The sequence below is a fragment of the Paenibacillus sp. Y280 genome, assembly GCF_056786335.1.
Map to the genome: position 1 here is coordinate 1 of NZ_JBXCIW010000031.1, position 54,874 is coordinate 54,874.

60 protein-coding genes and 1 other RNA gene are annotated in these 54,874 nt (G+C 46.2%); 19 read left to right on the forward strand and 42 right to left on the reverse strand.

Going from position 1 to position 54,874, the window contains the following annotated elements:
- Window positions 1-203: hypothetical protein (locus AC1TPC_RS24700; RefSeq protein ID WP_482069396.1), on the forward strand; the 203-nt coding region annotated here is incomplete at its 5' end.
- 133 nt (window positions 204-336) lie between these two features.
- On the opposite strand, the gene AC1TPC_RS24705 is transcribed toward AC1TPC_RS24700, so the two are convergent.
- The 3 genes from AC1TPC_RS24705 to AC1TPC_RS24715 all read right to left on the reverse strand — a co-directional run bounded on the left by AC1TPC_RS24705 (window position 337) and on the right by AC1TPC_RS24715 (window position 2,202).
- The gene (locus tag AC1TPC_RS24705; protein WP_482069397.1) at window positions 337-1,536 is read right to left on the reverse strand and encodes a GNAT family N-acetyltransferase; all 1,200 of its coding nucleotides are present in this window, start codon (window positions 1,534-1,536) and stop codon (window positions 337-339) included.
- A gap of 150 nt (window positions 1,537-1,686) precedes the next feature.
- Window positions 1,687-1,989 carry a hypothetical protein gene (locus tag AC1TPC_RS24710; RefSeq protein WP_482069398.1) on the reverse strand — a complete coding sequence of 101 codons (303 nt, stop codon included), beginning with the start codon at window positions 1,987-1,989 and terminating at the stop codon, window positions 1,687-1,689.
- A gap of 12 nt (window positions 1,990-2,001) precedes the next feature.
- Window positions 2,002-2,202, reverse strand: a complete 201-nt coding sequence (locus AC1TPC_RS24715; protein WP_169082010.1) for a YwbE family protein — start codon at window positions 2,200-2,202, stop codon at window positions 2,002-2,004.
- Window positions 2,203-2,330: 128 nt separating this feature from the next.
- Here AC1TPC_RS24715 and AC1TPC_RS24720 point away from each other — a divergent pair, with 128 nt between their 5' ends.
- Window positions 2,331-4,169 (forward strand): DEAD/DEAH box helicase, encoded by a 1,839-nt coding sequence (locus AC1TPC_RS24720; RefSeq protein WP_482069399.1) that lies wholly within the window; start codon window positions 2,331-2,333, stop codon window positions 4,167-4,169.
- Between the two features lie 84 nt (window positions 4,170-4,253).
- Here the strand turns inward: AC1TPC_RS24720 and AC1TPC_RS24725 are convergent, their stop codons facing one another.
- From AC1TPC_RS24725 to AC1TPC_RS24760, 8 genes are all read right to left on the reverse strand, one after another.
- Window positions 4,254-4,958, reverse strand: coding sequence for a DUF421 domain-containing protein (locus AC1TPC_RS24725; RefSeq protein ID WP_482069400.1), 705 nt, complete (start codon window positions 4,956-4,958; stop codon window positions 4,254-4,256).
- Between the two features lie 192 nt (window positions 4,959-5,150).
- Window positions 5,151-6,380 (reverse strand): MFS transporter, encoded by a 1,230-nt coding sequence (locus AC1TPC_RS24730; protein ID WP_482069401.1) that lies wholly within the window; start codon window positions 6,378-6,380, stop codon window positions 5,151-5,153.
- Between the two features lie 25 nt (window positions 6,381-6,405).
- Entirely contained in the window at window positions 6,406-7,437 is a 1,032-nt protein-coding gene (locus AC1TPC_RS24735) for an ROK family transcriptional regulator (protein WP_482069447.1), read from the reverse strand.
- A 198-nt stretch (window positions 7,438-7,635) separates the two neighbouring features.
- On the reverse strand, window positions 7,636-8,244 hold the full coding sequence (locus AC1TPC_RS24740) for a transglutaminase-like domain-containing protein (RefSeq protein ID WP_482069402.1): 609 nt from the start codon (window positions 8,242-8,244) through the stop codon (window positions 7,636-7,638).
- A gap of 151 nt (window positions 8,245-8,395) precedes the next feature.
- On the reverse strand, window positions 8,396-9,772 hold the full coding sequence (locus tag AC1TPC_RS24745) for an MFS transporter (RefSeq protein WP_482069403.1): 1,377 nt from the start codon (window positions 9,770-9,772) through the stop codon (window positions 8,396-8,398).
- A 61-nt stretch (window positions 9,773-9,833) separates the two neighbouring features.
- Window positions 9,834-10,424 carry a TetR/AcrR family transcriptional regulator gene (locus tag AC1TPC_RS24750; protein ID WP_482069404.1) on the reverse strand — a complete coding sequence of 197 codons (591 nt, stop codon included), beginning with the start codon at window positions 10,422-10,424 and terminating at the stop codon, window positions 9,834-9,836.
- A gap of 115 nt (window positions 10,425-10,539) precedes the next feature.
- Entirely contained in the window at window positions 10,540-11,070 is a 531-nt protein-coding gene (locus AC1TPC_RS24755) for a GNAT family N-acetyltransferase (protein ID WP_482069405.1), read from the reverse strand.
- Window positions 11,071-11,124: 54 nt separating this feature from the next.
- Window positions 11,125-11,859 carry a class I SAM-dependent methyltransferase gene (locus tag AC1TPC_RS24760; protein WP_482069406.1) on the reverse strand — a complete coding sequence of 245 codons (735 nt, stop codon included), beginning with the start codon at window positions 11,857-11,859 and terminating at the stop codon, window positions 11,125-11,127.
- Between the two features lie 209 nt (window positions 11,860-12,068).
- On the opposite strand from AC1TPC_RS24760, the gene AC1TPC_RS24765 reads away from it, so the two are divergent.
- A complete protein-coding gene (locus AC1TPC_RS24765) occupies window positions 12,069-12,257 on the forward strand; it encodes a GNAT family N-acetyltransferase (protein ID WP_482069448.1) in 189 nt (62 codons plus the stop codon).
- 39 nt (window positions 12,258-12,296) lie between these two features.
- Here AC1TPC_RS24765 and AC1TPC_RS24770 read toward each other — a convergent pair whose 3' ends face one another.
- A complete protein-coding gene (locus AC1TPC_RS24770; RefSeq protein ID WP_482069407.1) occupies window positions 12,297-12,878 on the reverse strand; it encodes a GNAT family N-acetyltransferase in 582 nt (193 codons plus the stop codon).
- A 296-nt stretch (window positions 12,879-13,174) separates the two neighbouring features.
- On the opposite strand from AC1TPC_RS24770, the gene AC1TPC_RS24775 reads away from it, so the two are divergent.
- Window positions 13,175-14,245, forward strand: a complete 1,071-nt coding sequence (locus AC1TPC_RS24775; RefSeq protein ID WP_482069408.1) for an SDR family oxidoreductase — start codon at window positions 13,175-13,177, stop codon at window positions 14,243-14,245.
- Window positions 14,246-14,309: 64 nt separating this feature from the next.
- On the opposite strand, the gene AC1TPC_RS24780 is transcribed toward AC1TPC_RS24775, so the two are convergent.
- The 4 genes from AC1TPC_RS24780 to AC1TPC_RS24795 all read right to left on the reverse strand — a co-directional run bounded on the left by AC1TPC_RS24780 (window position 14,310) and on the right by AC1TPC_RS24795 (window position 18,556).
- Window positions 14,310-14,684: a winged helix-turn-helix transcriptional regulator gene (locus tag AC1TPC_RS24780; RefSeq protein ID WP_482069409.1), complete on the reverse strand. Its 375-nt coding sequence runs from the start codon at window positions 14,682-14,684 to the stop codon at window positions 14,310-14,312.
- A gap of 591 nt (window positions 14,685-15,275) precedes the next feature.
- Entirely contained in the window at window positions 15,276-16,073 is a 798-nt protein-coding gene (locus tag AC1TPC_RS24785) for a Cof-type HAD-IIB family hydrolase (protein WP_482069410.1), read from the reverse strand.
- Window positions 16,074-16,149: 76 nt separating this feature from the next.
- Window positions 16,150-16,902 carry a pseudouridine synthase gene (locus AC1TPC_RS24790; protein ID WP_482069411.1) on the reverse strand — a complete coding sequence of 251 codons (753 nt, stop codon included), beginning with the start codon at window positions 16,900-16,902 and terminating at the stop codon, window positions 16,150-16,152.
- A gap of 1 nt (window position 16,903) precedes the next feature.
- Window positions 16,904-18,556, reverse strand: a complete 1,653-nt coding sequence (locus AC1TPC_RS24795; protein ID WP_482069412.1) for an RsmB/NOP family class I SAM-dependent RNA methyltransferase — start codon at window positions 18,554-18,556, stop codon at window positions 16,904-16,906.
- 143 nt (window positions 18,557-18,699) lie between these two features.
- On the opposite strand from AC1TPC_RS24795, the gene AC1TPC_RS24800 reads away from it, so the two are divergent.
- The gene (locus AC1TPC_RS24800) at window positions 18,700-19,215 is read left to right on the forward strand and encodes a thioredoxin family protein (RefSeq protein ID WP_482069413.1); all 516 of its coding nucleotides are present in this window, start codon (window positions 18,700-18,702) and stop codon (window positions 19,213-19,215) included.
- The gene (locus AC1TPC_RS24805; protein WP_482069414.1) at window positions 19,212-19,748 is read left to right on the forward strand and encodes a PCYCGC motif-containing (lipo)protein; all 537 of its coding nucleotides are present in this window, start codon (window positions 19,212-19,214) and stop codon (window positions 19,746-19,748) included. Before AC1TPC_RS24800 ends, AC1TPC_RS24805 begins: the two co-directional genes overlap by 4 nt.
- 180 nt (window positions 19,749-19,928) lie before the next feature.
- Here AC1TPC_RS24805 and yjbM read toward each other — a convergent pair whose 3' ends face one another.
- A complete protein-coding gene (yjbM, locus tag AC1TPC_RS24810) occupies window positions 19,929-20,732 on the reverse strand; it encodes a GTP diphosphokinase (protein ID WP_482069415.1) in 804 nt (267 codons plus the stop codon).
- 17 nt (window positions 20,733-20,749) lie between these two features.
- The gene (locus AC1TPC_RS24815) at window positions 20,750-21,847 is read right to left on the reverse strand and encodes a quinone-dependent dihydroorotate dehydrogenase (protein WP_482069416.1); all 1,098 of its coding nucleotides are present in this window, start codon (window positions 21,845-21,847) and stop codon (window positions 20,750-20,752) included.
- A gap of 174 nt (window positions 21,848-22,021) precedes the next feature.
- Here AC1TPC_RS24815 and AC1TPC_RS24820 point away from each other — a divergent pair, with 174 nt between their 5' ends.
- Window positions 22,022-22,162 (forward strand): hypothetical protein, encoded by a 141-nt coding sequence (locus AC1TPC_RS24820; protein ID WP_482069417.1) that lies wholly within the window; start codon window positions 22,022-22,024, stop codon window positions 22,160-22,162.
- 6 nt (window positions 22,163-22,168) lie between these two features.
- Here the strand turns inward: AC1TPC_RS24820 and AC1TPC_RS24825 are convergent, their stop codons facing one another.
- The 3 genes from AC1TPC_RS24825 to AC1TPC_RS24835 form a co-directional block, all read right to left on the reverse strand.
- Window positions 22,169-23,572, reverse strand: a complete 1,404-nt coding sequence (locus AC1TPC_RS24825) for a L,D-transpeptidase (RefSeq protein ID WP_482069418.1) — start codon at window positions 23,570-23,572, stop codon at window positions 22,169-22,171.
- A gap of 156 nt (window positions 23,573-23,728) precedes the next feature.
- On the reverse strand, window positions 23,729-23,965 hold the full coding sequence (locus tag AC1TPC_RS24830; RefSeq protein WP_053376893.1) for a ferredoxin: 237 nt from the start codon (window positions 23,963-23,965) through the stop codon (window positions 23,729-23,731).
- A gap of 56 nt (window positions 23,966-24,021) precedes the next feature.
- On the reverse strand, window positions 24,022-25,308 hold the full coding sequence (locus tag AC1TPC_RS24835; RefSeq protein WP_482069449.1) for a DNA polymerase IV: 1,287 nt from the start codon (window positions 25,306-25,308) through the stop codon (window positions 24,022-24,024).
- A gap of 214 nt (window positions 25,309-25,522) precedes the next feature.
- Between AC1TPC_RS24835 and cimA the strand changes: the two genes are divergently transcribed.
- On the forward strand, window positions 25,523-27,139 hold the full coding sequence (cimA, locus tag AC1TPC_RS24840; protein ID WP_482069419.1) for a citramalate synthase: 1,617 nt from the start codon (window positions 25,523-25,525) through the stop codon (window positions 27,137-27,139).
- A gap of 60 nt (window positions 27,140-27,199) precedes the next feature.
- On the opposite strand, the gene AC1TPC_RS24845 is transcribed toward cimA, so the two are convergent.
- Complete coding sequence (locus AC1TPC_RS24845) at window positions 27,200-27,739, reverse strand: TlpA family protein disulfide reductase (protein WP_482069420.1); 540 nt, start codon at window positions 27,737-27,739, stop codon at window positions 27,200-27,202.
- Window positions 27,740-28,029: 290 nt separating this feature from the next.
- On the opposite strand from AC1TPC_RS24845, the gene AC1TPC_RS24850 reads away from it, so the two are divergent.
- Window positions 28,030-28,497, forward strand: coding sequence for a M67 family metallopeptidase (locus AC1TPC_RS24850; protein ID WP_482069421.1), 468 nt, complete (start codon window positions 28,030-28,032; stop codon window positions 28,495-28,497).
- Here AC1TPC_RS24850 and AC1TPC_RS24855 read toward each other — a convergent pair.
- Genes AC1TPC_RS24855 through AC1TPC_RS24865 form a run of 3 tightly spaced genes read right to left on the reverse strand, consistent with a single transcriptional unit; the run spans window position 28,483 to window position 31,703 of the window.
- Window positions 28,483-29,217 (reverse strand): exonuclease domain-containing protein, encoded by a 735-nt coding sequence (locus AC1TPC_RS24855; RefSeq protein WP_482069422.1) that lies wholly within the window; start codon window positions 29,215-29,217, stop codon window positions 28,483-28,485. The genes AC1TPC_RS24850 and AC1TPC_RS24855 overlap by 15 nt on opposite strands.
- Before the next feature lie 12 nt (window positions 29,218-29,229).
- Window positions 29,230-30,297, reverse strand: coding sequence for a DUF294 nucleotidyltransferase-like domain-containing protein (locus AC1TPC_RS24860; protein ID WP_482069423.1), 1,068 nt, complete (start codon window positions 30,295-30,297; stop codon window positions 29,230-29,232).
- Between the two features lie 44 nt (window positions 30,298-30,341).
- Window positions 30,342-31,703, reverse strand: a complete 1,362-nt coding sequence (locus tag AC1TPC_RS24865; RefSeq protein WP_482069424.1) for an ammonium transporter — start codon at window positions 31,701-31,703, stop codon at window positions 30,342-30,344.
- A 533-nt stretch (window positions 31,704-32,236) separates the two neighbouring features.
- On the opposite strand from AC1TPC_RS24865, the gene AC1TPC_RS24870 reads away from it, so the two are divergent.
- Together AC1TPC_RS24870 and AC1TPC_RS24875 are read left to right on the forward strand one after the other, a co-directional pair.
- The gene (locus AC1TPC_RS24870; RefSeq protein WP_482069425.1) at window positions 32,237-32,671 is read left to right on the forward strand and encodes a MerR family transcriptional regulator; all 435 of its coding nucleotides are present in this window, start codon (window positions 32,237-32,239) and stop codon (window positions 32,669-32,671) included.
- Window positions 32,672-32,708: 37 nt separating this feature from the next.
- The gene (locus AC1TPC_RS24875; RefSeq protein ID WP_482069426.1) at window positions 32,709-33,389 is read left to right on the forward strand and encodes a zinc metallopeptidase; all 681 of its coding nucleotides are present in this window, start codon (window positions 32,709-32,711) and stop codon (window positions 33,387-33,389) included.
- A 73-nt stretch (window positions 33,390-33,462) separates the two neighbouring features.
- On the opposite strand, the gene gltC is transcribed toward AC1TPC_RS24875, so the two are convergent.
- Window positions 33,463-34,377, reverse strand: a complete 915-nt coding sequence (gltC, locus tag AC1TPC_RS24880) for a glutamate biosynthesis transcriptional regulator GltC (RefSeq protein ID WP_482069427.1) — start codon at window positions 34,375-34,377, stop codon at window positions 33,463-33,465.
- Between the two features lie 39 nt (window positions 34,378-34,416).
- On the reverse strand, window positions 34,417-35,058 hold the full coding sequence (locus AC1TPC_RS24885) for a rhomboid family intramembrane serine protease (RefSeq protein ID WP_482069428.1): 642 nt from the start codon (window positions 35,056-35,058) through the stop codon (window positions 34,417-34,419).
- Between the two features lie 104 nt (window positions 35,059-35,162).
- On the opposite strand from AC1TPC_RS24885, the gene tpx reads away from it, so the two are divergent.
- Window positions 35,163-35,681: a thiol peroxidase gene (gene tpx, locus AC1TPC_RS24890; RefSeq protein WP_482069429.1), complete on the forward strand. Its 519-nt coding sequence runs from the start codon at window positions 35,163-35,165 to the stop codon at window positions 35,679-35,681.
- 80 nt (window positions 35,682-35,761) lie between these two features.
- On the opposite strand, the gene AC1TPC_RS24895 is transcribed toward tpx, so the two are convergent.
- The 4 genes from AC1TPC_RS24895 to cshA form a co-directional block, all read right to left on the reverse strand.
- Window positions 35,762-36,151 (reverse strand): DUF1499 domain-containing protein, encoded by a 390-nt coding sequence (locus AC1TPC_RS24895; RefSeq protein WP_169082043.1) that lies wholly within the window; start codon window positions 36,149-36,151, stop codon window positions 35,762-35,764.
- Between the two features lie 113 nt (window positions 36,152-36,264).
- A non-coding RNA gene (gene ssrS, locus AC1TPC_RS24900) (6S RNA) lies at window positions 36,265-36,447 on the reverse strand.
- Between the two features lie 47 nt (window positions 36,448-36,494).
- The gene (locus tag AC1TPC_RS24905; protein WP_482069430.1) at window positions 36,495-37,271 is read right to left on the reverse strand and encodes a YesL family protein; all 777 of its coding nucleotides are present in this window, start codon (window positions 37,269-37,271) and stop codon (window positions 36,495-36,497) included.
- 367 nt (window positions 37,272-37,638) lie between these two features.
- The gene (gene cshA, locus AC1TPC_RS24910; protein ID WP_482069431.1) at window positions 37,639-39,249 is read right to left on the reverse strand and encodes a degradosome RNA helicase CshA; all 1,611 of its coding nucleotides are present in this window, start codon (window positions 39,247-39,249) and stop codon (window positions 37,639-37,641) included.
- 155 nt (window positions 39,250-39,404) lie between these two features.
- Here cshA and AC1TPC_RS24915 point away from each other — a divergent pair, with 155 nt between their 5' ends.
- The 3 genes from AC1TPC_RS24915 to AC1TPC_RS24925 all read left to right on the forward strand — a co-directional run bounded on the left by AC1TPC_RS24915 (window position 39,405) and on the right by AC1TPC_RS24925 (window position 42,013).
- On the forward strand, window positions 39,405-40,244 hold the full coding sequence (locus AC1TPC_RS24915; protein ID WP_482069432.1) for a YitT family protein: 840 nt from the start codon (window positions 39,405-39,407) through the stop codon (window positions 40,242-40,244).
- 138 nt (window positions 40,245-40,382) lie between these two features.
- Window positions 40,383-40,577: a hypothetical protein gene (locus tag AC1TPC_RS24920; protein ID WP_053376908.1), complete on the forward strand. Its 195-nt coding sequence runs from the start codon at window positions 40,383-40,385 to the stop codon at window positions 40,575-40,577.
- 239 nt (window positions 40,578-40,816) lie between these two features.
- Window positions 40,817-42,013 carry a putative glycoside hydrolase gene (locus AC1TPC_RS24925; protein ID WP_482069433.1) on the forward strand — a complete coding sequence of 399 codons (1,197 nt, stop codon included), beginning with the start codon at window positions 40,817-40,819 and terminating at the stop codon, window positions 42,011-42,013.
- Window positions 42,014-42,129: 116 nt separating this feature from the next.
- On the opposite strand, the gene pfkA is transcribed toward AC1TPC_RS24925, so the two are convergent.
- From pfkA to AC1TPC_RS24940, 3 genes are all read right to left on the reverse strand, one after another.
- Window positions 42,130-43,098, reverse strand: coding sequence for a 6-phosphofructokinase (pfkA, locus tag AC1TPC_RS24930; RefSeq protein ID WP_482069434.1), 969 nt, complete (start codon window positions 43,096-43,098; stop codon window positions 42,130-42,132).
- A 30-nt stretch (window positions 43,099-43,128) separates the two neighbouring features.
- Entirely contained in the window at window positions 43,129-44,157 is a 1,029-nt protein-coding gene (locus AC1TPC_RS24935) for a tetraprenyl-beta-curcumene synthase family protein (protein ID WP_482069450.1), read from the reverse strand.
- 79 nt (window positions 44,158-44,236) lie between these two features.
- Complete coding sequence (locus AC1TPC_RS24940) at window positions 44,237-44,554, reverse strand: hypothetical protein (protein WP_482069435.1); 318 nt, start codon at window positions 44,552-44,554, stop codon at window positions 44,237-44,239.
- 133 nt (window positions 44,555-44,687) lie between these two features.
- Between AC1TPC_RS24940 and AC1TPC_RS24945 the strand changes: the two genes are divergently transcribed.
- Window positions 44,688-45,878, forward strand: coding sequence for an MFS transporter (locus AC1TPC_RS24945; RefSeq protein ID WP_482069436.1), 1,191 nt, complete (start codon window positions 44,688-44,690; stop codon window positions 45,876-45,878).
- 85 nt (window positions 45,879-45,963) lie between these two features.
- Here the strand turns inward: AC1TPC_RS24945 and AC1TPC_RS24950 are convergent, their stop codons facing one another.
- The 3 genes from AC1TPC_RS24950 to AC1TPC_RS24960 all read right to left on the reverse strand — a co-directional run bounded on the left by AC1TPC_RS24950 (window position 45,964) and on the right by AC1TPC_RS24960 (window position 47,867).
- Window positions 45,964-46,683, reverse strand: coding sequence for a YebC/PmpR family DNA-binding transcriptional regulator (locus tag AC1TPC_RS24950; RefSeq protein ID WP_482069437.1), 720 nt, complete (start codon window positions 46,681-46,683; stop codon window positions 45,964-45,966).
- Between the two features lie 204 nt (window positions 46,684-46,887).
- Window positions 46,888-47,085 carry a cold shock domain-containing protein gene (locus tag AC1TPC_RS24955; protein ID WP_482069438.1) on the reverse strand — a complete coding sequence of 66 codons (198 nt, stop codon included), beginning with the start codon at window positions 47,083-47,085 and terminating at the stop codon, window positions 46,888-46,890.
- Between the two features lie 80 nt (window positions 47,086-47,165).
- The gene (locus AC1TPC_RS24960) at window positions 47,166-47,867 is read right to left on the reverse strand and encodes a class I SAM-dependent methyltransferase (protein ID WP_482069439.1); all 702 of its coding nucleotides are present in this window, start codon (window positions 47,865-47,867) and stop codon (window positions 47,166-47,168) included.
- 162 nt (window positions 47,868-48,029) lie between these two features.
- Here AC1TPC_RS24960 and AC1TPC_RS24965 point away from each other — a divergent pair, with 162 nt between their 5' ends.
- From AC1TPC_RS24965 to pepF, 3 genes are all read left to right on the forward strand, one after another.
- On the forward strand, window positions 48,030-48,263 hold the full coding sequence (locus tag AC1TPC_RS24965) for a hypothetical protein (RefSeq protein WP_482069440.1): 234 nt from the start codon (window positions 48,030-48,032) through the stop codon (window positions 48,261-48,263).
- Window positions 48,264-48,394: 131 nt separating this feature from the next.
- Window positions 48,395-48,577, forward strand: a complete 183-nt coding sequence (locus tag AC1TPC_RS24970; protein ID WP_482069441.1) for a hypothetical protein — start codon at window positions 48,395-48,397, stop codon at window positions 48,575-48,577.
- 197 nt (window positions 48,578-48,774) lie between these two features.
- On the forward strand, window positions 48,775-50,565 hold the full coding sequence (gene pepF, locus AC1TPC_RS24975) for an oligoendopeptidase F (protein ID WP_482069451.1): 1,791 nt from the start codon (window positions 48,775-48,777) through the stop codon (window positions 50,563-50,565).
- Window positions 50,566-50,993: 428 nt separating this feature from the next.
- On the opposite strand, the gene AC1TPC_RS24980 is transcribed toward pepF, so the two are convergent.
- From AC1TPC_RS24980 to AC1TPC_RS25000, 5 genes are all read right to left on the reverse strand, one after another.
- On the reverse strand, window positions 50,994-51,476 hold the full coding sequence (locus tag AC1TPC_RS24980; RefSeq protein WP_482069442.1) for an HIT family protein: 483 nt from the start codon (window positions 51,474-51,476) through the stop codon (window positions 50,994-50,996).
- 380 nt (window positions 51,477-51,856) lie between these two features.
- The gene (locus AC1TPC_RS24985) at window positions 51,857-52,138 is read right to left on the reverse strand and encodes a hypothetical protein (protein WP_482069443.1); all 282 of its coding nucleotides are present in this window, start codon (window positions 52,136-52,138) and stop codon (window positions 51,857-51,859) included.
- Between the two features lie 9 nt (window positions 52,139-52,147).
- Window positions 52,148-52,516: an MmcQ/YjbR family DNA-binding protein gene (locus AC1TPC_RS24990; RefSeq protein WP_482069444.1), complete on the reverse strand. Its 369-nt coding sequence runs from the start codon at window positions 52,514-52,516 to the stop codon at window positions 52,148-52,150.
- A gap of 107 nt (window positions 52,517-52,623) precedes the next feature.
- On the reverse strand, window positions 52,624-53,553 hold the full coding sequence (locus AC1TPC_RS24995) for a hypothetical protein (RefSeq protein WP_482069445.1): 930 nt from the start codon (window positions 53,551-53,553) through the stop codon (window positions 52,624-52,626).
- Between the two features lie 120 nt (window positions 53,554-53,673).
- Window positions 53,674-54,507, reverse strand: a complete 834-nt coding sequence (locus AC1TPC_RS25000) for a DUF2785 domain-containing protein (protein WP_482069446.1) — start codon at window positions 54,505-54,507, stop codon at window positions 53,674-53,676.
- Window positions 54,508-54,874: the final 367 nt, after the last annotated feature.

Sequence of the window (54,874 nt, forward strand, 5' to 3'; positions counted from 1 at the left end):
ACCCCAAGGGTGCATGTGGAGATCCACTGTGCGATCATATCCAATTTCCACAGTTTTGGAACCAAACGATCCTAAGCTCTGTTCCCGCCTACGTCCTTACAGAAAATGATGTAGAGTCTACATTCTCCACCACTACCACACAAGGTGTCAATGTTGTAATACTGAGAATAAGCGAGAAAACGGGAGAAAACATTACTTTATAGTGGGAGGGAAATCAATTTTAAAATAATCATGAGAACGAGGCTGCCGTGCTACACGGCAGCCTCGCTGAGTTATTGAGGAATATTCCTATTATTGGGAACTATAAGGGTTGCGTTTATATTTATCCATTTCATATTACATTTGTTTCTGAACACGATACCAATATTCATACTGCGGCACAAAACCGATTTTATCGTAAAGCCGATTGGCTGGCGCATTATTTTTTACTACGAGCAAATAACCTTCCTTCGCTCCCCGTCCTCTTCCCCATTGCAGCAAATGCAAAATAAGCTGCTCGCCATACCCTCTGCTCCGGTTGCCTGGGTCTGTGACAATATCATAAAGTCCAACAAAGCCGTCTTCGATGACAGCAAACCCGCAAGCGACAGGAATTCCGTTATGATGCAAAATAGCAAAGCATTGCTCGAGCGGCGGTTGCTCAACCATTTTCCGAGTAATAGCCCTTTGCTTGTCCGTTAGTCCGCTAAACACGGTTATCGCATCCAGCCATGCCTCTGTCGGTTTGTCTTCAAGCCAGACATCTGCATGAGAGGGAGACAGCACCTCGGATAAGTGGACCGTCTTAACAACCGTTTGATCGATAAGCTCGTAGCCTCGTGCAGCTAGTTCATCGTCCAGTGAGGCTGGCTGGCTGAAGGGTGTAATTTTGAATGTTGTACGAATGCCCTCTTTCACATATCGTTTCTCGCAGGCGCGTATTTTGGCATCCAGCTCCAACGTATGGCTGTAGATCGGATTAATGGAATTTGAACGCTTCGTATAGCCTTCCGCAAACCGCTGCAGCCATCCGTCATAAACGACCGTTTGCAAGGCAGGCCACCCGTTCAAGCTCATTTCCTCGATACGAAAATGCAGCAGCCTTTTAATTGGCTGAATATGATGCTCGTCATGCCAAATAAAATCGTTCATATACTGCGGCATCTGGAAAGGATGCCCGTCCGCATCTATATATGAGGCATCATATTGCTCATCTGTCAGCTTAGCTATCGTATCTATAATTCGCTTACGGCTCTGCACCGCTTGACTCGTTAGCTCTGCGATCGAGGTCGTTTTACCGTATGCTTTCGCGCTTTCGTTGAACTGATCATAATCGAGATGCTTAACGGTAAGCAGCATGCCTTCGGCTGCCTTAACAATCGCTTCTTCATAGAAATAATCATCCCATCGTAAAATATGCGCCACGACCTCGCGAACGGACCATTTCAAAACTGCCACGCTTTGATTCCAAATCCACTCATCATATTTAGCCAAATCCGTTACAAAAGTTATCCATTCGCCAAAGGCCTGCAGCAGCCGCTCTTTTTCATTATTCATATTTAAGTTCCCTCATCTCATAAAATAGGCAAACATTTCCATTCGATTCTCTTATCTTACTGGAAGAATAGTTCACGTGCGAGAACATTTTTGGTGGTCATAGCAAAAAAAAACAGCCACTCAATGAGCAGCCATTTGTACTTCCAGTCCTCATTGCATGCCAAATCTCTCAAGCTGTTCGATTTGGTTCGCCTGCTTTAATATTTCGCGCTGCTTCGGTCCAAGCAGATCGAAATGCGGATACTCCGAACGCGCATGAATATACCTGGGATTAAGACCGTGATCGAGACACCAGCGAGACAGCTTCCCCATATCGGCGCAGCCAACCTTTGTCACTGTCCGCATGTCTGGAAACCGCGGATCTAGCCAATAATGTGTGAGAAAAGCGATCTCTCCGCGCGCTACTGCCGCCTTCCATTGCTCCATCTCTTGTCTCTTGATGCCAAATGCCATAGTCCCCCTCCTTTACGGCTGAGCAATAATATTTTTTACGCGTCCGACTTGGCCGTCGGCCAGTCTCACTTTAATGCCGTGCGGGTGCTTTGGCGAATTGGTTAAAATATCCTTCACGACACCTCGTGTTAGTTTACCGGTCCGTTGGTCCTGCTTCAATACAATATCGACCTCAAGCCCCGATCTTATGGCGGAGCGCTCTGTTCCATTCATCATTTAACCTGCCTCTATGCTTATAATGTTGGTTTAAAGCATAGCATATGCAAAGTAAAGATGCACATTATAAGGACAGCTGTTATACTTAACATCAAACGATGTTTACGAAAAGAGGAAATGTATTAATGTCTAACGCCTTTAACGCTTTGGGTATCATTCCCAAGCTAAGCGAATTGCTTCACCAAGATGGAATTACCGAGCCGACACCGGTTCAAAAGCAAGCAATCCCTCTCCTGCTTAATGGACAGGATGTCATCGCACAAGCACAAACGGGCACAGGCAAAACAATCGCGTTTGCTTTGCCTATTTTGCAACGAATTAATATAGAGAAAGAACAAGTGCAGGCACTCATCCTAACACCAACAAGGGAGCTTGCCATTCAAATAACGAGCGAGCTTAAAAAGCTTGTGCCTGCTGTAGGCGTTAGCGTTCTTGCTGCTTATGGCGGCCAAGATGTTGATGCTCAAATCCGCAAGCTGCAGCGTTCGCCTCATATCGTTGTTGCGACGCCAGGCCGTCTTATCGATCATATGAAGCGCGAAACCGTCAGCCTTGGCAAACTGCAAATGCTAGTCCTAGATGAAGCGGATCAAATGCTTCACATGGGCTTCCTGCCAGATGTAGAAAGCATTATCTCGCAAACGCCGAAGGCTCGTCAAACGATGCTCTTCTCCGCTACGATGCCTGATGCTATTCGCAAATTGGCAGCGGATTATATGAAAACGCCTGTCGATATTCGCGTTCGCAGCACGAACGTAACGCTCGACAGCATTACGCAAATCGTTTATGAAACGACAGATCGCAGCAAGCAGCAAACGCTTGTACATTTGCTTGAGAAGCATCAGCCTTATCTAGCTGTTATTTTTTGCCGGACGAAGGTTCGCGCGAAGAAGCTGAACAAAGAGCTGCAGGAAATCGGCATTGAATCCGATGAGCTGCACGGCGATCTGACGCAAGCGAAGCGCGAGCAGGTTATGAAACGCTTTAGAGATGCGCGTCTTCAAGTGCTTGTTGCGACTGACGTTGCTGCACGCGGCCTTGATGTTGAAGGCGTAACGCATGTGTACAACTACGACGTACCGCAGGACGGCGAGCTTTATATTCACCGAATCGGCAGAACCGGGCGCGCTGGACATGAAGGCGCTGCGATAACGCTGGCAACGCCATATGACAAGAACCATTTGCTGCTTATTGAGCAAAGCATTAACGCTAAGCTTCCTCGCCGTGCGATTGACAGCGAAGGCGTAGAAACAGCTGTACGTGCACAGTCGGGTGATCGTCCTGAGACGGGCCGCCGTCCTGCTGGTTCTGACGGCGGAAGAGGCGCCGCTCGCGGCGGCAAGCCTGCGGAAGGCGGTCGCCGTGGCGGTCGCTCCGGACAGCAGGATCGGGGCGCTAAGCCAGGCGGACGCAGAGGCCAGCGCGAGACCGTACGTCCCGCAGCCGGCAAACGTACGGGAAGAACGGCAGAAGTACGCGGCGAAGCTGTGGAAACGGCTGGCGAAACATCCGGCTGGGCAGCTCGTCGCGGCGAGCGATTCGAAAGCGGCAGCGCACCTCGTAGCGGCGAACGCGCAGGCAATCGCGGAGGCGCTCCTCGTGGCGGTGCTCCTCGCGGCGGCGAACGGACAGGTAATCGCGCCACTGCAGCCCGCGGCGGCGCAAGCCGTGGCGGAGGCTTTGGAAGCCCGCGCGGCGCTGAGCATGTTGCAGGCAAACCAGCGGCATCGGTAGAGAGTCCGTGGGAAGCAGGGCGTAAGGATGCCAAAGCAAGCAACGAACGCGGAGCTGTACGCGGCAAAGCAAGTGGCAGCCGCGGCGGCCAGCGCGGGAATTCATCTGCTGGCGGTCGCAGCAGCTCACCTGCAGGTGGACGCAGCGGCTCACCCGCTAGTGGTCGCAGCAGCACGCGCGGCGGAAGCTCTTCAAACAAACCGCGCGGCGGCGGCGGACGCAATCGCTAAGTGAATTAAAGAGCAGTCCCTGAGGATTAAATTCCTCTGGAGACTGCTCTTTTTTTGCTTGCAACCATGATAGGATTTATGCGTCTAAATTTGCAGAGGCTCTATCTCTTCGCCTTTTCTATCGAAACGAGGAATCGCCTCTAATCCCCCCTCAATCGTCCATTCAGCGAGAGCGACCGACTGGATATCTGGGTAACCGCGTTTTTTCAATTCAAATAGCAGCCATTTCACATCACGGTTAATTGCGGCAAGCCCCTTCGGTTGAGGAATTCCATCCTCGATAATGATATGGGGCAGATAGGCTGGGGATGATTGAAGATTTAAATCAGCACGCTGTACAGCCTCATAAACCGATTTTCTCAAAATACTAAGCGCTCCATTCGTCTCGTAGACGGCGTATGCCACATCGCTGAGAGAGAATACATCTCGCTGCCGAAGCATCATGCGAAGCTCATCGAATGCCATATTATTTCGACGCAGCGCCTCCATATCAATTTCTCCATTTACTATCAGTAGCTCAGGTTTACCTTCAAGCTGCCTGCGCAGCGGCTTGCCGAATTCCATTATTTTTTCAAATAAATAAGAGAGTCCTGCCCAAATCGCCAGCGCGAAAATAAGCATCCATATCGAAACCTTCTCATCGTAAATCGTATTGCCAACAATTTCACCCATTATGACAGAAGATATGAAATCGAAAGGCGAAAGCTGGGCAATTTCCCTTTTGCCAAGTAAACGTGTCAAACACCATAGTCCAGCAAAAGCTGTAATCAGCTTTATAATGATTGGCAAATATACCTCCAAATGCAGTCACCTCTTCTTACCGTTTATTATTCTTTACCCCCGATCATAGATTTATAACGTTATATGGACCGTGGACTCTTCTTCCAAAGTGATCTGCCTTACTAATCCATATACAAATAAAATCGGCAGTTGCGGACAAAAAGCCCTAAGCTGCCGATCAAAATCTTGCATAAGAGTTAATTAATTTATAGAGATATTCGGTGTTCTCTCTTTTAAAACACGATTTCTTTTCAAGAAGACATTCAATCTCTCTGAAAACAAAAACATAACGATAGCAGAAACTACGATAAACGACGGAAAAATTCCGATTGTTGTATACGAAGCAAGAAAACCGAGAACCGGAGGCATAAACGTACTGCCCGTATAGGCCACTGCCATTTGATAGCCCATAATGGTCTGGGAATGTGTTTTCCCAAACCGTACCGGCGTTTCATGCAGCATGCACGGATAAATCGGCGCCAAGCCTAATCCGACAATCATAAAGCCTGCTAGCGAGAACACGGGCGGCAATGGCAAAAACATAAGCGCCGCGCCAACTAAAGCCGTAATTTGCCCAGCACGTATGAGAATACGGTTGCTCATTTTGAACGTAATAAAACCGGTGATCAGCCTGCCGATCGTGATGCCCGCGTAAAATAAAGAAACCCATTGTGCAGCTGTCGCAGCAGGTAAATCCTTCACATTTACAAGAAAGCTGCTTCCCCACAGGCCCATGGTTGATTCGACGCCGCAATAAAACAAGAAGGATACCAAAGCAAGCTTTACCCCTTTAATCTGCAAAGGCTTTATCTTTTCGGAAGATTGTTCACTTGCTCCTTCTTCTGATGCCTCAGGCTCTTTACTTAAAGCTGTGCTGCCTTTCGCGACCCGTTTCCATAAAGGCAGCGTGAAGAAAAGGATGACAACTAAGGCAAACTGAATAACCGCAACGGTCAGGTATCCTTCACTCCATTCGTTTTGCCCCGAAATAAACTGAGCCATAATAATGGGGCCAAGCGTTGCTCCGACTCCCCAGAAACAATGCAGCCAGCTCATGTGATGTGCTTTGTAATGGGCAGCAACGTAATTGTTTAAACCAGCATCCACCGCCCCTCCGCCTAAGCCTAGCGGTATGGCACAAATCATTAACCAAACAAGCGATGGAGAAACTGCGAATCCAAGCAAAGCACCGGCTGTCATGATGCAGCTGACAAGCGTAACTTTCCCTGTACCGTAACGATTAATGACGGCTCCGCTTGCCAAGCTGGACACAATTGTGCCGGCAGCGATTATCATAAATAGCAATCCAGCAGTCTCTAGCGGCACTTCAAAGTCCAATTGCATGACAGGCCATGCCGTTCCAAGCAGTGAATCAGGCAATCCCAAGCTAACGAAAGCCAAATAAACGATAAATAAAAAGAATGTAGCCATTTGTTACCCATTCTCCTGACTCCTATTATATTTTTGTTCCAGAGATCATAAGATCGAGCCCTAGCTTCTGCAAACCATATAAATAATCATTTTTCCAATCACTCCCCGTAAGCTGTGGAAGATGTTCCTCCGGGATATACTCTGCACTCTTGACTGCTATTTGGTTAATCATTGATTCGTTCACTTCGTCATTCGAAAAAATAATCGTGTGCGGGTTCATTATCGCCGTAAACGATGCTACAAGCCGGCTAATCGCATCGATCCTTTCTTCCTCACGAAGATTTGCGGTTTCTGATCCGCTTCCATCGTTCAAAGCTTGCAGAAAATTTTTATTATCATACTGAGGGACGAACGAGACCTCCCCTGAGAAAAACGTACTTCCTCGGACCACATCGCCATTCACGATAATGCCCGCTCCAGGACCATTTTGACCCAAATACAAATAGACCAGACATGACTTCTCATCTTTCAGCTTATTATCGTGATATCCGAGGACAGCTGCATTCATATCGTTCTCTACAACGACAGGGATAGATAAACGATCTTCGAAGTATCCTTTCATATCGAAATGATGGAACTGCTCGTAGCTTGGTATATAAATGATTCGACCATTGTTGACCGAACCCGGTACACCGATTGCCAAGGAGCTAATTCTCGGATATTTTTCAATGATGTCTTCAATATGCTTCGTTAAGCTTTGAACATCATCCATGAGGACACTTGACGTAGAAGCTTGTTCCTTCACTTCCCCTGAACAATTAAAGATCGTGTAGTTCGTTTCTGTCTTTTCTAAAAATATTGCCAATCCCAGCATATATTCCGAATTGTAAGCATACCTTTGCGCTCTTCTTCCCCCGCTAGAATGATCTAGGCCAACTAAAATGAGCTCCCCTTCCTTTTCCATTTGCGACAGGAACTTGCTAATGGTAGGGAAGCTGATACCCAATTCGTTGCTCAGTTCCGCTTTCGTCGCACTTCCAAGCGCCAGAAGGGCTGCACGAATGCCGCGAAGGATAACCTTCTTCATCTCTTTTGGAGCTGCAAGCAACTCATTCACCATGATCACCACCTCAAACAAACGATACTTATTAAACGTATTTAATAAGTCGTTATGATGATACCAAAAATTTAAGGGGATGAAAAGAAAAAAAACCGCGGACAGTTTCTATGTCCTCGGTTTGTGTTAAGAAGGTGCAGCAGTTCGTTATATATTCCGTCGATCAGCCCAAGTACATAGAATGTTGAGCGCCAAAAATTAAAGGCTAGTCGGTAATCCGTACAGACACATCTGCAAACAATCCGTATTTTGTTTTAGTGCTTCAATCGTTTTCGAGTGAGGTGCTTTGTATATTTCCGAATAGTCCAATTCATTGAATTCCGGCCGCACTGCAAAAGCCAATTTTTCTTCATTGAGAGAAAACTCCGCATCAACACCTGCTTTATTTCCACGAGCATCTAAGCGTATCCATCTTTCTATGCTTTTAATATAAATGGCATTTAAGGCATGAATACAGTACCCCGTTTCGGGTGTATCTCCCAAAGTAAGCTTTTGATAACAAAAACCTGTCGGAATCCCTTTGCTCCTTAACAAGGCACATAATAAAATAGACTTTGCATAGCATATGCCTTCTTTATAATATAGTACATCTGAGGCTTTACGAGTTATACGAGAGCTTCTAATATCCCATGAATGATCGATTTCATCACGAACAAATTCATATGCATGCTTTACAAAATCAATTTCATTTTGGGAAACAGAATAGAGTTCCGAAGCTTTTCCCTTAATGGAAGGGTGGCTAAAATCGATATCTTCGGTTTCCGCCAAATAATCTTCAAATAAGTCCGATTCACATTTCAAGTACATCTTATATCCCCCATTAACCTTAATCGCAGCTACTTTCGTAATGGCATTATTATGCATTAATTTGTATAGTTATACAACAATCGATTTCTCCCATAACAAAAAAAACAGGCTGCCGCGGCGCCTGCTCAACCATTTGTTTAATCGATTTCGTTTATCGTTCTATTGAAATACTCGGCTTTATGTTGCGGAATTGCAAGCGGTAGATCAGCAGAATTCCGATATGCAGTGCGGCAAGAATGAAATAAATATTGCTGAATAGTTGACCGTCCGATCCTACACTTAGCGGATTCCAATGAACAGATGAGCCTTGTTCTGCCATAATACCGTACACACCGGCAGCAATTCCTTGCGAAATAAAGCTGATCATCGAGAAAAGCCCCATGCCCACTCCAATCTGATCTTTGGGCAATGATCTTGAAATGGAACTCGACATCGCGATCTGCAAGAAAGATTGACCCACGTTTCCGAAAATCAAAAAGAATGAGATCCATAGCGGCGATATTCCTGTAAAGATGGACATCAGAGCAAAACAAGTCATTAATAAACCGGATGCAGCCGAGAACAGATAGGTATTTCCTTTCAAATCCGCTAGCTTCCCGCCTTTTCTCCCCAGAATGGCGGAGGCTACAGCTGCTGGGACCATGGCGAAGCCAATCCAATTGGAGCTTAACTGATGCACTTCCGAAAGTAGAATGGGAGTTAAAAAATATAACGATATGCCAATGCTGCTGATGAGAAATGTAAGTGCCAGCCCGATGGAATACTTTTTATTTAGAAACAATTGTGGCTGAATAAAAGGTTCTTTTGCATTTCGGATGGTTACGATGAAGAGTATTAATGCGGCTAATCCGAAAACGACATATAACCAGGCTCGATTCGTAACCCCTAGCAGAATCAGCGTAATGGATACAGCGAGCAAGCTGCCGCCAAGCCAATCGAATTTTCGCGGAGCCTCTTTCTGCTCATGCTCCAAATATTTTCGATACAGTGGAAGCAGCAGCAGGATCAACAACGAGGGCAAAAATAGCCAGCGCCAGTTCGCAAAGCTGACGACAAGCGCGGATATAACAGGTGCAAGGGCGCTTCCGAGCGCTAACCCGACGGCAGTCATGCTTAGTGAGGACCCTCTCTTTTCAGGCGAAAAATACCGAACAGGGATAATCAGTGCGATGGCAGGTACAGCCGCTGCACCAGCTGATTGTATACATCTTCCAAGCAGGGCAAACCAGAATGATTGGGAAACGAGTCCGATTAGCGAACCAACCGCAAACAACGTCAGACCAAACGTCAATAAGCTCTTGAGTTGGAACCGGTCTGCTAACTTCCCATACGTCACCGTTCCAAACGCATAGATAAGCGTATAGGCCGAAGACAGCCAGCTCACCTCTGAAAGGGTTAGATGAAATTCCTTGCTGATTTGCGGCAGCACCACGTTGAACATAAGCGCGCTCATCGAAGACATCATAACGGTGAACATCAATAAGCGCATTAAGATCATACTTTTTTGCTGACGTGATTCTGAAGACATAGACTATCACTCCCCATCAGATGTATGCAAGTACTCACTTGCAACTATTCTATAAAAAAGACTAGGGTGTTAAAGCCCTAGCGAATAACCGTACGCTTTCCTCCATAAACTCGTCTAACGCATCTTCTGAAACTGGCTCTTTGGCGTTTAAGTACGTGCTGATAAACGCGCCGTAATTCATCCACATGAAAGACATAGCTTCCATTTGAGGATTTGGCGTCATGGCCTTGCCTTGCTCCGACATAGCAGCCAAATAATTCGTTAAAAGTTTTTTCAGATGCTGAGGGTGTCTCCCGGCCTCTTGATAAACCTCTGGCGGGAGAGTACTGCTGCCTCTATGAGAAATTAAAAACAATTTTCTATTCCGCCTCATAATCTTTTGATACGTTCGGCTGATTAAGAGCAGGTCGGAATGCAGTTCACCTGCCAAGCCGTCACTAAACAGCTTTGTCATCTCGTCGGCATAATGATAGCGGCGGAAGGCTTCCTCAAGCAGCTTCTGTTTTGTTCCGAAATGGCGAAATAACGTGACTTCGTTCACGCCTGCTGCAACAGCAATTTCCTTGGTTGTCGTCCCATCATATCCCTTTTCCGCCATGAGATCGATTGCTGCTAAAAGAAGCTTGTCGCTCGTACTTTGATTATTGCTCATTTATCGACCCTTCTTTAACGCAAGTACTTACTTACATCTTTATTGTATGCAGGTCGGTGTACATTGTCAATAACAGGGAATCCATTTTTTCAGGTTGCATTCCAGATAATAGCGATTACAGCGTTACCTCTAACTGAATATCACGAATCTCCCGTCTAATTATCGTCTCGTTTATCTCCAGAGCTAGAACACAACCCATTTTGCGGTAAAAATGCTGGGTTTCAACTGCTGGATGCGCACCGATATACAGTTTATCCGCTCCTAATAATTTAGCCACTTGCTTTGCCTTAACAAAAAGCTGCTCTCCTACCTTCTGTCCGCGGGCTGAGCGAGTGACATGGATATAGGATAACTCTCGATATATAGACTTTTCTCCAAATTGTTCCGCTTCGATAATAGCAAATCCAATTAATTCTGCTCCTTGTTTTGCAGCAATGACAGCGCCGCCATACGCTATGTTACGTTTAAAATGCTGGACAATCTCTCGTTTCCTCTCCAACGTCCAATTGTCCTCAAATGCATCCTCTTTCTCAATCAATCTTCCCGCTTCGTTGAATAACACCTTTGTTGTCTTCTGAGAACGATCAAAGAAATCAAGCATATGGGGTAAAACATCATCGGTTTGTAACACTTGTATATCAAGCATTCGATTTCGCTCCTAACCAATCACACATTTTGCAAGTTGAACGAACTGCTCTTGCTAATTTTTAACCGCCGCAATCATAAGGAATATAGGACGACGGAATTCGTCTTGCATATCGGGATTGCTGCCAGCCATTTCTTCCGACGGTTTTGGCTCGGACAGCTTCGTAATCGCGAAGCCCGCTTCAATCAGTGCATTCAGATGGGTAGCGACGGTACGATGGTATTTAACGACGTCGTTTTCCAAAAACCTTGCTTGCCGCAAGCCTTCAAAGTGGTAGTCATCGACGGGCCAATGCAATCTCTCGCCTTGCGGGCCGTAATGCCAATCTTGTGCGGCGAGCGCAGTGAATACCGGGTGCTCAACGGAGAGCACGAAAGTTCCGCCTGGAGCAAGGCAGTGATGAATTTTGTTACAGATGAGAGCGAAGTCTTCGACATAATGCAGCGCAAGCGAGCTTATGACTACGTCGAATTCCGCTGCGTTAAAATCGATATCTTCGATTGCCAAACAGCGATAGCTGATTTGTGGATCATCGGTCAATTGTCTAGCGCGCTCTAGCATATTTTCCGAGAGGTCTACGCCTACGACAGAATGAGCCTGCTGTTCGCGGGCATATCTGCAATGCCAGCCAAAGCCGCAGCCAAGATCAAGCACTTTTTTACCTTGAAGCTCAGGAAGCATTGCACGCAGGGCAGTCCATTCACCAGCAGCGCTCAATCCGCCAATCGAACGCGGCATCTGGCTGTAATTTTCAAAAAATCCAGCATCATCATATTTGTTCTGTCTCATAATGTTAGCAGTCTCCTTACTTATTCTGATGGAATCCATCCAAATGATTTGGATTTATTACCTATACGTTACCATTAAACCATAACTAAATTCCATTGCGAGATCTTAGTAATCTTTTCATATATAATGGAAACATTCTTAAATCAGAACAGACATAGCGGAAACCTTTTCATTGATCTAACAATTGCGCCCACAGCTTAGACGATCTGATTACCGACAACAACAGCCGTTCCAATGGTTATGCTAAGCTGTTAATTGACTGGTTAGAGTTAGAAGCCAAAAACAATAATTGCGAGCAGCTGCACTTGGATTCAGGCGTTCAGCGACATATCGCTCACCGGTTTTATCTCAATCGAACAATGGACATCACGGGGTATCATTTTCAGAAGACGCTTTAATCATAAGCGTCTTCCCCTTTTTTGCTTAACAAAAAGCAGCTATTTTATTCTATGAAGCTTGTAATAATTATATTTTTCCTCTTCCATCTCAATAACATCTATAAATTCAAATCCGCATTTTTGGATGACTTTGTTCGAGGCCGTGTTGCGGATCGAAGCTATTGCGATAAGCTCCTCAACATTTATTTTCTCAAACAAATACTTGATTATGCCTTGAGCCGCTTGGGTCGTATACCCCTTGTTTCTATAATTCTTTGAAATGGCAAACATGATCTCTCTGTTCGGAGGCGGCAATTCTTCTTTTATTCCCGTGCAGCACCAACCGATAAACTCACCTGTCCTCTTTGAAATAATTCCTAATCGCAATCGGAGCTGCCCAATATTCCCGCCTTCCGCCACAGCATTTAAAAACTGTTTATTTTCAATGGTTTCGTAGTTTATTAACCAATCGAGCCTTTGTTCCTTCGGTACGTTCCAGCCCGGCAAAAATTGTATAATTTCAGATTGCTGAGTAAGCGCGTACAGCTCATCCAAATCCTCGATTCTATATTCCCGTAAAAAGATATCTTCACAATCAATTGTGAAAAGGTCGTTTAATTCTGTCGACGAGAGCGCATTCATATTCCTTCTCCTTCCTTTAACCAGTAGCCTTTCGAATAAAACAATGGTATCACATCTAATGAAATGTCATTTGGGATAAAATAGTTAAAATTGTATTCTACTTGTCCTTTTAATTAATCTTTCTGGTTTCTTGTGCTGCACCATCCACTTTCAAGTCTGTATGACCAGTGTAAACCTCCATATCCCTCCTATATTACTTTCAAGTAACTATATCACTCTAAAGTGCGTACTTTTTATTCACTTCGCCAAGATGCACAATGATGGTGAGACTATTACGGATTAGGAGAGATGATCTTATGGAAATTAAGGAAACGGGACCGCACAAAACCGCTCTTGTCGTTGGAGCCAACGGAGTTATAGGTGGAAATCTGATCGAATATTTGGAGCAGCTCCCCGATTGGAATATTATCGGCGTGTCGCGCCGAGGCGGGGATTCTAGCGGCCGAGCCCGATATATAGCCGTCGATCTGCTAAATGAAAGCGATACACGCGAGAAGCTAGGCATTCTATCGCAAGTTACCCATATTTTCTACGCCGCCTATCAAGATCGTCCAACTTGGGCCGAACTGGTCACCCCAAACTTAGCGATGCTTGTCAACGTCGTCAATGCGATCGAACCAAACGCTCCAAACCTGCAGCATATCAGTCTCATGCAGGGCTACAAAGTATACGGCGCACACCTAGGGCCCTTCAAGACGCCAGCCCGTGAAACGGATGCCTATCATATGCCGCCTGAATTTAATGTTGACCAGCAGCAGTTTCTCGAACAGCGTCAGCGGGAAAGCAACTGGACCTGGTCTGCGCTTCGACCTTCCGTCGTATGCGGATTCGCCTTGGGCAATCCCATGAACCTTGCGATGGTTATCGCCATTTATGCTTCCATATCGAAGGAGCTTGGACTTCCGCTCCGTTTTCCCGGCAAGCCGGGTGCCTACAATAGCCTGCTTGAAATGACTGATGCGGGACTGCTGGCTAGAGCCACCGTCTGGGCAGCGACAGATGAACGTTGTGCTAATCAAGCGTTCAACATTACGAACGGAGATCTATTCCGATGGAACGAGCTTTGGCCTAAGATTGCTGCCAACTTCGGTCTCCATACAGCGCCTCCGCTGCAGATGTCTTTGGAGACGGTAATGGCAGACAAAGAAGAGCTATGGAATGCTATGGTGGAAAAGCATGGTCTGGTAAGAAATAGATACAAGGACGTTTCCTCATGGCGGTTCGGGGACTTTGTGTTTTCTTGGGATTACGATTTTTTTGCTGACGGCACGAAAGCACGCCGCTTCGGCTTCCACGAATTCATTGATACAGAAGCGATGTTTCTGAACATCTTTGAAGATTTGAGACGACGCAAGGTCATTCCATGAACGATTGCTGCACACAAAAAAACGGCCACTGTAATCCAGTGACCGGTTTCTGTCTAATCGCTGATCAATTTTCATCCGACCGTGGTGCACCTGCCAAAATCTTGACCTTATCGCCGTAAACAAGCTCAACATGCCTATCTCCCCATCTGCACAAGAGATGAAGAATCTCTTGCAGACTCCAACCATACTCCGTCAGCTCATACTCGACTTTTGGCGGCACCTGGTTGTAGGAAATTCGTGTAACGATGCCATCCTGCTCAAGTTCCCGAAGCTGCTGAGTCAGCACTTTTTGAGTTACCGAAGGCATTAAGCTCATTAATTCACCGTTGCGTTTCTTGCCAAACGTCAGATGGAACAAAATAACCTGCTTCCACTTGCCGCCGATCACTTCAAGCGTTACTTCCACCGCCGTGTTGTATGTCTTACCCGGTTCCAGCATTGGATTTATATCGCCTCCCTGACTTTACGATATCGTCTTAATCCTATGAGCGCAAGGCACAAATCCTTAACCGGCAAATGACGGAATGGCTGGTATCACGAATTGCTGCATAAAACGATGGGGCATTTGCCTAAAAGTAACGTAATCGAGACAAATGTCCAGTCGCTTGATCTTATTTCACATATAATACCATATACCGAACTAAGGGATATTCAGCTAGGAGCCAGTAACCCAGAATCGGAAATTTCTAAATAGGGGGAATAAGCATGTCCGGTGTACATGGAGGATTTTCGTCGTTAGGCGTAATTTTGGTATTGTTCATTCTTCTGGTAATCATTTCTCGATCAGTCATTTTCTAAATCACGCTTATCCAACATCCAACCATGATGATAAACCCCAGCATTGCGCTCGGGGAACCGAGAATGAAGTTTTACACACCAAATCCAATAAAGGGATCCAATAAGGACTCCCGATATGCAAATAAGCCTTAGAAGCGATTCTAAGGCTTATTTTCTTTTGCTATAAAGAAAGTAAAGTTTCACGCAGAAAAAACGTACATGCAGTTAGATTAACGGGAAGAGCTCCTGTTATTTAGCTCCAAGCGTATTCGCGCAGCGCTCTCGCAACGCCATCTTCAGCGTTTGAGTGAGCGACCGCGTTAGCCGCCAGCTTGACATCCTCCGGGGAGTTCCCCATCGCGATTCCCATTCCTGCAAATTGCAGCATCGTAATGTCGTTATAATAATTGCCAATGGCCAAAATGCGGCTTCGGTCAATGCCCCGAATCTCAGCAAGCTGCTGCAGCGCTTTTCCCTTATTCGCCTCCGCGTGATGAACGTCGATAAAAAAATCGCCGCTGCGTATCGAATGGAGATGCTTCGGCCAGCCGGCCCATTCTGCCTGTACCACATCCATCTTATCTTTGCTGCCGAATACCGTAAATTTCACAAGCCCGCTCGGCAAGCCCAAACGAAAATCTTGAATGGATGGCTTAGCTTCAAACTTGCCGTACATCGCTTCTACTTCTGGTGTCATGCTCTCGACCATCATCTCGAAGGCTGTGTTCAAATCAAAATGGATCGCTTGTTCACGGCAATAATTTACGAAGCTTAGCAGATGATCCGAAGCCATCTCAAATTGATGCACCACAGAACGGTCCTCGGAATTAATCGTAACCGCTCCATTATGAGTAATGATCGTACCGCCAAGTCCAAGCTCCTCCATAACGGGTAGCGCTCCGGATGGGCCTCGCCCCGTGCAAAGCACGATTTGAGCTCCTCGACTCGCTGCCTCTTGTACAGACTCGCGAATAGACTCTGTCAGCACATGGTCATCCGTAAGCAGTGTGCCGTCTACATCCAATGCAATTAAATCATACTGCAGGCTCATACACCCACTCCTATTCCAATCTCTCTTTTTGTCTCTCTATATCTATATTTTAATTCATGCTTCCTTCAAAAAAGTGCTATTCCGCTGCTCGTCTATGCGTACGAAGCAGCTCTACTTCATCATCGGTCAGCTCCCGATAGCTGCCCTCAGAAAGGGTTTCATCAAGCATTAGCGGACCCATGGATACTCTCTTCAAGTATACGACCTTCTTGCCTACCGCTTCAAACATTCTTTTTACTTGGTGAAACTTACCTTCAATAATCGTAAGCGATATTCGCGATAATGTCTCTTCCTCCTGCTGTTCGCTCCCCAGTATTTGCAGGTCAGCGGGCATCGTTATATATCCGTCATCCAAGGTGACGCCGCTTGCGAATTGCTGCTTATCCGCATCGCCAACCTCTCCTTGCACAAGCGCTTCATAGGTCTTAGCTACATGCTTCTTAGGTGACAGCAGCTCATGAGCCAGCTGTCCATCATTCGTTAGTAGCAGCAACCCCACGGTATCCTTATCCAATCGTCCGACGGGAAAAGGCTCGCGCAGCCGATGCTGCTGCTCCAGCAAATCGATAACGGTACGCTCGCGTCCGTCCTCCGTCGCTGAGATCACCCCCTGCGGCTTATTCAGCATGAAGTAAACAACATCCTTATAAACGACTGGGTCTCCGTCAAATGCAACCACTGCTATATCTGGATCAACAATTAGACCGCTATCCTTGACCACAGCGCCATCTACAGCTACCTTGCCAAGCTTTACCGCTTTCTTTATTTCGCTGCGTGTTCCGAGTCCCATATGGGCCAGCAGCTTATCAATACGAATTCGTTTACTCATTTTACATCCATCTCCATCCTGCCGGAAGCTCATTTTTGATCATGCCTCCGGCATATTTCCCCCACCCGATCGGATAACCATCCGTGCACACTAATACATAGCCCTTCGCCGGAGCATCCTCATGAACCTGTATATCCGCTTCCTCTACAAATAGCGTTTCCCCTTTGAGAAAACGAATCGTTCGCTCATCCTCCGAGCTCCAACTAATCGATCGCACCGCTGCCTCGCGAGTTAATCCCATCGCAAGCGGATGGGAGGGCTCAAACCGGCCGCGAACGGCTTCCCCGACGTACCAGCCAGCCCTCACCACACGCAAGCCGTCAAGCGAAGGCAGTCCTTCAGGCTGAATATATACGCGCGAGCCGTATGCGACAACATGTCCTTGCCAGCTTGGTGCGCCTACAGCAAATTGCTCTGCATATTGCTGCCATAACGCGATCGGATTGGTTTCCTCCGCATTCATTTCGGAGCTGTCACGACTACTGCGTGCTGCTCCCTTTTGAGCGGGACGCTCAATACCTGCGTTTGCCCAATCATTTCTCGTCTGGCGCTTGCCAGCGCGCCGTTCATCCCGGTGGCTAGGCTTCTTAGCGTCCCGCTTGCCCCAGCCGCTTGGCGTCTCGCGCTTCAAGCTGCCGCCTGTTGGCTGGGATGCTCGCCGACTTATCGGCGCTGCAGCCAATATTGACCCTTCCAGCTCGTCCTCCCGCTCGCCGCTGCGCCTCAATACCGCCGCATAATGGCCTTCTCCCTCGATACGATGCGGCCATAGCCTTACCGTCCCTTGAATCGTTTGCAGCCGTTCATCGTCAAGCTGCGCTGACTCCGATACCAAATCCGCTCTTCCCGCGGACCACCCATGTTGCAGCGGCACGGCTTCAACGTAAAAATCATCATGCTCTGCGAGAAATACAGCGATTTGCTGCTCATTCTCCTCTGGCGAGAAAGTGCAGGTCGAGTAGACGATTCGGCCTCCCGGCACGAGCATGGCTGCGGCATGGCGCAAAATATCACGCTGCATGACCGAGCACCGCTCGACCCCGTGCTTCTCCCATTCCGCAATCATCGAATCATCCTTGCGGAACATGCCCTCGCCCGAGCAAGGGGCATCAACGAGAATGCGATCGAACCATGCCGGGAAAGCGACAGCGATAGCCTCAGGCTCCTCATTCAGCACAACCGCGTTGCGGACGCCGGCAAGCTCGATATTTTTCGCCAAAGCCTTCGTTCTTTCCCTTGCGTTATCGTTCGTCACCAGCACGCCGCTTCCTTGCAGCTTCCCTGCGATTTGCGTCGATTTCCCTCCAGGCGCGGCACATAAGTCGAGTACGCGGTGCCCAGGCTTCACATCCAGCAATTCAACCGGCGCCATGGCGCTGGGCTCCTGAATGTAATATAGCCCCGCATGATAATGCGGATGCTTGCCGGGACGCTCGCCTTCCTTATAGTAAAGACCATCCTTTGTCCACGGAATCCGCCTTACATTCCCGCTCATGGAAGATAGCTGCATCCACTGCTCAACACCAATCTTCAAATGATTGATTCTCAGCCCATATACTCTTGGCGCATCATAGGAAGACATAAAATCGTCAAATTCATCACCTAACAGTTTTTCCATTTTTTCCGTGAAATTACGCGGCAAGTTGCCGATCATGCACATTTCCTCCTGCCAATTATCATCGATGTCCATGCTCTTACATACACATGCGGCTTTGTTATATAATATATTAAAGTTAGGACATGCACTTTTAGGAAAAGGTTGTCCAACCTAAACTCGTTTCGGAGGTAGCCCTATTCATGAAAAAGAAAAAGAAAGTCAAAATGATTTATGTGTACATCGGAATTGTAATCCTTCTATTCGGCTTTATCTTCATACTGAACAACAGCGGCAAGGATAACCCTTTGTATGGCAAGCCTCTTGCTCAGCTTAACCCAGACACTCGCGCTCAGCTTGACGATCCCAACTATCAGAATATCATATTACCGGCCGTATTGGACAAGAAGGTTGCGGATAAGGAAGATTTCTTCGTCTATCTATTTGCTTCCGACTGCCCGCATTGCCGGGCAACAACACCTAAATTGATGCCGCTCGCAGACGAGCTCGGTATTGATTTGCCGCAATTCAACCTGAGGGAATTTCCGTCTTACTTTAACAAATACAAAGTCGAATATACGCCAACGCTGGCTTATTTCCAAGACGGGGTTGAAGTTGAACGGCTAGAAGGCGGCCTTGCCGAGAATGGCGCAACAGGCTACTCCTTAGATGATTTCAAAGCATTCTTCAACAAACATTCGGGAGCTGAGTCCAAATGATGAAGCGTCAGCGACTTACGGACGAACAGATCGCCGAGGAGCAAGCAAGTTCACGTATTCGCGGTATCATGTATGCTCTGCTTCTAGCATTCGCATTCATCACCTTGCTTACCGCATGCGGCCTCGCGAATGATGACAAGGCCGGCGCTGAGCATCAACACGGCTCTGAAACCTGGCAAACGACAGACTCGTATGACGAGCTGCCAGGCTTTCTCACAGACTATACCCCGCATACGAGCGAGCTGTACAAAGCGGTGCATGAACACGCAGACATCATGAGCGGCGTTACATGCTATTGCGGCTGCTCGGACGGGTTAGCCGTAGAAACGCCGCATGATTCGCTCCTGCGCTGCTACGTGGCCGAGCATCCTGCCGACGAAGGCAGCGTAACTTGGACGAATCACAGCACAAGCTGCGGCATTTGCAAGAAAGAGATGGAGGAGGTTATCGCCTTAAGCAAGCAAGGCAAGACCGCTGATGAAATAAGTAAAGCGATAGACGCTTTGTATAAACCGAAGAAATCAAGCGAATAGTCTTGCCAAATTCCGAATTATTTGATGGCAAGGGCTGTCCGGCAAGGTCTGATTAGACCCGCTGGGACAGCCCTTTTGTATTTTAATACGGTACTCATCCGCAAAAAAAGGCGCCTCAGCAGCTTTTTCTCCCCTAAGACACCTTTTTTCCTCGTATATTTACTTTCAGACACTTATCCACTAGCTTTGATTCGCTTTTTTGGCTTTTCCGATTGCCGCTTGAATTTCAAGCGACAGCTTATTCAGCTCATGATAATCCTCTTTCTCAAACTTCTCGTTGAATTTCATTTGGTACTGCGCGGCTTCACGGACCCGGTGATAGAAATAGAGGTCTTGTATGCCGTTCAGCACCTTCGAGACGACGTTGGATTGCTCCTCGAACTCCGTCTGCGCATCCAAAATTTCTTTGCGTATACTCGTCATTTCGGTATCGAGCTGCGAGGCGGCTTCCGCCGCTTTCTTCAGGCGTTCACGCACATCCTCCGGCAAGCTTTCTTTAAACTTGTAATTTAAAGAATGCTCAATCGTCGCCCAAAAATTCATCGCTAGCGTACGGATTTGAATTTCTGCCAGCACGATCTTGTAGCCAAGCGCCGTTTGCACCGGATATTCTACGATCATATGGTAACTGCGGTAGCCGCTGTCTTTAAAGTTCGTAATGTAATCCTTCTCGTATACGAGGGAGAGATCCTTCCGCGTGCGAATCAAGCCAGCAACACGGTGGATATCATCCACGAATTGGCACATAATTCGAATGCCTGCAATGTCCTCAATTCCCGTATCCAGTTGATCCGAGGGGACATTCAGCCGTTTTGCTTTTTCCAAAATGCTGGATATTCGCTTAACCCGGCCGGTGACGAATTCTATCGGTGCGTAAGCTTCTCTTATTTTCAGCTCAACCCGCATCGTCTTAAACTTCACTTTAAGTTCTTCAACCGCTTGTTCATAAGGCTGTAAAAAAAGATTCCAGTCTCTACCGTCCATCCGGCCGCCTCCTGTTCTTAAACGTGATCTGCGCCAACTGCCTCGGCAATATTTCGGAAGCCATCCTTGCGCAAGCATTCCTTCAAGCCGTTCGTCAATTCCCTAAGCACACCGGGCCCTTTATAAATAAGCGCCGTATAAATTTCCACCAAGGAAGCTCCTGCGCGGATTTTATCGTATGCATCTTGTGCTGTAAAAATGCCGCCTGAGCCAATAATCGGCAGCTGCCCGCCAGTCTGTCGATAAACGGCGCGAATAACCTCAGTTGAGCGTTCTCGCAGCGGCTTTCCGCTAAGCCCGCCCGCTTCACCGGCATTAGCATGCTGAAGGCCTGTCCGCGATAAAGTCGTATTGGTGGCGATGATGCCCGATACTCCGCTTTCCATAATAGTAGCAACGGTAAGCTCCAGCTGCTCATTCGTCATGTCCGGGGCTATTTTGACGAGAACGGGCTTTGCTTTCTTTCCTACTTTCGCCGCCTGCAGGTTTATTTCCTTTTTCACGGCGCTAAGTAGATTTCTCAGTTCTTCTCCATGCTGCAAATCACGCAGGTCAGGCGTGTTCGGAGAGCTGATATTGACGACAAAGAAATCACCATATGTATACAAATCGCGAATGCAGGTCTGATAATCCTCATGAGCAAGCTCATTCGGGGTCGTTTTGTTTTTGCCAATGTTAACGGCGATAGGTATCCGGTTTATTTTGCGACGTGACAGCTTATCTGCCATTGCAGCTGTACCGTCATTGTTGAAGCCCATCCGATTGATGAGCGCTTCGTCTGGCGGGAGGCGGAACAATCTTGGCTGCTCATTGCCGGCTTGTCCTTTTGGCGTGACGGTCCCGACCTCAGCAAAGCCAAAGCCTACGCTTGAGAAACCGTCCGCTGCCTTGCCGTTCTTGTCGAGCCCGGCTGCTAGCCCCACCGGATGCGGAAAATGGATACCGAACAGATCTGTAGCAAGCTCCGGCGACTTTGCTACGCCGTACATTGCATGCATCAATCCGTTGAGTCCTGGCACAACTCCCCCTGCGGCCAAGCCGTCAATGACGAGGTGATGGGCTTTCTCAGGATCCATTCGAAAAAAAATAGGCTTTAAAATTGAAGAATAAAGCAACTTACCCACTCCGATCTCAGATGTATGTTCTACATGACAGTTTATCGTTTTTGCGGCAAAAAGAAAAGAGCCTGCACGCAAGGTGCAAGCATCCGATATATTGCGGCTTGTCTAGAAAACGATTACAATAAGTTTATATTTATTTTAACTATGTAATAGAGAGGTTGATCGTCGATGAGTTCACCAAAAAGAAAACCGGCAACGATTAAAGCCAAACCGAAGGACGAAGTAAATAAAAAAGCATTAATCTGGATCAGCTCGATCGTTGGCGTTATCGTCATTGCGGTTGCACTGCTTCTAGTCTTTACTTCGTAAGGCATCTTACGTCAACCATTTATACACCTTAGCGGGATTGGTCTCGTTCTGGCGCGGCTCCAGCTTAAAGCGTTCGGCTGGCTGCTGCTCCTTGGACGGGAGCGTCCCGTTTTTTATTTTGACGACCGTTCCTAGCGGCACCATATCGAACAGCTCTTCAACATCCTCCTTGCTCATGCGGACGCACCCAAGCGATTTGTCTTTACCAATACTGCTTGGTTCATCGGTGCCATGAATGGCGTATAAGGTGTTCGACAGCGTCATGCCCCGACTGCCAAAATCGCCATCGTCGCGTCCATTCGGATTTTTCACCTTTTCACTTATGTAGAAGCTGCCCTCCGGCGTCTCATCTCCGCCAAGGCCTACCTTGTAGCTGCGTACAATGATATTCCCTTGAATAACCGCAAGTCGATAAGTTGACTTGTCCACTACGATTTCAAGCGGCCTGCTCCACTCCTTATCCAATATTCCATTTGTGCCTACGATCGAACTCTCAGCTCGTTTTTGTTCCGCTGTATTATCCGATGCCTTCTGACCGTCTTCTTGCCTGTCAACTGCAGCCTCGCCATTTTTGCGACCTTGCTCGGATTTCAGTCTCGACAGCACATCAGCGAACATCGATCTCATTCCCCCGCGCTCCCCCGCAATCGTATTGTTCGGATAGGGACGGATAAGATCATCCAGCTTTTCAGGCCATTTTTTGTTTTTCCGCTCATAGTGGTAGATCGCGCTGGACAGCGTCCAATGCGTCTCTTGCTCTTTGGTCCAATTTTTATATTTCTGAGCAGTATCGGACGCCTCAGCTGGCTCGCATAAGCAGGTTTGACGATCGAGCATTGCCAACTGAAGCATGCTGCTTGCGGCTTCCTTCTGAATCGCCATGAGCAGCTTCGTATTTCCCGTCCATTTGCGCCAGCCTGCATCCTCTTCTAGGCGTGCAGCAATGGTTAGCAGCGGCGCTTCTCCCGCCGCGCTCACGAGAGCATTCATAGCGCTGCCCATCGGCTCACGTTCCTTCAGCGGCACAAATACGACTCCGACCGAAGGTGCATCGATCTGTTCGCCAGCTGCAGGCTGAGACGCATTCTCTTTAAAAACAGCCCCGTTAGCCGGAATGAATACGGCTACGAGCAGCAGTAAAGCCGCTAACAAAGCTGCTCTCGTGGCTAGCTTTTTTTTCTTTTGCCGCTTCGCCCATGCTTTTAGCAATTGCAGTTGATTTTCCGATAAGGGATGGCTTTCTTCCTCGAAGGCATCATAAACCTCGCCGGCTTGCAGGAAGCAGTAGTTTGCTTTGCCCTCCTTGCCATCGAGCAAATACTGCTTGCCTAGTAAGTACCATCCCATCTTGTTATCAGGGTGCTGCTTCACAAATTGCTTCAAATAGAAAAGATCTTCAGGAGAGTCCATCCCTGATTCCTCCCAACAAACAGTTTACTCTCTTTATCGGCAGGAACGTTTCCCAATTGTATCCCAGCTTTATTTTTTAAGCTGCGTGAGACGAACAAAAAAGCTCCCCTCCGCAGCATGTGCCAGCGAAGAAGAGCTTCTCTTTATTGCAATGATTTAGTAATTAAAGGGTACATCTGCAATTTTGATCGAATCAGTAGGACAACCGTCGGCTGCATCCTGCAAATCGTCAAATAAATCTTCTGGAATTTCAGTATTGCCTGTGTTTCCATCTGCTTTATAAATAACTTCTGCAAGACCTTCGTCATCATAATCATAAATGTCAGGTGCAGTTGCTCCGCAAGCTCCACAAGCGATGCACGTATCTTTTTCAACCCAAGTAAACTTACCCATGGAAATCCCCTCCTAAATAAATATACGGAATAATCTCGTCTCTGTACAGTCAAGCTTCACTCATCAATATATAACAAACTATCATCCTTTTGCAAGGATGTACCACGAATTCGTTTATTCCTAATTAAGGTCGAAGGGTCGTCCCCCAGCATGCCAGCGGTGAGAACCGCATCCTCGCCATACTTGTCGCGGAGCCGATCCATCGCCTGAGTAAGCGCCTCCTTGCGGGGCTGCTGCTCATAACTGAATAAATCCAGCTGCAAGGCTGTTTCTTCGAGAAGCGTCAAGTTTTGGAGCGTAATGCCAAGCAGCCGAATCGGTTCGCCCGTTTTCCAATGCCGATCGTACAGCCTGCACGCTTCTCTATAGAAATCTTCCGATTCTTGCGAAGGCGCAGCAAGCGTATGGGAGCGGGCGATCGTCGTCATATCCGGCTTTCGGATCGTAATCTGAACGGTTGTAGCAACAAGCTTCTGTCTCCGCAGCCTGCGCCCGGTTTGATCGGCTAAATTAAGCAGGACGCGGTAAACGTCCTCGCGAGCGGTTATGTCGCTTGGAAGCGTCGTTGTATGTCCGATTGATTTATTTCTCTCCCTATTCGGATTGACTTCTGAGTAATCCAGCCCGTGCGCAGCCGATTTCATCCAAGATCCGACCACGCCAAAATGCTTATTCAGCATCATTTCGTCTGTTGCAGCCAACTGCCCGATCGTACGTATGTTCAGCTTCGCCAGCTTTTCGGCCGTTTTTTTCCCGATTCCGAATAACGTATCGCATGATTTATCCCACAGCACGCTCTTCACATCTCGAATGCGCAATACGGTTAAGCCGTTCGGCTTCTTCATATCGGAAGCCATCTTCGCCAGCAGCTTGTTCGGAGCAAGTCCAATCGAGCATGGGAGCGACCATTCGGACATAATGCGCTGTTGAAGCGCCTCTGCTATTTCCAGAGGTGAGCCAAACATCTTTGATCCGGTAATATCCATGTAGCACTCATCGATGGAAACCGCCTCTACGAGCGGCGTGTATTGTCTGGCAATGGCCATGAAACCGTGTGAGTATTTGCGGTATAAATTAAAATCCGGCTTTATTAATATAAGCTCGGGGCATAATTTAAGTGCCTGTCTAACGGTCATGCCGGTCTTGATCCCTTTGCTCCTTGCCGAATACGAGCAGGTGACGAGAATTCCCTTGCGCTGCTCAACGCTGCCCGAAACCGCAGTCGGCTTATTCTTATATTTCTCAGGTTCCTCTGCTTCATGCACGGAACAGTAGAAGGCATTCATATCCAAATGAATGATTACGCGGCCTTTAGCCGGATAATGCTCATTCACATTTTTCATTATCATTCAAAAGCACCGCCTATTCGAAGCAAATTGCCCACATAAGCTTAATCATCCCCAGCATACAATTGCAATAGGGCCAAGTCAACGAAGCTCGAAAAAGCGGACAAAAAATAATACCACCCTCTCTACTTTCATTGTGACAAGTGTTATAATTGTACATTATGATTCGAAAAGGCTAAAAAAGGCTATTAGTGAAGGAGGCGTCCCGTTTATGACAACAAACATTTCCATATTTGATACGACGCTGCGTGACGGTACACAAGGTGAAGGGATCAGCCTGTCGGCGGATGACAAGTTAAAAATTGCCCAGAAGCTCGATGCGTTGGGCGTTCATTATATCGAGGGCGGCAATCCAGGAAGCAACAGCAAGGATATTGAATTTTTCCAACGGATCAAATCATTTAGCCTAAATGCCAAGATCACCGCTTTCGGCAGCACTCGTCGCAAAAATAGTCTAGCTGAGCAGGATGCCAGCCTTGTCCGCATTGCTGAATCCGGCGTACCGGCAGCTACGCTTGTAGGCAAATCATGGGACTTCCATGTACATACCGCCCTGCAAACGACGCTCGAGGAAAACCTGTCGATGATTTATGATTCCATCGCATTTCTGAAGCATAACGGCATGGAAGCGTTGTTTGATGCAGAGCACTTTTTTGACGGCTACAAAAACAATCCGGAATACGCCATCTCCGTACTAAAGAAAGCGCAGGATGCCGGCGCGAATTGGCTCGTTCTTTGCGATACAAACGGCGGTACGCTTCCGAATGAAATCCACGATATCGTAACGCGCGTGAAGCAGGAGCTTACAGCGCCAATCGGCATTCATACGCATAATGATTGTGAGCTTGCCGTTGCAAACTCACTGGCTGCTGTAGGAGCTGGCGCACGCCAGGTTCAAGGCACGATTAACGGCTACGGCGAGCGCTGCGGCAATGCCAACCTATGCTCGATCATACCGACTCTCCAAATTAAGATGAATTACGATGTGCTGCCGGAGGAAAAGCTGCGCACTCTAACCGGAACGGCCCGTTATGTTAGTGAAATCGCGAATGTGCATATGCCCGTTGGCCAAGCTTATGTCGGCAATGCCGCATTTGCCCACAAAGGCGGCATTCATGTCTCCGCGATCATGAAAGACTCCAAAACCTATGAGCATATTCAGCCTGAGCTTGTTGGAAATAAGCAGCGTATACTCGTCTCTGAGCTTGCTGGCCAAAGCAACATCATTTCAAAAGCCAAGGAACTTGGGCTTGATGTAACTGCGAACAACGAGAAAACAAAGCTTATTATGGATCAGATCAAAGAGCTTGAGCATCAAGGGTATCAATTCGAGGGAGCAGACGCTTCTATGGAGCTGCTGCTTCGCGAAGCATTCGGCGGCGAGGTTAAGGAAGTTTTCAAGGTTGAATCGTTCAAGATGCTCGTAGAAAAAACGAATGGCCTAATGATTTCCGAAGCAATCGTCAAAATCAACGTCGGCGGACAACAGGTTTATACAGCTGCTGAAGGCAACGGACCGGTCAACGCCCTCGATAACGCCCTGCGCAAGGCGCTGGTGCAGTTTTATCCGAAGATTGAACAAATCCATCTGTCCGATTATAAAGTCCGTGTAATCGACGAGAAGGACGCTACAGCCGGTAAGGTACGTGTTCTTATCGAATCGACTGGGCTCGATAATACATGGAGCACGGTAGGCGTCTCCAGCAACGTTATTGAGGCAAGCTGGGAAGCACTTGTCGACAGCATTCGCTACGCCCTGCTAGGCATGGATAAAGTAGATAGCGCGCATGTTGATCCATTAGATCGAATGGGACTCGTGAATCATTAAACTACAAAAAGGCTGGCAGCACGTCAACAATTGACATGCTGCCAGCCTTTTTTTCGCCTGTTACATCCACTTCTCAATGAGACGTTGCCATTCTTCATAGGTAATGACGCCATTGATCCGCTCTCTTATGACGCCTTCGCTATCGATAAGGAACGTTGTCGGAAATGTATCCACCTTGTACTGCTTCGTTACATCGCCATTGCGATCCATCAGAATCGGAAATGTAAACTCATGTTCATTCACAAAATCTCTAGCCGCCCGTTCTTTATCGTACTTCGTAGCATTGACGCCATAAAGCTTAATCACATCTCCATACTGCTCATGAAGCCGCTGCAGATCCGGTGCTTCCAGCTCGCAAGGTCCGCACCAGGAAGCCCAAAAGTTAACGAAAGTAAGCTTGCCTTGCTTACCGCCCACCTCATAGGACTGCTCGTCAAGTGCCGGAAGCTTGAAGGCTGTCGCCTCAAATCCCGCCTTGGGCTTAAAGCCATCGGCAGGAGCTGCTATCGTAACCGAATTAGGATCATCATTTTTATATTGGAATACAGCTAAGCCAGCAAACACGAATGCAATTGTAAAAAGCGCTATAATGCGTTTCATAAAGTATCTTCCTTCTCTCGCAATATCATTATTCAGTATGGCTTCATGGTATCATGCACCGTATGGAAGCTCAAGGCGCGGGGCATATTAGCCATAAAATCGTCACGTTTAACCAGGAGCCCTCTGTCTTAATTCTCAAACAGGACCTAAATCTATTGTCGGTTATCATGCTTCCATTCATACCCCTAACCAAATATTGTCCTGCCTGTTGCATTGCCCGCAAATGTTAGCGCACCCCGTTTTATTCCGGTATACTTATTTTATCCGTTTCGAAACAGGGAGGCTGTACGATGACAGAACAGCAATCGAAGGGCTTTATAACCAAATCGGCATTTGAGCAGCTAATACAAATTTGTTTGGATGCCAAGCCATATGAGGCATGCGGGATCGTTGCAAGCAGCGATCGCGACTCATTCCCCTCCTCAGATCTGACTGATGAAGCAAACGCTCAAGTTATTGATACGATCATTCCGATTAAAAATATACATATCGATCCTGCTCACTCGTTCGCCTTTGATCCGGAAGAGTGGACAGCAGCCTTTTATGACATGCAAAAAAACCGACAATCGATTGTCGGTTTATTTCACTCCCATCCGCGAACAGAAGCCATTCCGTCTTCTAGAGACACGGAAGGCTTCCTGCCCGCATCCGAGCTTTCCTATTGGATTGTCTCATTGCAAAACAGCGAAGCCCCTTATGTTAAGCCCTATCGCCTCTCACAAGGAACGTTCATTCCGCTGCAGCTAGTGCTTGCTTAAATAAGCGTACAGATCACCAAGCGTATTTATGTTTCTCTCCAATATCCGCGCCAAATAGTTTTGCCACAGCTTAGCCGTCATAATCGAATCTTGCAGGGCATGATGCCGCTCCGTAATAGGGATACAGCAGCTTTCCAGCAGCTCATCGAGGCTGTACCCTTCAAGGTTCGGCTCCAGCCATTTCGCCACCATCATCGTATCCAGCACTCTGTGGTTTAAATTCACCTTCGAAGTTCTCCAAAGCGCAGCATTTAGAAACTGCTTGTCATGACCAGAAGCATGTGCAATAAGGAGGCGTCTGCCTACAAACTCCATAAAACCATGAAGCACCTGCATCAAATCAGGCGCATCCTGAACCATTTCATTCGTAATGCCCGTCAATTCAATAATCGCCTTTGGAATTCTCCGCTTTGGATTGACTAGACTGTAGAACGACTCCCCTTCCACGATCTCGCCATCTCGCAGCAATACAGCTCCAAAGGAAATGATCTCATCGCCATTTGTTGGATAGAAGCCCGTTGTTTCAAGATCAAATACGACAACCTCAAGCTCTCGAAGCGGCATGTCGAACATGGATTGCTTGCGCTGCTCTTTGTTGACGTTCCGAATAAACGCCATTTGCTGCGCATTTTGCGAGCCTAACATAGAAGCGATGGCAGGCGTAAATCCTCCCATTTTGTATAGGTTCCACATACGACCGACGCCTTTTTGCTCCTTCATTTCTCCACCGCCCTACATAAGCCTGCCCATTGTTTGCTTGAATACCGCTCGCTGCAGCTTCTTGCCTAGACGCAGACCACTCTTTAATTCATCGGTCATTTCCTTCGTCAGCTTTCGGCTCGATAGCTTGCCATTATTGGCATATAAGCCATCGCCATTCTGCTCGGTTGTCATTAACCGAAGTCTCAGAAAAATCCGAAACGCTTGATCGTAAACGGCAGCATCCTCGTTAGACATCTTACCCGCTTGGACAAGCATTTTAATTCGCTCCAGCGTTGAAGTTTCCCGAATCCCTACTTGAACAGCCAAAAGCCTAATCGAATTCACCATAGGGATATAAGCGCCATATTTGATATCCAAGCTGCCAGCATCTTCCCCATACTGCTCCTTCAGCAATTGGCCAAAAAAACCTAGCAGCACCTTATGGCGCATCGTATTATCCAGCATGCGCTGCAGGATGATCGGGTGGTTAAGCATATCCGTAAAAAAGAAGTCCTTTAACTCATCAACCAGCCGATGTTCGCCATAAACGCATCGTCCATCCGCGATGATGAGCAAATATCTAACCGCTTCCCATGCAGGCTCCTCAAACCAATGATCCAGCTTAGCGCCCCACTCCGACAATGATAAGCACCATTCCGGATTGCTGCTCAGCACATTCCCTTCACAAGGCGGGTATCCTACCTTCTGAAGATTGAATACAACAAGCTCACATAGCTCTTTAAAATAAATTTTCACTTCCGCTGAATCAGCCACTGGATCCTGGTAGACAACTCCGCTGTCTTGATCGCTTGACAATGTCTGCTCTTTCCGACCGCCGCTGCCGAACAATAAATATGCGTAAGGCACGGGGGGAGAACCCTTCCCCAACCGTGCCATTTCCGCTTCTGCGAGGATGATCGCGCGTTGAATTACCGCATCGTGCACCTCATTCAATTGTTCATTAAATTGTTCGACCGGACGCGTTGGGAGAAGAGCTTCCATCTGCTCGTGTACTTGATCCCGCAAGCCTCGCAGCCCTTCCACATGATCAGCTGAGCCAATCTGCTTGAGAAGCTGCAAACGCACCGGATCACTCATGCGACGCCTCTCCCTTCGGTCAGTATATCATGACCAATCCATTATCATTGAATGTTTTGACCTGCTTTTTTCATTTGCTCAGGATAACCATAAGCCCCATGCTCACTAAGGTCAAGACCGATAATTTCTTGCTCTTCCGTAACGCGGAAGCCCATGATAAGTTTCATAACTCCAAGGATAAGGAACGAAGCTGCAAGCACGAATGCTCCAACGACTACAACGGATTCGAATTGTACCCAAAGTTGCTTCCAGCTTCCTGTGTCGATCAAACCGCCTGTACCTATGCCAACTTTATCAGCAAGCGCTTGAGTAGCGAAGATACCATTAGCAAGCGTACCCCAGACACCAGCTGCACCGTGAACAGACAAAGCATAGATTGGATCATCCACTTTGATTTTCTCGAAGAACTTCACGCTGTAGAATACGAGAACGCCAGCTACAAGACCAATAACAACCGCTGCCCAAGGATCAACAAATGCGCAAGATGCTGTAATAGCTACAAGACCCGCAAGCGTACCGTTAAGCATTGCAGTAATGTCCGCTTTTCCTGTAACAGCCCAAGAAATAAGAAGTGCTGCCACGCCGCCTGCGCCTGCTCCAAGCATCGTGTTGAAAGCTACATATCCGAAGAAGCCGTCGCCGATAGCTACTGTACTGCCTGCGTTGAATCCGAACCAGCCAACCCATAGAAGCAATACGGAAAGTGCAGTGAACACTTGGTTATGTCCCAAAATTTCATTAGCGGAGCCGTCTTTGTTAAATTTACCGATACGCGGTTTAAGTAATACGGTTGCCGCAAATGCTGCAAGTGCACCCGTTAAGTGAACAACAGTGGAGCCTGCAAAGTCTTGCGCTCCGTCTTCAGCAAGCCAGCCGCCGCCCCAGATCCAGTGAGCAACAACCGGATAAATGATTGCGATAAAAAATACTGTAAATACGATATAAGAGGAAAGCTTTGCTCTCTCTGCGAAACCGCCCCATGCGATGGATAGGGAAACCGCTGCAAATGCTAGTTGGAACAAGAAGAATACAGTGCTTGGATAATTCTCGCCATCACCAGCAGCTACTGCTGGATCGAAGAAGAAGTTGCCCCATCCGAACAAGGCGTTTAATCCACTATCGCCGCCGAATGCAATGCCGTAGCCAAATGCCCAATAAATAAGTGCCGCCAAGCCAGTTGTGAAAATGGTTTTGCCGGCAACGTGACCCGCGTTTTTCATTCGAGTGGAACCTGTTTCAAGAAGAATAAATCCGCCTTGCATAAGTAGAACTAGAATGAATGAGAGCATAACCCATAGCGAGTTTAAACCCATGTTCAACGTTGCTGCGGAAGGATCCTCTGCAAACGCCATTACCGGAAACAATAAGGTGAAGATTCCTAAAGCTAACATCGTTTTCTTAATCATTACGACCACTCCCTAAGTGTTATGTTTCCTTACATGAGAGGAAAGACTTAATGTCATTATAGTCAGTAGTGCTCAATTTGACAATACGTTTTATGTAAATTCACAAAAAAAATCAAACATTCAACATGAAATCTAACACGAACGTTAAGAATTTGAACAAATCAGGACAAAAAAACCCTATTGTACCTGCTCATTCTTCGCATTTTCACTTTTTATAGGCATAGATTCCTACTTGAATTAATAGTGATCGTATAGTAGGAGTAGGCGCTCTTTAATTGCGTGATAAAAAACGAGCTATATTACGATATAAATAGAAGCGTTAAAATATTTTACATTTATTTCATAGTGGGATCAATTGAGGATGGTTACACCCCATGTACCACGTTTGACTGTATGGTAACTTTACCATTATCATTAGAGGTAACAGAAGCACCACATTTTGTGATGGCGACACAGCACCATGCTTCGGGTAAAATATAAGTTTAGGGTATGAACGGAATTTTACTTTCTTATATTTTGTACGAATGGAGGAAATGAAAAAGATGTATCGAATCGGAGAATTAGCCAAGCTGTCTCAAATCAGCCCACGAACCATTGACTATTACACTTCAATCGGTTTAATAGAACCTGCTGAGCGTTCTGCCAAGAACTATCGTCTCTATGCCGATGAAACCTTGCAGCGTCTAGAACGTATTGAACAGATGAAAAAAGATAAATATACGTTAGATGAGATAAAAACCAAAATTGAAAGCTGGAGCAAAATTACACCAGAGGAGCAAGTCTCCCGCAAGCTGACGGATCTGCAGCATCATCTAAGCCAGCTGGAGCGGGAAGTGAAGGAGCTTGAGCCCGTCATTAAGAAGCTCAAGCCTCGTCAAGCCAATCACCTATACACCCGCCTCATGCCGCAGACCGCAGCCTGCATAGAGGCTCTAATGCTTCTTATTAACAAAAGCTCCCTCATGTAGCGATTATCTTTCATCAATATAATGGAGGAATGACTCAATGACGTTTATCTACATTTTAATCGTACTCGCTTTTATATTAACGATTTGGGCACAATTCCGAGTCAAAGGAACCTTTAAGAAATGGACTAGCGTGCAAGCGAACAGCGGTTTAACCGGCTATCAAGCAGCAAGACGAATGCTCGATTCGAATGGTCTGCAAGATGTGCCAATCGAGCCAGTACGCGGCACGCTCACAGACCACTACGATCCCATTCACCGTGTCGTACGTTTATCGGAGCCTGTCTATTATGAAAATTCAATCTCAGCGGTTTCAGTCGCCTGTCACGAGGTCGGCCATGCCATCCAGCATGCGGAGCATTATCCGATGCTAGTACTGCGCCACCGCATATTCCCGGTCGTAAACTTCGCTTCCGGCGTTGCCCCTTTCCTATTCATCGCCGGTATTCTATTCTCGGCATTGAACCTAATCGGACTGGGCATCATTTTCTTCTCGGTCGCAGTAGCCTTTCAAGTGATTACACTTCCGGTCGAGTTTAATGCGAGCAATCGGGCAAGAGACATCATGATCGCCGAAGGCTTCATTACGAATGATGAGGAACGCGGCGTTGCCAAGGTGCTTAACGCTGCAGCATTAACCTATGTAGCGGCTGCCCTCTTGTCCTTGCTCGAGCTTGTTCGATACATCTTAATTTTTGTAGGCGGAAGCCGGCAAGAATAACATTCAGGCATAACAAAAAAGGAGCTGTTCCAAATCAGTCTATTATGACTGATCGGAATAGCTCCTTCTTTAATTAGTCTAATTCGTTCTTCGACTTAAGGTCCTCTTGGAAATATCGAAGCAAAAAGCCATGGAAGACCTTTGCAACCAGCGGCAGCTTCTCATTCGAACGGCGAATGAGACCAATAGTACGTGTCACCTGTGGCTCAGTCACGCGAACCTTCGTTGGCTGCAAAGGACCTGTATAGTGAAGCGCCATCTCCGGCAGCAAGCTCACACCCATGCCCGCCGCTACCAGACCGCGAATCGTATCTGTCTCTTCGCCTTCAAAGCCAATTTGCGGCGTAAACCCTGCTGTCTGGCAGGCTTCCCAAACGATTGGCCGAAGGGAATAGCCCTCTCTGAACAAGACGAAAGTCTCATTCTCCAGCTCCTTCAGCTCAATGGACTCCATATCTGACAAACGATGACCTGGCGGCAATATCGCATACAGCTCTTCCGTAAGAAGCACTTCCCCACAGACGAATTCATGCTCATCTGGAAATGGAGAAATAAACGCCAAATCGATCTCCCCTTTGATCATGTCACGAATAAGCGAAGGATACATCCCCTGCTTAAATCGAAATTTCACATTCGGGTGAAGCTTGCGAAAGGCTGCAACGACCTGCGGGATTAACGAGATCCCCAAACTATGAGGAAAGCCAAGTCTAATCTCACCCTTCTCAGGGTCCAAAAATTCATGTATTTCAATGACAGCACGTTCCAAATCAGCCAATATGACTTCCGCGCGCTTTAGGAAAAGCTGGCCGACTGGCGTAAGCTGCAGGTTTCTTCCTTTTTGAACGAATAGCTTCACACCAAGCTCTTCCTCAAGCTGGTGGATTTGCCGGCTCACTGCCGACTGCGCCACATGCAGCTCTTCGGCCGCCTGTGTAACATGTTCTTTTTTTGCTACTTTCACGAAGTAATGAAGCTGACGAAGTTCCATACCGGTTAGATTCTCTCCCGTATATACATAATTTTCATTCTACGCGCTATTTCTACGCGTCTTCAATCGATCGAATATGCGGTAAAGAAGGAAGCCGGCTAATGCGCCTCCAACATGCGCCCACAAATCAATCCTCGGCACAAGAAAGGAATAAACAACTCCAAAAATCAATATCGTGTATACCGTTTTACGCGAGCTCTCATCAAGCTGCGACTTTCGGAACAAGGAAATATACAGAAACGCACCGTAAATGCCGTAAATCGCTCCTGAGGCCCCTACACCTATGTGGCTAGTTGGATCACCTTCAATAACATTCAAGGCAGCGCTCATCGCATTACCTGCAATGCCGCAAAGCAAATAATAAATGGCATACCTGAAACTATTGAGAAGACGCTCCAGCGGCGGTGCGAACACAAGCAATGCAAACATATTATAGAGCAAGTGCTCAATGCCTGAATGCATGAAGATCGACGATACATAACGCCACGGCTCATCCGTACCATACGGATCAATCTCCACATTGGTCGCAAATGCACCGAATTTATAAGCATGCGATGCACTATTGGGATCACCGTTCACAGCAATCACAATAAAATATATAATATTTAAAGCAATCAACGCAGATGTAACGGGATAAAGCTTTAAGTAAGAACGAAAGCTCTCATACCGCAAAAAAATCATTGCTTCAACCCCTTTTCTCTCCAACAATTGGACAAGGTCGTTTCGTAACGATTATAATAAATTTGGTATTGACCACCAATCCATTTAGAGGAGGAAATTTTCACATGACACAAGAACGTAATGGAGCTGCCACTTTCAAGGGCAATCCGATCACATTAGTTGGACCAGAATTGAAAGTTGGAGACAAAGCTCCTGATTTCAGCCTTAACAAATCGCTCGTAGAAAACGTATCCCTTAAGGATTTCGCTGGTAAAATCAAATTAATCAGCGTTGTGCCTTCCATCGATACAGGCGTTTGCGACGCGCAAACTCGTCGTTTCAATGAAGCTGCCGGTTCGCTTGGCGACAACGTTGCTGTACTTACGGTAAGCGTTGACCTTCCTTTCGCGCAAGCACGCTGGTGCGGTGCTGCAGGCATCGACAAAGTTGTATTGCTATCTGACTACAAAGCACACAGCTTTGGCGATTCGTATGGCGTATACATTAAAGAGCTTGGACTTGACCAACGTTCAATCTTCGTAATCGATGCGAACGACACGATCCAGTACGTGGAATACTTGCCGGAAATGACAGAGCACCCGAATTATGAAGAAGCGATCAACGCAGTCAAAGCGCTCGTATAATCCTTATTTTATTGAGCTCACAAATACACAGATTGCAAACAAAGCGAGTGAAGGACATCCTTCCTCGCTTTGTTTATGTATTAACTATTAACTTTAAAGGCTGCAAGCTTCTTATCAAGTGTACGGTACAAATCCAGAATGACTCTGTAATTAGAACCAAGATCCCCGAGTGAGCCGCGGGATGCTGAATAAATATCGACTGCCGATTGCAGCGGATTAACGCTAATCACGGAAACCGTAATGTCCATCGTTCTTCCAAATGCCGTGCGCTTCTCCAGTACAATTTCACCAACGGATTGCACCTCATGCAGCACTTTATAACCTTGCATCTTCTTAAGAGTCGATATCACTTCTTCCCAAGCCTTGTCTTTGGAAAGCTTGTAGAAATGAGATTTGAGCATTGGATCCTTGGCTTTGTCACCAGTCTGTTCATGACTGCGCAGTAGCCCGATCAAGGTCCGCTTCAACAACAACGATCTCCCCCTCCGGCATCTATGTACATTACTCTATATAATACCATGATTTGTCCCATGAAAAAAGAGCTATCACTGGATTTAACCAGCAAATGCTCTTCATTTGAAAATGAGAACCCGCCTATGCCGTCCGACTCACATGTTTCTGAACCCGCTTACGCAGGTGGGTGACCGCAGAACCGCTTTTGAGGTCCCCTTTCGGGGGCATGTCAGCTACGCTTCGATATTGGTCTCCCGTGAAACAGCCATTGGTTCAAAACAGCGTAAAGCCGTAACGAGCATCGCAGGAGGTATTGCTATTATAGACTTAACAAAAGAAAAAGTAAACTTTGACCGACTGTTATTTACTGGACCCGCTCGAATCATCCTTAAGGAGATCGATACGGTCAAGCTCAGCAGCCTTCTCCGCCTCTTCCTCCTCCGCCAAACGCGCTTTCTCCGCTTGGTCCTGAAGCTTCTGGTAAATCAAATGGAAGTTCCAGAATGCCAAGTAAGCGATAATACTGCCCATAAAGAAAGGAATAAGAAACGTAAACTTCGTGCTGAAATACATAACCGCACCGCTCATAATTGCTGTAGATAGGGAACGGAAAGGCTTGCCGATTGTAATGAGAACGGCATTTTTCAGCAATTGAAACGTTTTCATATGATAATGGACAAGCATAGAGAAAAAATTAAATAGCGATACGATCAGCAGCACTAGAAAAGCAATAAAGATGTACGAAAGCAAATTCAATTGCTCACGATATACGATGAAATCAACAACCATAATCGCCAGCAGTACCGTATAAATAATACCGCCAAGCATGCTTTGCTTATAGTTTTCTTTGTAGCCGCGGAAAAAAGTTTTGAACAACGGGACATCGCCTTCACCCATTACCCATTTGCGGGCAACCGCAAACATGGCTGCAGTAGCTGGGAACAAGGTAAACGGCGCAACGACCGCCATTGCAATAAGAGCGGAATACATTTGACTGACATCCTGTGAAAAAAACAATCCCAACGCGAAGAAAAGGAATGGAATTGAACAGACCAACCATAATACATTGATAACCGATAACCGCATAATCCATTCGGAAATTCGGTAAAACCCACCCATTAGCCCTCTTGGTTCCATCGGATCTGCCTCCAGAAAAGTAAGATTACTCCCACCAGATCAACTTGCATAGTGACATGTAACCGCCCAATTTCTGATTCCTAGGCTAGCATCTAAACGGCATGAACCTATTCACAAAAGATATAAAGCCTCAGCCTTCACTACTTATGAAGTTCAAAAAGTGGTTGCCGCAATACTCTCGCAGCTCGGTTAATGTACCTCTACAGGTTGCAATCTCGTTATGTTTATTCTAAATGCATTTCTCAGTAAATCCAATTGTTGCCAAGATACATCATAGATTAACAATAAAAGAACCGAGGACGACCGGATGCCCGTTAGGGATACGGACTTCCTCGGTTTTTTTGGAAATCACATGGGTAAAGCTAAATTAGTTATTTACGCTGCCATCGGAAGAGCTTTTTGGACGACGGTTTTCAGTACGTCCTTCGCTGCTTCTCTTGCCGCCGTAACCGCCGCTGCTGCCGCCACGAGACTCATAGCCACCGCGCGAGCTGCCGCCAGTGCTGCTGCCGCCGCTGCTGCGTCTGTCATCGCGACCGCGATAACCTCCGCCGCTGCCGCCAGTGCCGCCGCTGCGGTTGCCGCCGTATGAAGAGGAAGAGCCGCTGCGATTAAATGGACGACCGTTCGAGCGAATGTCCGGCTTGCGTTTCTTAGCGCGAAGCGGATCTTCCGGAGTCAATTCGATTTCTACGTTTTTCTTCTCGCCAGTCAGCAATTTAATTGCTGCGGAAAGCAGGTGAACGGAATCATATTGCTCAAGCAATTGAATGGAAATCGCTTTGTATTCCGAGAACTCCTCGTTTTGAACGACTTCAAGAAGACGCTCTGCCGTTATGCGTTGTTTGCCTTCAATCGCTTCTGCAATGCTTGGAAGCGGCTTGCGGTTCATCTTCTGACGCGTAACTTTCTCGATGAAATGCAGGTGATCTGTCTCGCGCGGCGTTACGAATGACCAAGCTGTACCTTCTTTACCTGCACGGCCCGTACGACCGATGCGGTGAACGTAGCTCTCAGGATCCTGCGGAAGGTCAAAGTTGATAACATGCGTTACGCCAGATACATCGAGACCACGTGCAGCAACGTCAGTTGCTACCAGTACATCGATGCTGCCGTCACGGAATTTGCGCATTACGCTATCCCGTTGGTTTTGTGACAAATCGCCATGCAAACCGTCAGCAGTGTAACCACGCTTTTGAAGCGCTTCGCTTAGCTCATCAACCCGGCGTTTTGTACGGCCGAAGATGATTGCAAGCTCAGGTGATTCCATATCGAGCAAACGGCTAAGCGCTTCGAACTTCTGGCGCTCATGCACTTCAATGTAAGATTGCTCGATAAGCGGTGCTGTGATTTGTTTCGGAATAACCGAAACATGCTCTGGGTTTTTCAGAAATTGCTGTGCAAGCTTCTGAATGTTAGCTGGCATTGTAGCGGAGAACAGCATCGTGTGACGCTCTTCTGGCACTTGCTTCAGGATGGATTGAATGTCCTCCATGAAGCCCATGTCAAGCATTTCATCCGCTTCATCCAAGATAACCGTTTGCACATCTTCAAGACGAATCGTCTTGCGGTTGATATGGTCAAGCAAACGACCAGGTGTACCAATAATAATTTGAGGCTTCTTCTTCAATGCACGGATTTGACGACCAATTTCTTGTCCACCATAAATCGGCAACGAGCGAAGACCTTTGAATCGAGTTAACTTCCCAATCTCGTCAGCCACTTGAATAGCGAGTTCACGGGTTGGCGTCATTATTAATGCGACAATGCGTTCCTCGCTTGTCGGAATTTTGTTAATGAGCGGAATTCCGAATGCCGCTGTCTTTCCTGTACCCGTCTGTGCTTGGCCAATTAAATCTTGCCCAGCCATAGCAATAGGGATCGCTTTGTCTTGAATCGGGGTAGATTCCTCGAATCCAAGTTCGGTAATTGCTTGCAACACTTTTGGTTCCAAGCCAAATTCAGCAAATGTTTTCAAACTTTTCTCAAACTCCTTTTATCTGCAGCTTACTTAAGAATATCCAAATCATTATAGCACACAATCATTCATGAATACCAGCGAACCAATTAAAGCCATACTAATCGTGACAAAATAAAGCAAACAGATACGTCGGTTGCATTGGAGCGATTGCCATGAATCCGCACTCCCTGCGTTACCTTTATACGGTGCCGGTTATGACGGCAGGAGCCTTCCTTATTGCGCTTGGCTTCAATCTATTCCTCATTCCGCATCAGTTGCTGGCCGGCGGAATATCCGGTATTTCTATGATGATTGGCTATATATCCGGCGGAAATATCGGATGGCTTTATTTCATTCTCAACTTACCGGTACTCTTATGGGGATGGTTCGTAGTTGGCCATCGGTTTATTATTTGGAGCATCTATACCGTCATCGCGTCCACCTTGTTTCTGCAACTCCTTCCTATCGTCAAAATAGTCGATGACATCGTGCTTGGCTCCGTTTTTGGAGGCATTATCATTGGCTTCGGAAGCGGCCTTGCGATGCGCTATGGCGGCTCCTCGGGGGGCTTCGATATTATTGCCTCAATCGTTACGCGCAGGCGCGATTTGCCTGTTGGGATGATTATCTTCATATTAAATGGCGTTGTCATCGCCCTGCTCGTTTTGTTCACAAACAATTGGAATTCTGCCCTGTACTCGCTTGTCGCCATTTTTTCCGCTGGAAAAGTAGTAGATCTCATTCATGTGAGGCATATTAAGCTAACAGCCTTTATCATCACGACTAAGACCGATGAGCTTCTTGCGAAGCTGCTCCTGCACCCGCGCGGCATTACCATAATCAAAACACGCGGTGCATATTCATCGGCTGAACGCGATCTGCTGATGACTGTAAGAACAAAATACGAAATAGCAGAGCTTAGCAAAACGATAACCACGATCGACCCGCATGCATTCATTAACATCGTGGAAACGGTAGGCGTCATTGGCGACTTTTCGAAGCCAAAAGACTAATCCATATACGCAGGAATGGATTTTGCACTGTATCCCTATGTTTTTGAAAATGATCCTGATATAATGTTTGTATCCCGTAGCTTTGGTTTCTTGCCATATGATTTCCCCTAAACATTCGATATGAAAGGGTGATGCTCAATGGATATGGAAACGGTCAAATTGTCTCAAATTGTAGAGAAGCTTGCCCCAGAGCTTAGTCCTTTTCTTACTGCACGTGAATTGGACATCAGCATCGTGCTGCGCGACGGTCTAGCCTTGCTTGAACCCGCAGACGCAATGGAAATTGTGCAGCACAGTATTTGCAATCAGCAGAGAGAAGCTTTGTTACAATGACAATGCGGGACAAACGGATTATTTATGCGCCAGTCGAGATTTATCCGACTGGCTTTTTGTTTTTTTCCAAATATATCCTCTGTAAAAACACAACTGTTATGTACCAAAAATCCACAAACAAAATGATCCTTTCTTGCTCATTTGTCACATATACTTTGGTATTCCATCAAAAAAGTTAATGACCCAGCATGCCATCTGCTTTATAATTTGAACAGAATAGCTAACGGGGAGAGAGCAAAATGGACATCATCATTTCAACCTTACTGCTACTGTACAGCTTGCTCACAGGAAGCGGAGAAGAAAGTTCCGCAGCCAAGCAGCTTGCAATTGCCTACCTGAATTCCGCAGCTGGACACACCATTATTCAACCGGATTCGACTTTGGCCGGAGGCAAAAATCCAGGAGCATCTGAAGCTGGCCAGATCAAGAAGGATCCACAGCCGGATACTCCGCCGATAAAAGGCATCTATGTAACAGCCCACAGCGCGGGCGGCGCGCGCATGGCATCTTTATTGAAACTGTTGGATGATACCGATTTAAACAGTATGGTTATTGATATCAAAGATGATAACGGGTACATTACATATCCTACAACGACTCCTGAGCTGCTGGAGGTCGGTGCTTCCAAGAAATATATAAGAGACATCAATCAAATGATGATGACGCTTAAGCAGCACAAAATTTATCCGATTGCAAGAATCGTCGTGTTCAAAGATACCGTACTTGCCCGCAAACAGCCGGAGCTGTCCTTCCTCCATCAAGATGGAACGATATGGAAAAATGGCAGAGGCGAAAGCTTCGTTAATCCTTATCGCAAGGAAGTTTGGAATTACAACATCGCTGTTGCAAAGGAAGCGGCTAGACTGGGCTTTAAGGAAATCCAATTTGACTATGTGCGATTTCCGGAGGGCTTTGAGAATAAAGCAGCCTCCCTCACCTTCAGCAAAACGGAGCAAAGCAGGGTTGACGCAGTTGCAGGCTTCGTAAAATACGCGCGTGAGCAGCTTGAGCCGCTTGGCGTTCGTGTCTCGGTCGATATTTTTGGATATGCCGCATCCGTGCCGGCAGCCGAAGGAATCGGGCAGGACTTCGTAAAAATATCGAATGATGTACATGTCATTTCGCCTATGATTTATCCCAGCCACTACAGTACAGGGTGGTTTAAACAGAAAGACCCCGATCGCAGCCCGTACGAGACCATTAAAGGGGCGATGCTCGATACACACAAGAAGCTCGATCCTATCGTAGAGCTAAAGCCGATCATCCGCCCTTGGATTCAGGATTTCACAGCGAGCTGGCTGGGCAGCGGCCACTTCATCAAATATGGCAAGGCCGAGGTAGAAGCACAAATCAAAGCTCTGCAGGATACGGGAGTTAAGGAGTACCTGCTCTGGAATGCTGGCAATAAATATTCGCCGGGCGTTGCGTACAAATAAATAAACAGCCTCTACATCAAAAAAGTCCACCTGCGCTTTGAAAGCGTTGGTGGACTTTTTTTGGATGTTGTTATTTGAGCGATGACAGCAATGATCATCTGCGCTGCTCACTTAAATTACTGGGATAAACGAAGAGCCAAATCGTACATGGACATGTCAAAAGGCTTCTTCGTATTTACCACGGTATCGATATCTGTTGTAACCAGCTCACCGCGCACAACGCCGCAAGCTTTGCCTGAGTCACCATTCATAAGCTGTCTTACTGCAAAGTCGCCAAGACGGCTTGCCAAAATACGGTCGATTGCCGTTGGCGTTCCGCCGCGCTGAATGTGGCCGAGCACCGTTACGCGCGGTTCAATTCCGCAATGTGATGTAATTTGCTGTGCGACATCCTCGCCTTTGCCAGCGCCCTCGGCGACAACAATAATACTATGGCGCTTCCCTTTGGCAAAGTTCGTTTTCATACGCTCAGCAACCTCCGTCAGCTCAAACGGAACCTCCGGCACAAGAATCGTTTCAGCGCCGCTCGCTAGACCAGCGTGAAGCGCGATATCTCCGCAGTGACGCCCCATAACCTCAACGATCGACGAGCGCTCATGCGAGGACATCGTATCGCGGATCTTGTTAATCGCGTCAACAACGATGCTTACCGCAGTGTCAAAGCCGATCGTGATGTCTGTGAACGGGATATCGTTGTCAATCGTTCCTGGCAGGCCCATCGTCTTGATGCCAAGCTTGCTTAGCTTGTTAGCGCCTTGATAGGAGCCGTCGCCGCCAATAACGACCAAGCCGTCGATACCTCTTGCACGCAGCACTTCAGCGCCGCGCTGCTGTCCTTCAGCGGTAACAAACTCCTTGCATCTAGCCGTTTGCAAAATAGTACCGCCTCGTTGGATGATATCGCCTACGCTTCTCAAATCCATTTGGCGCAAATCATCATTAATAAGCCCTTGATAGCCTCTCTGTACCCCATAGACATCTAATCCATAAAATAGTGCGCTTCTTACGACAGCACGAACGGCTGCGTTCATACCTTGCGAATCTCCTCCGCTTGTCAGTACTGCGATTGATTTGACTGCAGACATGTTCCATTCCTCCACATTTTTCATTTATAGTTAAGCCTGTTGCTTCCGAATCCAGATGCTGTTTATAAGGAAAAACAGGCGTGTTATCGGACTGTTCTTCATTAGCCTCCTTGATACATCTCTAACATCCGCCTGGTGGCGGACCTTCGGGTCTGATAAATACAAGGCCAGCAGCCCTTCAATAATCAAACGATGAAAACGGGAAGCAGGAAGCTGCTTCACATCCTCACGCGCGCGGTTCACGATGGTTCCGAGACGCTCAACAAGCAGACCTTCATTATCATAATAATTGCAAAAATTTAGATCGCCGCCTGCATGGTCCTCTTCCTGATCGATTAAATAATCGAGCAAGATATGGAGGCCGCATACATGCGGAAAGTAAATGTTTTTGATCGAGGCTGCATCCTGCTCTGATAACTGGTCTTCGCTCGCCGCTAAAAAAAGCATAAACATGCCAAGGGTCGAGCCTGTTGCCGCAGCAAATTCATTCCATTTCAGATTAGGGTAATCGCTGCGATGCAGCTCCCACCATGCAAGCAGATGCTCCTCGCGCAAATCCTCATGAATATGCTTGTACACCTGCAAATCGCCATACAAGCCTACCAGCCCGGTTACATGCTCCTGCACGCTTCTATAAGATGGCAGCTGCGCGATTTGAAGTTGGCAAGTGCGAACAAGATGATGCAAATAACCGCCATCGTCCTTTTCACTACGAAATGCATAATAATCCTGAAGCTTTGCTTCGGGATTGACGGCATCAAGCATCGATTGATGCAATAATCGAAAATCATCCGGATCAAGTGAGGTGCTTCGATCGCAAAGGTTGTCCAAGTAGTCGCTTATCGTCTGCAAAGCTACAATAAGCGGAATAAGCACATGTCTGCGCTCCAGATTCGCAGCCGCATATACGCCGCCGCCTTGGCAATGAAACTTTTTGCTATTCATACTGCTCAAAGCCTGGGTTCGAAGCTCCGCATCAGGTATTTGCTGCGCGAGAAGACGTAGCCCCTCGAGCTCTCGGTCCACTGCAGGCAGCACATACTTATATACGCGATGCATGAGCCTAAGCGGACTCTGCGGCACCCGTTTGCCAGATAAAGTCGTCAATCTCACGACGCACCCCTCCTCGAAAACATGTTCATGAATGTCGGCGTGATTCTAATTGCTGATCGATGCGATACCAAATATGAAGATCGTTAATCCTGCTTGCATAATCGGCAATTTCATAGTTTAGTATACAGGATTGCTCAAAGCTATCTTCTTCAAACAGCTGAGCTTGCTTCACGTTGATGAGCTGTTCAAGCTCCATGATGCGATCAGGAATCGTTCCGCGTATAAGCTCCCACTGCTCAACGATCGTAAGCTGCACAGTTGTTTCATACTGCTCCCATTCCATTTCCAGCACGGGAATACGGATCCGAAGCCGTTCATTCCAGTCAAAACGATAAGCTCCCATTGTAAACCTCCACCTCTAAATGTACCATTTCGAATCATAATAATCCAGCTTCAAATCTCATTGGTCCGATTGCTAATCCATGCTATACTGATATGCATATTATTTAAGATAGAGATGGAGTGAGCATTCAACGATGGATACACCAGATACTGCCAAAGTAGAGCGCTCTTCGACAGCTCGCAAGGAGACATTTTCACTGCGCTTATTTAGCTTCTCTGCCTATTCTACGGCGGCGATGGTCGTCTCCTTTATCCCGCTGTATTTTCTGGATAGAGGCTTTTCAGAGCAGCAAATCGGCATCATTTATTCAACAGGACCGTTTATATCGATCTTCGCCAACATCATCCTCGGCATGGCAAGCGACAAGTACAGGACGATCAAAAAGCTGTTGATGCTGCTCTTGTTTGGCCAGCTTGTTATGATATCGCTGCTATTTCCTATAGAGAACTTTGCGCTTGTATGCCTTGTCATGATGGGCTTTTATTTTTTTCAGACACCAATAAACCCGCTGAGCGACAGCTTGCTGCTATTATCCAGCCAGTATACCGGAACGCCTTACGCACTGATACGTATATTTGGATCGCTTGGCTTTGCGGTTACCGCGTATTCGTTCGGACTCTTTTTAAAAGAAGTAGGCTCGAAATGGACGCTGCCGCTTGCCCTTTTCACAATTGCTATCACGCTTATTCTGACAACACGAATTAAGGATTACCAAGGAAGTGCCCGCAAGATCGACTTCTCCGGCTTCTTTAAGCTGCTGCGCCAGCGCGATGTGCTGCTGTTCTTTTTAATCATTTTGACGATATCCATCCCTCACCGGATGTACGAGGGCTTTCTTGCCGTTACGATGCGTCAAATGGGCGCCAGCGACTCGCTTGTCGGACTTGCATGGCTGGTGTCTGCTTTGAGCGAAATTCCAATTCTGTTTCTACTCGGCAAATACGGGCATAAATTCAAGGAGCTTCCGCTGCTTATGATCGCATCCATTATGTATGCGGTTAGGCTATGGCTGCTTAGCGATATTCAAGATCCGCGCTGGGTTATTGCAACGCAAGCGATGCACAGCATCTCGTTTGGCATTTATTTCTCAACAGCGCTTCGCTACCTGTCGCATCTTATACCAGATGAGTTCCGCGCTTCCGGGCAAGCCGTTTATGCAGTCGTCTGGACAGGACTTGCCGGTGTAATCAGCGGGATGTTCGGCGGCTTTGTTTATGAGCAATTTGGCCGCGAAACGTTCTTCCGCATGGGTGCGGGCTTTGCGATCGTCGCAGCGGCAGCCTTCCTTGCCCGCTACTATTTCAGTCGAACAGATCGTTTATAATCCATTAGAAAAAAAACAGGGCTGCTTCCTTCTGCGTGTGCAACACACGAAGGGAGCAGCCCTGTTGCCTTATATGAGAGTCGTCTTATTCCGCAATTTCGAAATTAGAATAAACATCCTGAACATCGTCATTGTCTTCAAAAGCATCCATCATCTTAAGCAGCTTATCCGCGTTTTCGCCTTCTACCTTGACGATATTTTGCGGCAGCCAGCGAACGCCGGCATTGACGAATGTATAGCCATCCTTCTCCAGCGCGTTCTTCACCTGCTCAAACTCATGCGGGTGCGTTAAAATTTCAAAGCTGTCATCATTGACGACAACGTCCTCAGCGCCAGCTTCAAGCGCGATCATCATCATGGAATCCTCATCGGTCTCATGAACTTCACGATCCACAACAAGCAGTCCCTTATGATCGAACATATAGCCTACGCAGCCGCTCTCGCCCATGTTGCCGCCGCGTTTGTTGAATGCGGACCGAACATCAGCAGCGGTACGGTTGCGATTGTCTGTCAAGCATTTAACCATGATCGCTACACCGCCAGGGCCATAGCCTTCATACATAATATCCTCGTACTCAACGCCGTCACCAGCGCCTGCAGCCTTCTTGATCGCTCGCTCGATATTATCGTTCGGCATTTGCTCTGCTCTAGCATTGGCAATGGCCGTCTTCAGACCGAAGTTGGCGTCCGGATTTGGCCCGCCTCTTCGCGCTTGAACGTAAATTTCACGTCCGAGCTTAACGAACTTGTTATTTTTAGCCTGATCGGCCTTACCTTTACGGTCTTTGAACAATTTAAATTTCATTATGCTCGCTCCCCTGACAAAGTTTCCAAGCAACAGTTTATCACCGCAGGTAGGTCCTGGTCAATGAAAGCGAGCGCAAACGGCCGTTATGTAAAGTCACCTATTTGTAAGTAATTGTGTAACCTTTTAACAAAATCATACAGCAACGTAAAAAGACTCCCTGTCGCCAGGGAGCCTCTTCAATCGTTCATTCGCACATTTTTACTATGCTTTAGTGACGTTGGCCGCTTGAGCTCCGCGGTTACCCTCAGTAATGTCGAATTCGACCGCTTGCCCTTCATCTAAAGATTTGAACCCATCACTTTGAATCGCAGAGAAATGGACGAATACATCTTCTCCACCCTCTGTTTGGATAAAGCCGTAGCCTTTCTCCGCATTAAACCATTTAACTGTACCTTTCATTTTAACAACCTCCTAAATATTACCGCCTTTTACATATAGGCGAATAAAATTATTATATCTATCCGAAAAACAAAAAGCAATCAGACTTGATTTTTCAAATAATGACTAGACTTGGGAATAAATGGGAGATACGAAGAAGGCAGCTCCACCCTGCCTTTATTTGATGAAATCACGTCCATTAACTGCTCAAGATTAGGGTAAGGCTCCCAATTAAGCGTAATAAGCGGGTAAATTCGGATTTGTCCACCTGGCTTGCAAATTCGCATCAGCTCTAATATAGCTTTTATGTGAAATTCATATCCGAATTGATCTGCATACAAAAACATAAAATGACTGCAAAGCACGAGCGAAAACTGATCATCGGGAAATGGCAGCTCAGGCAGCTTCCCATAAACATAATGATTGGCCGCTTTATGATCCCGTACATGAGCAGCAAATCGCTGAATAGACTCCTCGCGGCTTGCTCGGTGATTTTCAAGCGAGCCATAATAGCTCCAGTCGAAATGATCTTTCACTTTGGCAAGCTTGGCCGTAGATGTATCAATCTCCTGCTTTGCCTCTTTGATCCACTCTTCAATCCCAGCACCATAGCGCGGATCAACGGCAAATGCCGAATATCCTCTTTCGTTTGCCTCCGCAGTAAAGGAGGAACCTCCTGCAGCTACATCCAGAACGGAACCAATCTCCAGATCCGATGGCTGCAAACCAAACATTTTAACATACTCCTCGAAGCTTCTGCATGTCATCGCAACACCGATTTGCTCATAACCTTGCTTGCTCATTCGCTCAGCTCTCCTCGTCTCGTCTCATCTCGTCTCATCAAATCTTTACCATTCTCGTCTCTTTTGAGCTTGCTTCTTATGCTGTCGTATTGATTACAGCCTCCATAATGGCTATGATGATAAGAATACCATAATTAACTACTAAAAAGGGTGAAAAAAAGGATGTTCAAAAAATACGAAATTTACAAGACCGACAAATACAATATGCTGACGGTTGAAGTACAAGGAAAAACGCTTATCGTTCGGGAAATTTCCGATCAATGGGGAGAAGACACTCATACCTTCATTAGCAGACCTGAAATGATGCATTGGGCGCAAAATCGGTATCGCGCTTCCGACTTTGTCGGCCGCGAAGAAGAATTAGAAGCGATCATGCAAGCATTGAAAGAAGTTTAACACCCGCTATTATTGAAATGCGGCAGGAAAATTTACCCTATGCGGCGAACATATCGTTACTGGTCGAAGCATAGGTAAAATGATGAAGCTGCTGTACATGCCAGCTTATTGTCAGGAGGCTTTACCAACAGATGGACTCTACTGCTTCGATTATTTTTATTATTGCAGCCTTCTCGCTTGGAGCGATTGTCATTATGAAACGCGACTCCTTGCCCACAGGTCTGCGCCGCGGACTTGCGATGGTATCCATCGCACTTATTGCGTTTGCGTTTTTTCTCATTGTTTATGCCTTTTTCACGATGGGTCCAGCATAGCCGGCAGGCTGCTGAATATTCGAAATTACGTTCGGACATAGTAAACACAAACTGTGTCCCGAGGTGATATCTGGATGAAATGGCTCCCCCTGCTGCTTGCTTTAAGCCTTGTGCCGGGTGCTGCAGCTTCCAATGACGCAGCACCAGCAGCTCGCAAGCAAGCTTTACCAACCTTATCCATACCAAGGAGGAATTCGATGAATCACGTACCAAAACGTTCTGAATCCGCGCCTGAGACCCGCTGGAAGCTAGAGGATTTATTTGAAAGCCAAGCGGCATGGGACAAGGAATTTGCAGAAGCGAAGGCATTAATCAAAAAACTCCCTGAATTCCAAGGCAAGCTTGCCGACGTAGCTCAGCTTAAAGCGTGCTTTGAGCTTGAGGATGAGCTGTCGATGCATGTGGAACGGCTTTATGTATATGCGAATATGAAGCATCACGAGGATACAGCAGAGTCAACCTATCAAGCTTTATCCGATAAATCGAAAAAAATTAGCGTTGAATCAGGCGAGGCACTCTCCTTCATCACACCAGAAGTGCTAAGCTTGCCGGATGATAAGCTGGAAGCAATCATTGCAGATGAGTCGGTAGCTAAATTTCGCCATACGCTGGAAGAAATGCGCCGCCAAAAGGCTCACATTTTAACGAAGGACGAAGAAGCGCTGCTTGCTCAGGTCGGCAATATGAGCTCCGCTCCAGGCACGATCTTCAACATGCTTAACAATGCGGACTTAAAGTTCCCTAAAGTAAAAAATGAAGACGGCGAAGAAGTCGAACTGACGCATGGCCGTTACATACAGTTTCTCGAAAGCAAAAATCCAGATGTGCGCCGCGAGGCGTTTAAAGCGGTATACGAGACGTACGGCAAGCTAAAAAACACGCTCGCTTCTACATTGACTTCAAACGTAACAAAAAATATTTTTTATGCGAAGGCTCGCAAATACGACTCCGTGCTCGATATGTCCCTCTATGGGGACAACATTCCGCAGGAAGTTTATACGAACCTGATCAATACGATTCATAAGCATCTCCCGCTTATGCACCGCTACATGGAGCTTCGGAAGAAGCTGCTTGGTCTGGATGAGCTTCATATGTACGACTTGTTCGCACCGCTCGTTGATGAGTTCAAGATGGACATTACGTATGAGGAAGCTAAGAAAACGGTAAGCGAAAGCTTAAAGCCGCTTGGCGATGATTATTTGAAGGTGCTGCAAGAGGGCTTTGACAATGGCTGGATTGACGTATATGAGAATGAAGGCAAACGCAGCGGCGCTTATAGCTGGGGAGCTTTCGGAACGCATCCTTACGTGCTGCTCAACCACAAAGACAACTTAAACAGCATGTTCACCTTAACACACGAAATGGGCCATGCGCTGCATTCCCATTACTCGGATACGAATCAAAATTACCGGGATGCGCAATATACGATTTTCCTAGCCGAGGTCGCTTCTACTTTGAATGAAGCTTTGCTAATGGATTATCTTCTTGGCAAATCGACTGATCCGAAGGAAAAAATGTATTTGCTCACCTATTACGCAGACCAATTCCGCACGACGGTATTCCGTCAAACGATGTTTGCGGAGTTCGAGAAAATCATACACGAGCGCTCTGAGCAAGGCGATTCGCTGACTCCGCAAGAGCTTAGCAAAATCTACTATGATCTGAACGTCCAGTATTATGGTCCAGGCATGGTTATCGATAAGGATATCGAAATGGAATGGGCGCGCATTCCCCATTTCTACAACAGCTTCTACGTGTACAAATATGCAACGGGCTTCTCCGCGGCAACCAGCTTCTCCAAACAAATTTTGGAGGAAGGCCAGCCGGCAGTTGAGCGTTATCTTGGCTTCTTGAAGAGCGGCGGCAGCGATTTCTCCATTAATATTTTGAAGAAGGCTGGCGTTGACATGTCTTCTCCTGAGCCGATCGAGCAAGCGATGAGCGTGTTCGAGGAGCTTATTGGTCAGATGGAGCAGTTAACGAAGTAGCACTTTGAAATAATGGTTGTAAGAGCGAGCGTCAAGTAAGCTTGACGACTATATCCTCAGACCAGACTCCTACGCAAAAAAACGAGCCTCTAGAATCGCTTCTGAGGCTCGTTTTGCGTTATAGAAGCTGTGTTTGAATCTCCTAACCGCATATCTATCTCCTGCCATTGAAGATGGATCTGATATAACTGGAAAATGTCCATCTAATTCTCGTTTTCGCTTGAACTTGCATGAATTAACAGGAGCTTTTCCCGTTAAGTTAATATTTCCCCAAAGGCTTCAACAGCCACTTCTGCCGCCAGCCCAGCACACACGCTTACCACTTTTTCTCAGCGAGAAGCACCGGGGAGCAGCAAGCGGACCAGCGAGATTGGTTGCTTTGGCAATATTGCAATCGCGGGAGAGTAGATGGGATCGCAAACGTCGGCTCATAACAAACCTTTTCTTAACTTTTCTATACTTTTGATCACATAATTGTTATTCTCCTCATTGTTCATCTCGGTTCTCGCATGTCGTAGCGCAGGCCTTAATGATTCTACCGATTGTCCAAAATGCTTCATCCATTCATAACGTGGAACCATCCACAGATGAAAATGATGTGTAGTATCTTCATTGTAAAAGTAATAAACATGATCAATTTTCAACTCTTTTCTTTGCGCCTCACGTATCCTCCTTATCAACTGTATATATCGACTAGATTCCTCCTCCGTTAGCTCATCCATACAATAGAAATGCCGCTTTGCAGCCAAAATAACTAAACCAGGGATTGGATATGCCACATCCTGATGGGCATGAAATAACTCATCCTCATAAATGACGCCCCCTACTGGCTGGACTAAGCCGGAAGTAACTGCGCAGCTTAAGCATTCGACTTCTATCGGAACTCCATTTGCGAGTATAACCTGTCTCATAACAGCCCTCCTAAATTCACTCTCTATCGTTGCAGCGTATGACACATCTCCATTAGTGCAAAATAAAAGGCAACCAAATCTGGTTACCCTTAACAGCTATACTTTTTACCTAGAAAATTAAAAGTTTCAATTACGCAGGAATGAACGACTTCCGAAAATCTTTCTTTAATTGGATTCAGACTATCCTTTAGACCATAAATTTTCACTTGAGCCATGCTCCTCAACTCACCTTTCTCATCGCAGCTATTCTCAAATCTTTTTTCCAATATCATCCTAATTATAGCATGACTTCAGGAAATGGAATACTGTATCGTTTTATGAAATAATGAATTAACAATAATCGGCGGTTATGAATACCAAAACACAATCCCTCTTTTATGCTAGGAGAGCAGGCCTCCGATAAATATTACCCACAATTCGAGCAAGATCAAGGCAAAAAAACCTAGAAGAGCAATGATAGATTGGCTGGCTGACTGCCAATTTTTAACGCCTCCCAGTCCTGCCACACTTAAAAAAAACACAATTACAGCCGAAATCAAAATGACGTAGTGTGAGTGTGGATTAAAAAAATGTCCTGATGATGATGAAGCCACAAAGAAAGCTGCCCAGCAGAACAGCATGAACAAAAATGAAAATAAATTTAGTTTAGTCGCTATTTTCATAAAGCCTCCTTATTCAGTTGCTGCAAATTGCTTCACCAGACGTTTAGGTGCGGCACGCAAATAAGCTTCTTTGAGCAGGACGCTCATCTCTTCCCAATCTTGAGGATCACTTATGGACACCCAGCCGCGATGACCGATATAAGCAGGCTTGAAAAATCGCTCCTCCTGCAGTAAAATCTCCTGCGTCTCTAGATCTGACTTAAACGTAATTCCATAGTCGCTCATGATGATAAACGACTTGTCTTTCACTTTAAAAGTATTATGTCCATGCCCGTCTATTAAATCTACGACCTCAGGCAGCTCGTTACAGATGATGCGAACCTGCTCGAGCATATTGATTCCTTTAGCTGTTTTCATTCCACTCAAATCGTGCTCCATATTAGCCCTCCTCAAAATATTGATCATATATACTTCTTTCGTGACGGCGGCTACTTTTACCTTTTTAACAAAAAATCTCAATATCGAAATACCAACGTGCAGCTTCATTAATTAATTAAATGGAATATCTTTATTCCCTTTACGATGCCTCCCTCGACTTCTAATTGTGAATATAAATAACTATCTTCATCACGACTAATGTCATATGCGCAATTATTAGGGTCTGATCTCCCGTCTGGCATTATTTGTATATCAGGATAAATCGCTTGGACATCCGCGATCGAGTTGCCTAAGCGAGAATAATCACTTGCTTCTTTTTCTATTTCTGTAGCTGAATCCAGGTCAAAATAACCGACTTTTTTATCGAACAAATAATTCTGTATGATTGGCTCCTGCTCAAGAACTTTAAAATAGTAGTACATCTCGTCTTCTTTCACATATTCAGCACCAGCTATCTCGTTAGCCATAATCTCTTTCACTTCATCGAGGGAAAAGCTGTATTCAACAGCATTTGCTTCCATCGAATCAATTCTCCAGCCTGTATCATCTGATTTACGCAAATGGTATCTTACTTGATTCGCTTCTGGGTATGACATATTACCATAGGTTTTAAATTGTACGGTGACTTCTTCATTTGCTAATGAAATCACCTTAAAACTCGGCTGGTACATACTATTTTGATTAGCAAATACTAAGCCCGTTGGTTCCAAAATCCAACCAGGTTCATTATTGTAAATATACTCCCATGTTTTAATTGCATTTTTTGTATTGTATTTTAATAGTTCAGGCGTCAATTCTTCGAATGTTGGAGCTTCCTCATTACCAGCTTTTTTGTCAGCCACACTCATAACATCTAATGTTTGTCGCTCTAAATTACGAATGATTGTAATAAATGATTCATTTTCAACAATTGGCGTATTTTTGGATTCGTTGCTTGTTACACTCTCTATGGATGTTTCACTGCTGCAGCCTATAACGAAGAAGCTAATCATAATGAATAACATGAATTGAACAATAATCGTGTTTGTTTTCATCATATCCCCCCCTATTTTTATATATGGACGAATTCACTGGTAAAAAGTTTCAAAAAAAACATTTATTTAATACTTAAAAAAAGAGCCGCCCCACGGGACGACTCGTAATCTTTAATAGTTCAATTAATTCATTTTATTATGCCAAAATTTTAGGTTTTCTTCTATTTGATATCTAGCTCCATCATTTATATTTTTGTAGCCTAATCGGAAATAAAGAGTCTTAAGAAAATTCATTACATTCGTCTTTATTCGAAAAAAGTTTAAAGAACCACCTTCAATCTTATGAAGTTCCTCTAGTACATGAAATAAATTCAAAATCCATTGTTCTAAAATTGTTTCCCTCATACCTTTGTCAATAAGAGACTCAATAACACAAATAAGCCTTTCATCCTCATCATCCACATAGACTGTTCCTCTGATTAAACAATGACGTACGGTATCAAGGGAATCCGAAAAAAGCTCGTTACCAAATTGGGGATGTCTTATTGATGAAACCAACAAATCAGCTCCATGTGCTATACTATGAGCCCAACCTTTTCCTTCTACATATCCCCTCGTATCCCTCTCATGACGCAAATAAGAAATACTACTCTCAAATACATTTAGAATTGTGCTTGCAGGTAAGAAATTAAGTTCAATATCTTTAAGTAAAATAGCACCAATAACCAAGGAAGAAAATGACCGAGTAAACACCGAATCACTATTTGTTTCACAAATTCGAAAAAATAAATGTTCACAATCTACACAGGTTTTTAAAATATGCTGAAGTTGCCTCACATCTAAGTAATCATTATTAATCCATCTTGCAAAAGTGGAGTAAATCAGCACATCTCTTAGCTCTGAATCAGTCGAACCAATGTTAGTTAGCATATGATTAATGATTTCGTCTACATTTTGATTTAGAAGCTTTTCCTTCGTGAAATCTTTCAGTTCACTTAATTGAGTCTTTAACTCCATAATAATCACCCATTCTCAATTCATTATTTCCTCTACTTTTGCTTAGAGTCAGATGAGAGTTCTATGTAGATTGGTGTTTTAGATAAATAACCATTTCGAACCGCGAACCAGAAATGTCAGCGTTCTGATACGTTAACTTTTCAGCTTTTAATGTCATTTGAATTTCTCCTTTTATTAGATTATCACAGCGAACTGGTTCACAGTCTACACTCACTCGTTGAATATTTTTATTAAATACTAACTAACAACTTCCTGAATCCGTGATATAAATATCTGATTTCCATAGATTGAAAGAGTATTATGGAGTAAAATAGAGATAACAGCTCGTTTGTTGCTGTTTTCAAAATACACCTATGAGGTGAACTCC

What these genes read in the sequence shown, in the direction of transcription:
- AC1TPC_RS24760 (WP_482069406.1), bottom strand. Translation starts at nt 11,859, where the DNA reads ATGAGACAGAACAAATATGATGATGCTGGATTTTTTGAAAATTACAGC.
- AC1TPC_RS24830 (WP_053376893.1), bottom strand. Translation starts at nt 23,965, where the DNA reads ATGGGTAAGTTTACTTGGGTTGAAAAAGATACGTGCATCGCTTGTGGA.
- yjbM (WP_482069415.1), bottom strand. Translation starts at nt 20,732, where the DNA reads ATGGACGGTAGAGACTGGAATCTTTTTTTACAGCCTTATGAACAAGCG.
- AC1TPC_RS25000 (WP_482069446.1), bottom strand. Translation starts at nt 54,507, where the DNA reads ATGGAGTTAAAGACTCAATTAAGTGAACTGAAAGATTTCACGAAGGAA.
- AC1TPC_RS24885 (WP_482069428.1), bottom strand. Translation starts at nt 35,058, where the DNA reads ATGATTTTTTTGCGGTATGAGAGCTTTCGTTCTTACTTAAAGCTTTAT.
- AC1TPC_RS24775 (WP_482069408.1), top strand. Translation starts at nt 13,175, where the DNA reads ATGGAAATTAAGGAAACGGGACCGCACAAAACCGCTCTTGTCGTTGGA.
- AC1TPC_RS24970 (WP_482069441.1), top strand. Translation starts at nt 48,395, where the DNA reads ATGGACTCTACTGCTTCGATTATTTTTATTATTGCAGCCTTCTCGCTT.
- AC1TPC_RS24720 (WP_482069399.1), top strand. Translation starts at nt 2,331, where the DNA reads ATGTCTAACGCCTTTAACGCTTTGGGTATCATTCCCAAGCTAAGCGAA.
- AC1TPC_RS24960 (WP_482069439.1), bottom strand. Translation starts at nt 47,867, where the DNA reads ATGAGCAAGCAAGGTTATGAGCAAATCGGTGTTGCGATGACATGCAGA.
- AC1TPC_RS24980 (WP_482069442.1), bottom strand. Translation starts at nt 51,476, where the DNA reads ATGAGACAGGTTATACTCGCAAATGGAGTTCCGATAGAAGTCGAATGC.
- AC1TPC_RS24990 (WP_482069444.1), bottom strand. Translation starts at nt 52,516, where the DNA reads ATGGAGCACGATTTGAGTGGAATGAAAACAGCTAAAGGAATCAATATG.
- AC1TPC_RS24965 (WP_482069440.1), top strand. Translation starts at nt 48,030, where the DNA reads ATGTTCAAAAAATACGAAATTTACAAGACCGACAAATACAATATGCTG.
- AC1TPC_RS24870 (WP_482069425.1), top strand. Translation starts at nt 32,237, where the DNA reads ATGAAAAAGATGTATCGAATCGGAGAATTAGCCAAGCTGTCTCAAATC.
- AC1TPC_RS24835 (WP_482069449.1), bottom strand. Translation starts at nt 25,308, where the DNA reads ATGAAAAATGTGAATGAGCATTATCCGGCTAAAGGCCGCGTAATCATT.
- AC1TPC_RS24950 (WP_482069437.1), bottom strand. Translation starts at nt 46,683, where the DNA reads ATGAAATTTAAATTGTTCAAAGACCGTAAAGGTAAGGCCGATCAGGCT.
- AC1TPC_RS24715 (WP_169082010.1), bottom strand. Translation starts at nt 2,202, where the DNA reads ATGAATGGAACAGAGCGCTCCGCCATAAGATCGGGGCTTGAGGTCGAT.
- AC1TPC_RS24795 (WP_482069412.1), bottom strand. Translation starts at nt 18,556, where the DNA reads ATGATCGGCAACTTGCCGCGTAATTTCACGGAAAAAATGGAAAAACTG.
- AC1TPC_RS24850 (WP_482069421.1), top strand. Translation starts at nt 28,030, where the DNA reads ATGACAGAACAGCAATCGAAGGGCTTTATAACCAAATCGGCATTTGAG.
- AC1TPC_RS24945 (WP_482069436.1), top strand. Translation starts at nt 44,688, where the DNA reads ATGGATACACCAGATACTGCCAAAGTAGAGCGCTCTTCGACAGCTCGC.
- AC1TPC_RS24705 (WP_482069397.1), bottom strand. Translation starts at nt 1,536, where the DNA reads ATGAATAATGAAAAAGAGCGGCTGCTGCAGGCCTTTGGCGAATGGATA.
- AC1TPC_RS24730 (WP_482069401.1), bottom strand. Translation starts at nt 6,380, where the DNA reads ATGGCTACATTCTTTTTATTTATCGTTTATTTGGCTTTCGTTAGCTTG.
- AC1TPC_RS24800 (WP_482069413.1), top strand. Translation starts at nt 18,700, where the DNA reads ATGAAAAAGAAAAAGAAAGTCAAAATGATTTATGTGTACATCGGAATT.
- AC1TPC_RS24825 (WP_482069418.1), bottom strand. Translation starts at nt 23,572, where the DNA reads ATGGACTCTCCTGAAGATCTTTTCTATTTGAAGCAATTTGTGAAGCAG.
- AC1TPC_RS24785 (WP_482069410.1), bottom strand. Translation starts at nt 16,073, where the DNA reads ATGAGCCTGCAGTATGATTTAATTGCATTGGATGTAGACGGCACACTG.
- AC1TPC_RS24710 (WP_482069398.1), bottom strand. Translation starts at nt 1,989, where the DNA reads ATGGCATTTGGCATCAAGAGACAAGAGATGGAGCAATGGAAGGCGGCA.
- AC1TPC_RS24995 (WP_482069445.1), bottom strand. Translation starts at nt 53,553, where the DNA reads ATGATGAAAACAAACACGATTATTGTTCAATTCATGTTATTCATTATG.
- AC1TPC_RS24935 (WP_482069450.1), bottom strand. Translation starts at nt 44,157, where the DNA reads ATGCATCGCGTATATAAGTATGTGCTGCCTGCAGTGGACCGAGAGCTC.
- AC1TPC_RS24820 (WP_482069417.1), top strand. Translation starts at nt 22,022, where the DNA reads ATGAGTTCACCAAAAAGAAAACCGGCAACGATTAAAGCCAAACCGAAG.
- AC1TPC_RS24985 (WP_482069443.1), bottom strand. Translation starts at nt 52,138, where the DNA reads ATGAAAATAGCGACTAAACTAAATTTATTTTCATTTTTGTTCATGCTG.
- gltC (WP_482069427.1), bottom strand. Translation starts at nt 34,377, where the DNA reads ATGGAACTTCGTCAGCTTCATTACTTCGTGAAAGTAGCAAAAAAAGAA.
- AC1TPC_RS24805 (WP_482069414.1), top strand. Translation starts at nt 19,212, where the DNA reads ATGATGAAGCGTCAGCGACTTACGGACGAACAGATCGCCGAGGAGCAA.
- AC1TPC_RS24905 (WP_482069430.1), bottom strand. Translation starts at nt 37,271, where the DNA reads ATGGAACCAAGAGGGCTAATGGGTGGGTTTTACCGAATTTCCGAATGG.
- AC1TPC_RS24855 (WP_482069422.1), bottom strand. Translation starts at nt 29,217, where the DNA reads ATGAAGGAGCAAAAAGGCGTCGGTCGTATGTGGAACCTATACAAAATG.
- AC1TPC_RS24745 (WP_482069403.1), bottom strand. Translation starts at nt 9,772, where the DNA reads ATGTCTTCAGAATCACGTCAGCAAAAAAGTATGATCTTAATGCGCTTA.
- pfkA (WP_482069434.1), bottom strand. Translation starts at nt 43,098, where the DNA reads ATGTCTGCAGTCAAATCAATCGCAGTACTGACAAGCGGAGGAGATTCG.
- AC1TPC_RS24750 (WP_482069404.1), bottom strand. Translation starts at nt 10,424, where the DNA reads ATGAGCAATAATCAAAGTACGAGCGACAAGCTTCTTTTAGCAGCAATC.
- AC1TPC_RS24755 (WP_482069405.1), bottom strand. Translation starts at nt 11,070, where the DNA reads ATGCTTGATATACAAGTGTTACAAACCGATGATGTTTTACCCCATATG.
- pepF (WP_482069451.1), top strand. Translation starts at nt 48,775, where the DNA reads ATGAATCACGTACCAAAACGTTCTGAATCCGCGCCTGAGACCCGCTGG.
- AC1TPC_RS24790 (WP_482069411.1), bottom strand. Translation starts at nt 16,902, where the DNA reads ATGAGTAAACGAATTCGTATTGATAAGCTGCTGGCCCATATGGGACTC.
- tpx (WP_482069429.1), top strand. Translation starts at nt 35,163, where the DNA reads ATGACACAAGAACGTAATGGAGCTGCCACTTTCAAGGGCAATCCGATC.
- AC1TPC_RS24955 (WP_482069438.1), bottom strand. Translation starts at nt 47,085, where the DNA reads ATGAAAGGTACAGTTAAATGGTTTAATGCGGAGAAAGGCTACGGCTTT.
- AC1TPC_RS24780 (WP_482069409.1), bottom strand. Translation starts at nt 14,684, where the DNA reads ATGCTGGAACCGGGTAAGACATACAACACGGCGGTGGAAGTAACGCTT.
- AC1TPC_RS24940 (WP_482069435.1), bottom strand. Translation starts at nt 44,554, where the DNA reads ATGGGAGCTTATCGTTTTGACTGGAATGAACGGCTTCGGATCCGTATT.
- AC1TPC_RS24865 (WP_482069424.1), bottom strand. Translation starts at nt 31,703, where the DNA reads ATGATTAAGAAAACGATGTTAGCTTTAGGAATCTTCACCTTATTGTTT.
- AC1TPC_RS24920 (WP_053376908.1), top strand. Translation starts at nt 40,383, where the DNA reads ATGGATATGGAAACGGTCAAATTGTCTCAAATTGTAGAGAAGCTTGCC.
- cimA (WP_482069419.1), top strand. Translation starts at nt 25,523, where the DNA reads ATGACAACAAACATTTCCATATTTGATACGACGCTGCGTGACGGTACA.
- AC1TPC_RS24925 (WP_482069433.1), top strand. Translation starts at nt 40,817, where the DNA reads ATGGACATCATCATTTCAACCTTACTGCTACTGTACAGCTTGCTCACA.
- AC1TPC_RS24875 (WP_482069426.1), top strand. Translation starts at nt 32,709, where the DNA reads ATGACGTTTATCTACATTTTAATCGTACTCGCTTTTATATTAACGATT.
- AC1TPC_RS24845 (WP_482069420.1), bottom strand. Translation starts at nt 27,739, where the DNA reads ATGAAACGCATTATAGCGCTTTTTACAATTGCATTCGTGTTTGCTGGC.
- AC1TPC_RS24770 (WP_482069407.1), bottom strand. Translation starts at nt 12,878, where the DNA reads ATGAATGCGCTCTCGTCGACAGAATTAAACGACCTTTTCACAATTGAT.
- AC1TPC_RS24915 (WP_482069432.1), top strand. Translation starts at nt 39,405, where the DNA reads ATGAATCCGCACTCCCTGCGTTACCTTTATACGGTGCCGGTTATGACG.
- AC1TPC_RS24740 (WP_482069402.1), bottom strand. Translation starts at nt 8,244, where the DNA reads ATGTACTTGAAATGTGAATCGGACTTATTTGAAGATTATTTGGCGGAA.
- AC1TPC_RS24860 (WP_482069423.1), bottom strand. Translation starts at nt 30,297, where the DNA reads ATGAGTGATCCGGTGCGTTTGCAGCTTCTCAAGCAGATTGGCTCAGCT.